At 55.9% G+C, this 57,671-nt stretch carries 42 protein-coding genes (2 of these 42 cut by a window edge); 29 read left to right on the plus strand and 13 right to left on the minus strand.

Translation table 11 applies throughout. The features are described from left to right. On the minus strand, positions 1-203 hold the 5' portion of the coding sequence (locus tag ABVT35_RS02100; protein ID WP_368464617.1) for a site-2 protease family protein. Its footprint begins 1,117 nt before the window's first position; the window shows 203 of its 1,320 coding nt (coding positions 1-203); it begins with the start codon at positions 201-203; its stop codon lies beyond the left edge, outside the window. A 169-nt stretch (positions 204-372) separates the two neighbouring features. On the opposite strand from ABVT35_RS02100, the gene ABVT35_RS02105 reads away from it, so the two are divergent. The 5 genes from ABVT35_RS02105 (at position 373) to ABVT35_RS02125 (ending at position 14,442) form a co-directional block, all read left to right on the plus strand. After that, on the plus strand, positions 373-1,203 hold the full coding sequence (locus ABVT35_RS02105) for a universal stress protein (protein ID WP_368464619.1): 831 nt from the start codon (positions 373-375) through the stop codon (positions 1,201-1,203). A 192-nt stretch (positions 1,204-1,395) separates the two neighbouring features. Further along, on the plus strand, positions 1,396-3,783 hold the full coding sequence (gene ppsA / locus ABVT35_RS02110) for a phosphoenolpyruvate synthase (RefSeq protein WP_368464620.1): 2,388 nt from the start codon (positions 1,396-1,398) through the stop codon (positions 3,781-3,783). Between the two features lie 71 nt (positions 3,784-3,854). Beyond that, complete coding sequence (locus tag ABVT35_RS02115) at positions 3,855-4,772, plus strand: 1-phosphofructokinase family hexose kinase (protein WP_368464621.1); 918 nt, start codon at positions 3,855-3,857, stop codon at positions 4,770-4,772. A gap of 218 nt (positions 4,773-4,990) precedes the next feature. Then, complete coding sequence (locus ABVT35_RS02120; RefSeq protein WP_368464622.1) at positions 4,991-6,019, plus strand: universal stress protein; 1,029 nt, start codon at positions 4,991-4,993, stop codon at positions 6,017-6,019. A 389-nt stretch (positions 6,020-6,408) separates the two neighbouring features. Continuing rightward, positions 6,409-14,442, plus strand: coding sequence for a glucoamylase family protein (locus tag ABVT35_RS02125; protein ID WP_368464623.1), 8,034 nt, complete (start codon positions 6,409-6,411; stop codon positions 14,440-14,442). Between the two features lie 136 nt (positions 14,443-14,578). Here ABVT35_RS02125 and ABVT35_RS02130 read toward each other — a convergent pair whose 3' ends face one another. After that, positions 14,579-15,397: a class II glutamine amidotransferase gene (locus ABVT35_RS02130; protein ID WP_368464624.1), complete on the minus strand. Its 819-nt coding sequence runs from the start codon at positions 15,395-15,397 to the stop codon at positions 14,579-14,581. Between the two features lie 233 nt (positions 15,398-15,630). Between ABVT35_RS02130 and ABVT35_RS02135 the strand changes: the two genes are divergently transcribed. Next, entirely contained in the window at positions 15,631-17,067 is a 1,437-nt protein-coding gene (locus ABVT35_RS02135) for a hypothetical protein (RefSeq protein ID WP_368464625.1), read from the plus strand. Positions 17,068-17,091: 24 nt separating this feature from the next. Here ABVT35_RS02135 and ftsH read toward each other — a convergent pair whose 3' ends face one another. Beyond that, entirely contained in the window at positions 17,092-18,930 is a 1,839-nt protein-coding gene (gene ftsH, locus ABVT35_RS02140) for an ATP-dependent zinc metalloprotease FtsH (protein ID WP_368464626.1), read from the minus strand. A 441-nt stretch (positions 18,931-19,371) separates the two neighbouring features. Here ftsH and ABVT35_RS02145 point away from each other — a divergent pair, with 441 nt between their 5' ends. The 6 genes from ABVT35_RS02145 to ABVT35_RS02170 all read left to right on the plus strand — a co-directional run bounded on the left by ABVT35_RS02145 (position 19,372) and on the right by ABVT35_RS02170 (position 27,351). Continuing rightward, positions 19,372-21,798 carry a Lon protease family protein gene (locus ABVT35_RS02145; protein WP_368464627.1) on the plus strand — a complete coding sequence of 809 codons (2,427 nt, stop codon included), beginning with the start codon at positions 19,372-19,374 and terminating at the stop codon, positions 21,796-21,798. After that, on the plus strand, positions 21,791-22,654 hold the full coding sequence (locus ABVT35_RS02150) for a hypothetical protein (RefSeq protein WP_368464628.1): 864 nt from the start codon (positions 21,791-21,793) through the stop codon (positions 22,652-22,654). The genes ABVT35_RS02145 and ABVT35_RS02150 overlap by 8 nt, the downstream gene beginning before the upstream one ends. Positions 22,655-22,810: 156 nt before the next feature. Next, positions 22,811-24,535 carry an AMP-binding protein gene (locus ABVT35_RS02155; protein WP_368466254.1) on the plus strand — a complete coding sequence of 575 codons (1,725 nt, stop codon included), beginning with the start codon at positions 22,811-22,813 and terminating at the stop codon, positions 24,533-24,535. 34 nt (positions 24,536-24,569) lie between these two features. Beyond that, positions 24,570-25,679, plus strand: a complete 1,110-nt coding sequence (locus ABVT35_RS02160) for a Glu/Leu/Phe/Val dehydrogenase (RefSeq protein ID WP_368464629.1) — start codon at positions 24,570-24,572, stop codon at positions 25,677-25,679. A 121-nt stretch (positions 25,680-25,800) separates the two neighbouring features. Beyond that, positions 25,801-26,451 carry a BON domain-containing protein gene (locus ABVT35_RS02165; RefSeq protein ID WP_368464630.1) on the plus strand — a complete coding sequence of 217 codons (651 nt, stop codon included), beginning with the start codon at positions 25,801-25,803 and terminating at the stop codon, positions 26,449-26,451. Positions 26,452-26,520: 69 nt separating this feature from the next. Continuing rightward, positions 26,521-27,351: a universal stress protein gene (locus ABVT35_RS02170; RefSeq protein ID WP_368464631.1), complete on the plus strand. Its 831-nt coding sequence runs from the start codon at positions 26,521-26,523 to the stop codon at positions 27,349-27,351. Positions 27,352-27,443: 92 nt separating this feature from the next. Here ABVT35_RS02170 and groL read toward each other — a convergent pair whose 3' ends face one another. Beyond that, positions 27,444-29,075: a chaperonin GroEL gene (gene groL, locus ABVT35_RS02175; protein WP_368464632.1), complete on the minus strand. Its 1,632-nt coding sequence runs from the start codon at positions 29,073-29,075 to the stop codon at positions 27,444-27,446. Positions 29,076-29,244: 169 nt separating this feature from the next. Between groL and ABVT35_RS02180 the strand changes: the two genes are divergently transcribed. Continuing rightward, positions 29,245-29,745, plus strand: coding sequence for a flavodoxin family protein (locus tag ABVT35_RS02180; protein WP_368464633.1), 501 nt, complete (start codon positions 29,245-29,247; stop codon positions 29,743-29,745). Between the two features lie 16 nt (positions 29,746-29,761). Here ABVT35_RS02180 and ABVT35_RS02185 read toward each other — a convergent pair whose 3' ends face one another. Further along, positions 29,762-30,292 (minus strand): hydrolase, encoded by a 531-nt coding sequence (locus tag ABVT35_RS02185; protein ID WP_368464634.1) that lies wholly within the window; start codon positions 30,290-30,292, stop codon positions 29,762-29,764. A gap of 256 nt (positions 30,293-30,548) precedes the next feature. Then, positions 30,549-30,968, minus strand: a complete 420-nt coding sequence (locus ABVT35_RS02190; RefSeq protein WP_368464635.1) for a CBS domain-containing protein — start codon at positions 30,966-30,968, stop codon at positions 30,549-30,551. Positions 30,969-31,628: 660 nt separating this feature from the next. On the opposite strand from ABVT35_RS02190, the gene ABVT35_RS02195 reads away from it, so the two are divergent. The 10 genes from ABVT35_RS02195 to ABVT35_RS02240 all read left to right on the plus strand — a co-directional run bounded on the left by ABVT35_RS02195 (position 31,629) and on the right by ABVT35_RS02240 (position 42,063). Then, positions 31,629-34,004: a heavy metal translocating P-type ATPase gene (locus ABVT35_RS02195; RefSeq protein ID WP_368464636.1), complete on the plus strand. Its 2,376-nt coding sequence runs from the start codon at positions 31,629-31,631 to the stop codon at positions 34,002-34,004. Between the two features lie 174 nt (positions 34,005-34,178). Beyond that, complete coding sequence (gene cueR / locus ABVT35_RS02200; protein ID WP_368464637.1) at positions 34,179-34,574, plus strand: Cu(I)-responsive transcriptional regulator; 396 nt, start codon at positions 34,179-34,181, stop codon at positions 34,572-34,574. A gap of 90 nt (positions 34,575-34,664) precedes the next feature. After that, positions 34,665-35,213 (plus strand): ubiquinol-cytochrome c reductase iron-sulfur subunit, encoded by a 549-nt coding sequence (gene petA / locus ABVT35_RS02205; RefSeq protein WP_368464638.1) that lies wholly within the window; start codon positions 34,665-34,667, stop codon positions 35,211-35,213. Positions 35,214-35,267: 54 nt separating this feature from the next. Then, positions 35,268-35,729: a hypothetical protein gene (locus ABVT35_RS02210; protein ID WP_368464639.1), complete on the plus strand. Its 462-nt coding sequence runs from the start codon at positions 35,268-35,270 to the stop codon at positions 35,727-35,729. Between the two features lie 63 nt (positions 35,730-35,792). Then, a complete protein-coding gene (locus ABVT35_RS02215; RefSeq protein WP_368464640.1) occupies positions 35,793-36,434 on the plus strand; it encodes a cytochrome c in 642 nt (213 codons plus the stop codon). A 3-nt stretch (positions 36,435-36,437) separates the two neighbouring features. After that, a complete protein-coding gene (locus tag ABVT35_RS02220; protein WP_368464641.1) occupies positions 36,438-37,334 on the plus strand; it encodes a cytochrome c in 897 nt (298 codons plus the stop codon). Then, positions 37,331-38,731, plus strand: a complete 1,401-nt coding sequence (locus ABVT35_RS02225) for a multicopper oxidase family protein (RefSeq protein ID WP_368464642.1) — start codon at positions 37,331-37,333, stop codon at positions 38,729-38,731. The genes ABVT35_RS02220 and ABVT35_RS02225 overlap by 4 nt, the downstream gene beginning before the upstream one ends. A 55-nt stretch (positions 38,732-38,786) precedes the next feature. After that, a complete protein-coding gene (locus ABVT35_RS02230) occupies positions 38,787-39,257 on the plus strand; it encodes a c-type cytochrome (RefSeq protein WP_368464643.1) in 471 nt (156 codons plus the stop codon). A 189-nt stretch (positions 39,258-39,446) separates the two neighbouring features. After that, positions 39,447-40,139 carry an adenylate/guanylate cyclase domain-containing protein gene (locus ABVT35_RS02235; protein WP_368466256.1) on the plus strand — a complete coding sequence of 231 codons (693 nt, stop codon included), beginning with the start codon at positions 39,447-39,449 and terminating at the stop codon, positions 40,137-40,139. Between the two features lie 208 nt (positions 40,140-40,347). Further along, positions 40,348-42,063: a hypothetical protein gene (locus ABVT35_RS02240; protein WP_368464644.1), complete on the plus strand. Its 1,716-nt coding sequence runs from the start codon at positions 40,348-40,350 to the stop codon at positions 42,061-42,063. A 150-nt stretch (positions 42,064-42,213) separates the two neighbouring features. Here ABVT35_RS02240 and ABVT35_RS02245 read toward each other — a convergent pair whose 3' ends face one another. Next, positions 42,214-43,158, minus strand: coding sequence for a cupin domain-containing protein (locus ABVT35_RS02245; protein WP_368464645.1), 945 nt, complete (start codon positions 43,156-43,158; stop codon positions 42,214-42,216). Between the two features lie 183 nt (positions 43,159-43,341). Here ABVT35_RS02245 and ABVT35_RS02250 point away from each other — a divergent pair, with 183 nt between their 5' ends. Then, the gene (locus ABVT35_RS02250) at positions 43,342-43,872 is read left to right on the plus strand and encodes a DUF4142 domain-containing protein (RefSeq protein ID WP_368464646.1); all 531 of its coding nucleotides are present in this window, start codon (positions 43,342-43,344) and stop codon (positions 43,870-43,872) included. Then, the gene (locus ABVT35_RS02255) at positions 43,873-44,241 is read left to right on the plus strand and encodes a plastocyanin/azurin family copper-binding protein (RefSeq protein WP_368464647.1); all 369 of its coding nucleotides are present in this window, start codon (positions 43,873-43,875) and stop codon (positions 44,239-44,241) included. It begins immediately after the preceding gene. A gap of 15 nt (positions 44,242-44,256) precedes the next feature. Here the strand turns inward: ABVT35_RS02255 and ABVT35_RS02260 are convergent, their stop codons facing one another. The 3 genes from ABVT35_RS02260 to ABVT35_RS02270 all read right to left on the minus strand — a co-directional run bounded on the left by ABVT35_RS02260 (position 44,257) and on the right by ABVT35_RS02270 (position 47,624). Continuing rightward, positions 44,257-44,670, minus strand: coding sequence for a ParB N-terminal domain-containing protein (locus ABVT35_RS02260; protein WP_368464648.1), 414 nt, complete (start codon positions 44,668-44,670; stop codon positions 44,257-44,259). 324 nt (positions 44,671-44,994) lie between these two features. Then, a complete protein-coding gene (locus ABVT35_RS02265; RefSeq protein WP_368464649.1) occupies positions 44,995-47,082 on the minus strand; it encodes a von Willebrand factor type A domain-containing protein in 2,088 nt (695 codons plus the stop codon). After that, positions 47,079-47,624 (minus strand): RNA polymerase sigma factor, encoded by a 546-nt coding sequence (locus tag ABVT35_RS02270; RefSeq protein ID WP_368464650.1) that lies wholly within the window; start codon positions 47,622-47,624, stop codon positions 47,079-47,081. Before ABVT35_RS02270 ends, ABVT35_RS02265 begins: the two co-directional genes overlap by 4 nt. 254 nt (positions 47,625-47,878) lie before the next feature. Here ABVT35_RS02270 and ABVT35_RS02275 point away from each other — a divergent pair, with 254 nt between their 5' ends. Further along, positions 47,879-48,610, plus strand: coding sequence for an HAD family hydrolase (locus tag ABVT35_RS02275; RefSeq protein WP_368464651.1), 732 nt, complete (start codon positions 47,879-47,881; stop codon positions 48,608-48,610). 15 nt (positions 48,611-48,625) lie between these two features. Here the strand turns inward: ABVT35_RS02275 and ABVT35_RS02280 are convergent, their stop codons facing one another. Together ABVT35_RS02280 and ABVT35_RS02285 are read right to left on the minus strand one after the other, a co-directional pair. Then, positions 48,626-49,513, minus strand: coding sequence for an AEC family transporter (locus ABVT35_RS02280; protein ID WP_368464652.1), 888 nt, complete (start codon positions 49,511-49,513; stop codon positions 48,626-48,628). A 153-nt stretch (positions 49,514-49,666) separates the two neighbouring features. Next, positions 49,667-51,466 (minus strand): hypothetical protein, encoded by a 1,800-nt coding sequence (locus ABVT35_RS02285; RefSeq protein WP_368464653.1) that lies wholly within the window; start codon positions 51,464-51,466, stop codon positions 49,667-49,669. A gap of 325 nt (positions 51,467-51,791) precedes the next feature. Here ABVT35_RS02285 and ABVT35_RS02290 point away from each other — a divergent pair, with 325 nt between their 5' ends. Then, the gene (locus tag ABVT35_RS02290; protein WP_368464654.1) at positions 51,792-54,290 is read left to right on the plus strand and encodes a hypothetical protein; all 2,499 of its coding nucleotides are present in this window, start codon (positions 51,792-51,794) and stop codon (positions 54,288-54,290) included. Between the two features lie 352 nt (positions 54,291-54,642). Further along, on the plus strand, positions 54,643-55,263 hold the full coding sequence (locus tag ABVT35_RS02295; protein WP_368464655.1) for a DUF805 domain-containing protein: 621 nt from the start codon (positions 54,643-54,645) through the stop codon (positions 55,261-55,263). A gap of 40 nt (positions 55,264-55,303) precedes the next feature. Here the strand turns inward: ABVT35_RS02295 and pap are convergent, their stop codons facing one another. Next, positions 55,304-56,833, minus strand: coding sequence for a polyphosphate:AMP phosphotransferase (gene pap, locus ABVT35_RS02300; RefSeq protein WP_368464656.1), 1,530 nt, complete (start codon positions 56,831-56,833; stop codon positions 55,304-55,306). A gap of 193 nt (positions 56,834-57,026) precedes the next feature. On the opposite strand from pap, the gene ABVT35_RS02305 reads away from it, so the two are divergent. Next, a protein-coding gene (locus tag ABVT35_RS02305) for a universal stress protein (RefSeq protein ID WP_368464657.1) crosses the window boundary here: on the plus strand, positions 57,027-57,671 show its 5' portion. It continues 186 nt past the right edge of the window; 645 of the gene's 831 nt are visible here — the first part of the coding sequence; it begins with the start codon at positions 57,027-57,029; the stop codon falls past the right edge of the window.

Here is a 57,671-nt window from a genome sequence, read left to right on the forward strand (position 1 = left end):
CAGCTCGGATCAATACGGATCTTGAAGCCCGATATTTCGAACAGCGTCACTGCATTTTTAAACATTGTCCGTACACCAAATTCACCGGATCTATGGCTGATGGTGCGACGGTGACCGATTTCCCCGAATTGTTTTTGACTTCTATCAAGTTTTTGCTGTTTCCAAGGAAATTCATTGGCTGATCGTTGAAACGCCTGTTTCAAGCGGTGCCGGATGCAATCGTATCTCCATCACTTTCACCTTCAGTGAACGCGGTATCCGATTGCAATATGCGTTGCTTGTTCAGCCGGCAATTGATCTGGCGCAATCTGCCTGACGTGGTTGCTGTCAATCTGGTCGAAACGGTCTTTGAACCAGATTGAGGAGAATACGATGGCCATCACCACGCTGCTTGCTGTTCATTCCGCTGACGAGACGATCGGATCCGTGAAGCCGATACTGTCGCTTGCCGGGAAAATGGGTGCGCATCTGAACCTGGTTGTATTTGGCGCCCTCAAAACCGTACCGGCAACCAGTTATCCCGGATTGCCGGACGATTATTTTGCCGAAGAACATGAGCGGACTGTCAAGCAAACGCATGCGCGTGCAGAAAGCGTCAAGGCCTTGATTCAGGAAGAGTATGTATCGGCCTCGATACTGGTTGAATGTATTGATCGGGGCATGATCGGCCGCACCATGTCCCGGCACGCACTTTATGCGGATATCACCATTTTTCCGAACCAAAGCGTCCCGGAAAACGAGCTTATGACCGATGCGTTCAACGGAATCCTGTTTGATTCCGGGATGCCGGTGCTGACCCTTGGCGCCGAAGATGCTCCTCTGCCGGAACCGAAACGCATTCTGATGGCTTGGAATGGCGAACCTGAAGCTGCCAAGGCCTTCCACCATAGCCTTCCCCTACTCGATGCTGCGGAGGACATCCACGTTGTGATCGTGGACCCCACGGGTTATGCACCGCGCGCAAATCCCGGTGACGACATGGCTGCTTTCATTACGCGTCACGGCAGGAAGGTAACCGTTGATACACTTGCCAGCGCCGGCAGGGAGGTGGCGGATGTGCTGCTTCAACACGCCCTTGATAAGGATGCCGACCTGATCGTTATGGGGGCTTACGGTCACACCCGTCTCAGGGAATGGTTGCTCGGCGGAACGACACGGGAAATGCTGTCCAAATCGCGTCTGCCGGTGTTGATGGCGCACTGACGGCATCGTCCGGTTCCGCGTTGCGCGCGGTTGGTGCCGGTTTCAAGGATAAGGATAGGGAGTGGGCTTCGCCTCAAACAATTGACAAACGTCAAATCCGTGAAACCGATCCGGCTTATCCTGATCGATGTTGAAGTGTGATGACGCTTGATCATGGTGGTGACCAAGCGGCACCGCACAGATGGAGTGGTAATGACAGACGAAAATCTGGTGATCTGGTTTGCGGATTGCGGACGCGACGATGTTGGGCTTGTAGGCGGAAAGAATGCCTCTCTGGGCGAGATGGTCAACGTCTTGAGCGCAAGCCAAATTCGCGTGCCAAATGGGTTCGCCACCACCTCGCGTGCCTATTACCTGTTTTTGGAGGAGAATGATCTTCAGCCGCAGATAGCCAAAGCGCTGGCGGATTTCGGAAACGGACTTGCATCGCTTCACGAAACGGGAAGTTTTATACGCAAGGCGATCCTTCATGGCCGGTGGCCAACCGATCTGGCCAGTTCTATCTCAAGCGCATACGCAAAACTGTCCGAGCAGCTTGGAAGGTCAAACGCGGACGTCGCGGTGCGGTCCAGCGCCACAGCGGAGGATTTGCCTGACGCAAGTTTTGCCGGGCAGCAAGAGAGTTTCCTGAACATTCAGGGTGAAGAAGCGCTGCTTTCGGCCTGTAAGCAGTGTTTTGCCTCGTTGTTTACCGACCGGGCGATCAGCTACCGGGTTGCAAAGGGCTTTGATCATATGAAGGTGGCTCTTTCCATCGGAGTGCAGACGATGGTGCGGTCTGACAAGGGTGCGTCTGGCGTGATGTTTACCATCGATACCGAAACCGGCTTTGACAAGGTGAATGTCATCAATGCGGCCTGGGGTCTTGGCGAAAGTGTTGTCCAGGGGACGGTTGATCCGGACGAATTCGTCTCCTTCAAGCCTTTCCTCAAGGATCCGGCTTTAAATCCGATCATCGAAAAGCGGCTTGGCCACAAAGAACGCAAGATGGTGTATGGCACCGGCGCGCAGTCGACCGAATATGTGCCGACATCGAAGGCGGAGCGGGTTTCCTTCGTCCTGTCGGACGTTGAAATTCTGACGCTGTCGCGTTGGGCCTGCGCGATTGAGGACCACTATGGATGTCCGATGGATATCGAGTGGGCAAAGGATGGCATAAGCGGTGAGCTTTTCGTCGTACAGGCACGTCCTGAAACAGTCCAATCGCGTCGGGACATGTCGATACTTGTGACCCATGAGATTACGTCGAAGGGCAAACAGCTTGTAAGCGGTCTGAGCATTGGAAGTTCGGTCGTCTCCGGTCGAGTCTGCCTCCTGGAAAATCCGGGGGATATTGCGGACTTCGTGGACGGCAGCATCCTTGTTGCCGGCAACACCGACCCGGACTGGGTGCCGCTGATGAAGCGGGCGACCGGGATAATCACAGATCATGGCGGGCGGACATCGCATGCTGCCATTGTCAGCCGCGAACTCGGTTTACCTGCCATTGTCGGCACCGGTAATGCCACGCAACTGTTGCACTCCGGACAACAAGTCACAGTGTCCTGCGCAGAGGGCGATCAAGGGTTTGTTTATGAAGGAACGGCCGATGTCAGCTCGAATACGATCGCGCCGGAAGATATTCCGGAAACGAAAACCGACGTGATGCTGAACCTTGCCAACCCGGCCGCCGCTTTCCGCTGGTGGCAGATGCCGGCTGACGGCGTCGGATTGGCCCGCATGGAGTTTGTGATCGGTAACCACATCAAAATCCATCCGATGGCGCTCGCCCGCTATGACGACCTGACCAACGCGGCTGCAAAAGAAGAAATCGCGCAACTAACCGCAGGATATGAAAACAAGACTGATTTTTTCGTCGAAAGGCTCGCTCTCGGCCTGGCGCGCATAGCCGCCACATTTTATCCAAAGCCTGTTATTGTGCGGATGAGCGATTTCAAGACGAATGAATATGCCAATCTGATCGGCGGTGGTGAATTCGAACCCGAAGAACAAAACCCGATGATCGGCTTTCGAGGTGCATCGCGCTACTATTCAGAGCAGTACCGGGAAGGTTTTGCACTCGAATGTCGGGCAATTCGCATGTTGAGAAATGAACTCGGTTTTTCCAATGTCGTCGTCATGATTCCGTTTTGCAGGTCGCCGGAGGAGGCGGACCGGGTCCTCGAAGTCATGGCTGAAAACGGTCTTGAAAGAGGCAAGAAAGGTCTGGAAGTTTATGTCATGTGCGAGATACCATCGAACGTCATCCTGGCGGAGGACTTTGCAGGACGCTTCGACGGTTTTTCCATCGGGTCAAACGACCTTACCCAGTTGACGCTCGGGATAGACAGGGACAGTGAAATGCTGTCGGGTCTTTTTGACGAACAAAGCAAGGCGGTGGAATGGATGATCGCCAAGGTGATCGGCGATACGCGAAAACTTGGTGTGAAAGTCGGTTTGTGCGGGCAGGCTCCCAGCGATCATCCAGAATTCGCCGGCTTTCTCGTTGACTGCGGCATCGATTCGGTTTCGGTAACGCCGGATAGTTTCATCCATGTCAAAAACCAGGTCGCAATGGCCGAAGCAAAGAAACGGTCATAAGACATGGATGTGTCGCCCTCTGCGTTCAGTGGTCGAGATGACGATATTTGTAATTCGCCCGGGATTGAGCAATGCCGGAAATTCTCGCAATAGCGCTTAATCCAACTGTCGACGTCTCATGCGAGACTGAAACTGTTCGTCCGACTCTGAAAACCCGTACTCGAAACCAGCGGCATGACCCTGGCGGCGGCGGAATCAACGTCGCACGCGTTATCGAGGAATTGGGAGGGGCAGTTGACGTCGTTTATCTGTCGGGCGGCGCGACCGGAGCTCTGCTGGACGATTGCATGGAGAGGACTTCGGTTCGGGCACACAAGGTGCCGATCGGGCAACCAACGCGCGTTGCCTACATGGTGCACGAAAATCACACCGGTTTCGAGTACCGGTTCATTCCGGAAGGGCCGCAGGTCGATCCCGCAGAGTTGAAAAATGTTCTTACACATGTCGAGCGATTTGAAGGAGACTACGTCGTAGCCAGCGGCAGTTTGCCAAGAGGCGTGTCTCACGACTGTTACGCAAGAATGGCTGAAATCACCGGTCGGAAAAACAAACGTTTCATTTTGGATTCTTCAGGGCGCGCGCTAGAGGAGGCGCTTTCCACAAAATCGGTGTTTCTCGTAAAGCCCAGCATTGGGGAACTGCAGAGTCTTGTGGGCGAAAAGCTTGATGAAGCGGGCGCGCAGAACGCAGCGCTCGATATCGTCAAGACCGGTCGTGCGCGTTACGTCGCCGTTTCCATGGGCATGGAGGGAGCATTCCTGGCAAGTGAAAAAGGCATACTCCGGCTGCCGGCAAAACACGTCAGGATTCGCTCGGCGGTTGGCGCCGGCGACAGTTTTGTCGGTGGCATGGTGTTTTCACTGGCGCGCGGAAATGAAGTTGAACATGCATTTCGTCTTGGTATGGCGGCAGGAACCGCAGCCGTCATGACCAGCGGCACGCAACTGTGCCGTCGCAAGGACGTTGAGGCGCTGTTTACCCCCGGCTGACCAATGTGCCCGGACGGGATTGGTCCCAATTGTGGTTTCCGTATCGGCTGCAAATTGATCGCTGTCAATTCAAATGGAAATTGCTGGTCAATAATCGCCCGATCGCGCCGCCCCCACATCGTTTTGTTGATGTCATTCGAATTGACAAGCGCAGTTTCGTCCAATTCTGGCGCTACAATCAAACGCCCGCGACCTGTTCAGGGAAGGGAGACAAGGTTATGCCAGACCATTCAGCAATCAAGCAGGATTTTGACGAAGGACCGCAGGTTTCCGACAATGGCGTGAACGGTGATGCGCCGCAAGTAGTCGCATGCATCGATGGATCGCCCGCCTCAACAAAAGTGATACCCCATGCAAATGCGATAGCCAACGCGCTTGGTGGAGAGCTGTCGTTGGTTCATGTTGTAGAATCCGACAACGCGCAAGCCCCATATGATCCGGTAGAATGGGACATTCGCAAGCGGCAGGCGGATCTATACATGACCCGGATTGCCAGCCGGTTTGACACCGGACCGAACCCGATTTCCTTCAAGATACTGGAGGGCCGTTCTGCCGAACAGATTGGTGAATGCACCGCCGGAAACGCCGGAGACATAACAGCATTTTGCCGCGGCAGTGACAGTGCTCATCATCGCCTCGGCGAGACTGCACGTCGCATACTGGAAAGCACACCCGGCTCCCTTCTGCTTGTTCCGGCCACCGTACCGGAAGCTGATGTGGTCAATTATTCGCGGATACTGGTTCCGCTTGACGGATCATCAAGGGCCGAGAGCGCAATTCCCTTTGCGGTGCGGATTGCACAACAGCAAAATGCCGAAATCATACTTGTGCACGCCACGCCCAAGCTCGATTTCCTGGGTGCTGCTCCGCAGCATGTTCAGGACATGGAGCTGCAGGAGCAACTGTCCAGAAGAAGTGCACGTCTGGCCGCTGAATACATGAAGCGCACGCAGACAATGCTCGCTGATTGCGACGTCACCATACATTGCGTGCTTCTTAAGAGCGGCGATGTGCGCCGGCTCCTTGAAGACGCCATTGCCTCGCAATCGGCTGATCTGCTTGTGATGTCCTCGCATGGTCAAAGCGGATATTCCGATGTGCCTGCTGGCGATGTTTCGAGTTTCATACTGTGCCGTGCGTCCACTCCGGTTCTGCTGGTGCGTCGCCCGCAAACGACCGAGGCCGGCCATGTTTATGCAAATGTCGAGTCAAAAGGTGTTCGAAGGCCCTATGGAACTTCGGGATGATGATGGATGCAGTTTCGGGATCCGGGAGTGAATTAGAAACATCAGCCCGCCAGTTGGCACAATCGCTGACAGTACTGCCTGACAACAAGCCAAGCTCGGATATATACCGACATCTGGATTCGCTGCCCGCTTGGCTGGACAAGATTCGCAAGTACAGCCTCGATCCGGCCCCGTCGCATACGAGAGCTACCGACTGGTTGCTTGACAACGACTATCAGGTCCTGCGGGCCATCCGGCAGGTCAAAAACGGACTTCCAGAAAGTTTTTTCCGCCGCCTGACCGTCGTGGAAACACCCTTGGAACGGACTGTTCCAAGGATATTTGCAATTGCATGTGAAATATCATCAACGGACGGATTTCAGCTTTCCTTGCAAAATCTCGTGCAATATATGCGCGCATTTCAGGAAGTCGGTGCATTGTCCATAGCCGAGCTTTGGGCCTTTCCGTCAGCCTTGCGACTGGCGAACATTGAAAACCTTGCTGTGGCATTTCAACGTATGAGCGATGGTCTGGCGCCACCATTCGTACCGGATCTTTTCGATGACACCAGCGACCCGCCAGATATTGTCGCCCGGGCGATCATCAATCTAAGCGCCATTCACGCCATTACATGGCAGGACTTTTTTGATCAGACCAGCCTGGTTGAAACGGTTCTCAAGGGCGATCCGGCTGATGTTTATTCCCGAATGGATTTTGATACACGCGATGCCTATCGAAAGGTTGTTGAGGAGGTTGCCGCATCCTCAACTTTGACGGAGCCTGAAGTGGCAAAGCAGGCCGTTGAATTGTCGCGGGCCCATGAGGGCGAGAAACAAAGAAGCCACGTAGGTTTCTGGCTCATCGGACAGGGGCGCCCCGAGCTGGAAGTGCAGACCGCTTCCCGGATTTACCTTGGTGAGCGCATTTATCGGGCAATTCAGTCCCGGCGCCAGATATTCTACGCTTCCTCACTGCTGATCATGATCGTGCTTGCCATTTGCGTACCGGTCTTTCATCTGTTTTATGTCGATGCACCCGCCTGGGCCTGGGGTGTCGGAGTATTGTTATCGCTCCTGCCGGCGTCGGTCCTGAGCGTCTCGGTCGTGCATTGGGCGATAACCAGGCTGATAAGACCCAGGTTGTTGCCGGCATTCGACTTCAGCAAGCAGATACCCAATGAGTTCATGACTGCAGTCGCGGTTCCGGTCATTGTCTCCGGCGACACCGAGATACAGCAAATTGTTGAATCTCTTGAAACACGCCGCCTGGCCAATCCCGACCGAAATCTTCGATATGTTCTGCTGACGGATCTTCCTGATGCGGCCGAGGAACGTGTGGCAACTGATCAGGAAATCGAGCGGAAACTGGCAATTGCGGTTCGCGGTTTGAATCGTCGCTACGGCGACGAACGCGGCGGACCGTTCTACCTGTTGCACCGCCCCAGGAAATTCAACGCAAATGAAGGTGTTTGGATGGGGTGGGAGCGTAAACGCGGCAAACTTGAGCAGTTCAACAGTTTTGTTTTAGGCGCGGAGGCGGACGACTTTTCCATTTGCGAAGGTGCGGTCGATGACCTCCGGAACATACGGTTTGTCATTACGCTGGATGCCGATACCATGCTTCCACCGGGCACTGCCGCACGATTGATCGGAACCATGGCGCATCCGCTCAACCAGGCTGTGTTTGACAAGGAAAGCGGTCATATCGTTTCCGGATATTCCATTTTACAGCCACGGATAGAAATCCTCCCATCCGTGAGTTCGGAAACACCGTTTTCACATCTTTATTCCGGCGATACGGCGATTGATATCTACACCCATGCCGTCTCCGACGTCTATCAGGACCTTTTCGGCACCGGCATCTTTGTCGGTAAGGGTATCTATGACATAGCGGCATTACAGCGTTGCCTTGAAAACCGGGTGCCCGACAACGCCATACTGAGTCATGATCTTTTCGAGGGGCTTTTGGGGCGTACTGCCCTTGTCACAAACATTGTGCTCTATGAAAGTTTCCCCTCCACCTATGCGGAGTATGCGCTTCGCCTGCACAGATGGGTGAGGGGAGACTGGCAACTGCTGCCGTGGCTGGCGAGGAGTGTGCGTTCAGCCGACGGGAGTCGAATACCCAACCCATTCTCGATCCTCGATCGGTGGAAAATAATTGACAATCTGCGGCGAAGTCTCATCCCGCCGGCATTGCTGCTCTTTTTTATCGGCGGGTGGATGATCTTGCCTGGAAGTGCCGTGGTCTGGACGATTTTGGCGGTCGCCGCACCGGGAATATATCTCATCGGCGAGGTGTTTTCCGAACTTGCGCGGGTCTTGAAGCGCGGGGTCTTCGGGGACATCGTCCATCGCGTGAGAGAGAATGGAGGCCGCTGGTTCCTGGCGATAACTTTTCTCGTCAATGACACGCTCATTGCACTTGATGCAGTCTCTCGAACCCTGTGGCGGCTCTTTTTCAGCCAGCGCCATTTGCTGGAATGGCGCGCTGCTGCACACACGGCGGCGTGGGTTTCAAATCACAATCGCCGAGCCGCCGCGTGGCGATTCATGTGGCCATCCTCAGTGATCTCGCTGGTGATTGCCGTCGATCTCAGTCTTTTTAACAGCGATGCGCTTGCTGCTGCGGCACCGCTTCTGATTTTGTGGTTTGTTGCTCCTGAAATCGCTGCGTGGACAGGCAAGACCCGGCAGATAAGGCGTGAGCGGTTGGACGAAAGTCAGTCACGCTTTCTGATGCAGGTCGCAAGGCGCACATGGCACTATTTCGAGGTTTTTGCGGGCCCGCAGGACAACTGGCTTCCGCCGGACAATTTTCAGGAGGCCGCCAGGATCGAGACCGCTCATCGGACATCGCCAACCAACATAGGCCTCTACCTGGTTTCGGCCCTTTCCGCACGGGATTTCGGTTTCATCGGCACGGAGGATTTTGCTTCGCGCTGCCGCCATGTTCTTGAAACGCTTGGCCGAATGGACACTTATCGTGGGCATCTCCTGAACTGGTATGACACGCGTAATCTGCAACCGCTCGAGCCGCGTTATGTATCTACCGTGGACAGCGGCAATCTGGCGGTATGTCTTTTGGCGCTCAAGCAAAGCTGCATCGAGATAGTCCAGGAACCGGTCATTGACAGACGATCATGGGATGGTCTCGAATGCGATTTCAGCCTTCTTCATGAGGCGGTTCAGCAGCTTTCAAGCTGGAATGCCGCCAATTCGGAGAAATTCGCGGAGGCAATCCGGGAACATATACATATGGCCCGCCAATCGCCTGAGGCCTGGTTTCCGGCGCTCGACGACCTCGACCGGTTCTGGCCGCAATTCGAACAAGTGGTGGGTGACGCGATCAAAACGGCGGCCGCGCCAACGCCGGAACTGCTGGATGACATCCATACCTGGCTTGAGCGTTTCGACCATCACTTGCGTACCCTGCGTCGAAATCTTGATGCGTATCTGCCCTGGCTCGAAAAGTTACGGGAACCGCCAACCGCATATGCCGAACTTGCAGGGAAACTGGGCGCGGGACTGGGTATGTCTATGCCGCTGACCGAGGCTGGCGCCAGGCGGACGCATTGTCTCGAGATGATTGACGAGGCAGCGGGCAAGGTTCAGCCGGACAATGCCGCGGCTGACTGGTTGCGGGAACTCAGGCACTCGGTGGAGCAGGGGCTGCAACGTCAGGACCTGCTACAGTCCAGTTTAGACGAGATAGCAAAAACTGCTGACGAAATAGCTTTCGGAATGAATTTTTCCTTCCTCTACAACAGCGAGGTCAGGCTGTTTCGAATTGGCTACAATCTCAGCAGCGGGCAAATGGATCCAAGCCATTATGACCTCCTCGCCACCGAGGCGAGGCTGGCGAGCTTCTTTGCCATTGCCAAACATGATGCACCGATCGAGCATTGGTTTTTCCTCGGAAGGCCCATTACCCGGCTTCGCGGAAAACCGTCGATCCTTTCCTGGAACGGATCGATGTTCGAATATCTCATGCCGCCGCTTTTCCTGCCGGGAAAGCGCGATACGCTGCTTGGCGAAAGCGAATCCACGGCCGTTGAATATCAGCGAAATTATGCAAAGGAACGCGGCGTTCCATGGGGCATTTCGGAGTCGGCATTCGGCGTCACCGACGCGGATGGAAATTACCAGTATCGTGCCTTTGGAGCACCCGGGCTTGGCATACGCCGCGGGCTGACCGAGGATCTGGTTGTTTCTCCCTATGCAAGTGCGCTTGCATTGTGCGTGTGGCCAAATGCTGCTGTGCAGAATCTACAGCATCTCAGGCAACTTGGTGCCCTGGGTGCCTACGGATTTTTCGATGCGCTGGACTATTCACCGGATCGGGCACCGGAGAAAAAAGGGTTTGTTCCTGTCAGAACCTACATGGCCCATCATCAGGGCATGACCATTGCGGCAATTGCAAATGTGCTCAATGCCGACATTCTGATCGAACGCGTTCTCCGGGAAAAGCAGCTGCGGGCCATAGAACATCTTTTGCAGGAAAAGATTCCCTGGAACCTTTCCATCGAACAGGGGCGTATTGATGAAGAGTGGAACCCCGACGAGCAAATCAAACAGCTGAGTGGTCCGGTATCGTGGATACCGAGCTCTTCTGCGACCATTCCTCAGATGCATCATATCGGCAATGGCCGAATGTCGATGAAAATTTCTGAGGCCGGTGGCGGAGGGCTGAACTGGAACGGCATGGCTCTGACCCGCTGGTTGCCAGACCCGACCAGGGACCGGTACGGCTATTGGATCTACATGCGGGATGTCGAACGTGACCTTTATTGGTCCATTGGGCGCCGACCGGCGGGAGATGAAGGCAGCGAGGAAAGGGTTATCTTTCATCAGCACATGGTCGAAATGCTGCGGCGGGCATTTGGCGTCACTGTGCGCATGGAAATCACCGTGGCGCCATCCGATGACGTCGAGATCCGGCACATGACGGTTACCAATGAGGAATCCGTTGAACGTGTCATAGAATTCACGAGTTATGCGGAGGTCGTGCTGTCCTCACCTCAGGAAGACGAAAGGCATCCGGCCTTCAGCAAATTGTTTGTTGGAAGCACATTCCTGGCCGAACGCAGCGGTCTTCTGTTTGAACGCAGGCCCAGGCGGCCGGAATCCGATTATCCCGTTCTGTTGCATGCCCTGGTATCGGATGGTGCCGGAATTGAGGTTGTTTCCTACGAATCTGATCGAGAACAGTTTGTCGGACGCAATACGTCAATGCGCCGTCCCCACGGTCTCGTCAACGGCCTTTCCCGCTCAACCGGCTGGACGCTCGACCCCGTGATGTCACTGCAGGTTCGCCTTCGCTTGAAACCGCTGGAAACAAGGACATTCTCCTTCGTAACCATTGCGGGAAAAACGCGCGAGGCCGTTCTGGAGATAGCCAACAGGTATCACACGCACGATTTTACGTGGGTTTTTGAGGATGCGTCACGTGAATATTCGCGGGAGATCGGGCGGCTTGAAATCGCTCCGCAGAAACTGCCGGAGTTGCAGGCATTGTCGTCCCTGCTGGTTCAGGCCTGTTCAGCGCTCAGAAACGTCCCGCAAACGATTTCCGCCAATTGCCAAGGGCAGCCGGATCTGTGGCGTTTCGGCATATCCGGTGATTTACCCATACTGCTTGTCCGGATTGGCGAAGAGGAAGATGCCTCGCTTCTTGATGAACTTGTGCGCGCGCAGCAGCTTTGGCGGCGCGGCGGACTAAAAGTGGATATTGTTGTCTTGAGAACGGGCGATGCCGGTTACGAGGAACCGGTGCGCGAACGTATTGTTTCCATATTGCGCGATGCGCATGCATACGGCTTTCTCGGACGGACCGGGGGAATTCATATTCTGTCGGCAAGTCATATGGAACAGCAGAGCCGGAACGCAATTGAGGCGGCTGCATACGTGGTCGTTGATCAGGAAAAACAAGCACTTGAACGGGCACTGGATTCGGTCCTGGAGCAGCGCGCGCCACCGCCTCTGTTTGACCCACCAGTTCCGGTTACCTACAAGAATATTGCTCAAATCACCCGGCCCGGCAATCTGTATTTTGACAATGACTACGGCGGATTTGATCCTTCAAGCGGTGACTATGTCGTGTTTTTGAATCCGGGTGAAGACACACCTGCACCGTGGTGCAATGTCCTGGCAAATGACCAGTTCGGCAGCATCGTCAGTGAATCCGGACTTGGTTTCACTTGGGCCGTCAACAGCGGAGAAAACCGTCTGACACCCTGGTCTAACGATCCGGTGGCCGACACGCCCGGTGAAATTGTGTATCTGCGGGACGAGGCAACTGCCGACTATTGGACAGTCACTCCAAGGCCGCTGGGGCATGACAATGCATGTGAAGTGCGTCACGGTGTTGGCTACACAAGCTGGATGCAGCACAGCCATGCCTTGGAGCAGGAAATGCTGGCTTTCGTGCCGGCAGGCGACCCTGTAAAAATCATACGCCTGCGCTTGCGAAATCGCGCGGAAAGCCCCCGTAGAGTAACAGCCACTTACTTTGCCGAATGGTTGCTTGGCTCGCTTGGAAGCATCGCCAAACCTCACGTGACGAGTGAATATGACGCCGCCGGGCATGCCATCTTCGCTAACAATGCATGGAGCCCCGAATTCGCTTCCAGGGTGGCCTTCCTTACGGCGTCCGTTCCTCCGCACTCGGTTACGGGCGACCGATATGATTTTCTGGGCCATGAAGGTGAACCGTCAAGCCCGGCCGCCATGCGTCACCTGGACCTCGGAGGCAGGTTCACACCCGGTGGAGACACTTGCGCGGCCTATCAGGTTCATCTGGATATAGGCGCTGGAGAAATGGCGGAGGTGTACTTCATCCTTGGTCAGGGCGAAGATCTTGAGGAGTCCAGGAAGCTGATCGCGCGTTGGCAGGACCGGGATTTCGTAGAAAAGGCATTGGAGGATTTGAAGCAGTCATGGGCGACAAGGCTTGGCTCTGTCCAGGTTGAAACTCCCGACAAGGCATTCAATTTGATGATCAACCGGTGGCTGCCCTATCAGGCCCTTGCGTCACGGTATTTTGCTCGCGCCGGCTTTTATCAGGCCGGCGGTGCATTCGGCTTTCGGGATCAGTTGCAGGATGTGCTGGCTTTTCTTCACGGTGAGCCAAACCGTGTGCGCCAACATATTCTCGATGCTGCGCGTCATCAGTTCGAGGAAGGTGATGCCCTGCACTGGTGGCACCCGCCCTCGGGGCGTGGCGTTCGAACCCGCTGCTCCGATGACTATCTGTGGTTGCCCTATGTTACGGCACGGTACGTTGAGGCAACCGGTGACAAATCTGTGCTTGACGAGAATGTGCCGTTTCTCACCGGCCCGGAATTACGCCCCGATCAGGATGACCACTACGCCCATTTCGACACGGGCGAATCCGACAGCTTGTACGAGCACTGCATCCGTGCGCTTGAACGCATGATGGCGACGGGCGAACACGGCCTGCCCCTGATCGGAGCAGGTGACTGGAACGACGGAATGGACCGTGTCGGCTCTGAGGGCAGGGGCGAGAGTATCTGGCTGGCATGGTTCCAGATTGCGATCATCGATAAATTTGCCCCCCTGATCACAAGTTACGGAGACCCGGACAGGGCAAAAAGGCTGCGCGGCCATGCACGTAGCCTGAAAACCGCGATCCAAAACAACGCCTGGGACGGCGCGTGGTATATTCGCGCATTTGATGATGCGGGTGAGCCTTGGGGCTCGGACAATATCGACGAATGCCAGATCGACTCCATCGCGCAATCCTGGAGCGTGCTTTCGGGTTCGGCTGCGGACGAGCGGAGCGTAACAGCGCTGAAATCCGCATTGGGACGATTGATCGATACGAAATACCGTCTGGCCAAACTTCTGGATCCGCCCTTTCACAACACGAGCCGCGACCCTGGTTACATCAAGGCGTATCCGCCGGGAGTTAGAGAAAACGGTGGTCAATACACACACGCCGCGGCTTGGCTTGGGTTTGCCTTCGCAAAGCTGGGCGACGGGGATGAAGCCTGGCGCATCTTTGACATCATCAATCCCGTCAGGCGGGCAGACACTAAATCCGGAGCTGACCGATACCGCAGAGAACCTTATGTTCTGCCGGGTGACGTGAGCGCAATGGCTTCGAATGAAGGTCTCGGCGGCTGGTCGTGGTATACGGGCGCCGCCAGCTGGGCCTGGCAATTGGGCGTTGAGGGAATACTCGGCGTGCAGTTGTCAAACGGGGCGCTGAAGATCGATCCGAGCCTGCCTGGAAACTGGAAAGGCGCCCGGGTGACACTGAAAGGGTCAAGGGGCAAGATTGTTTTGACGATTGAGGATCCGGACCAGACCGGTCATGGTGTCAAGCAGATCAAGGTTGACGAAAAGATTGTTCGTGGAAAGACCGTACGCTTCCCCGGAAAGGGCCGGACACGCAAGGTGGATGTGCGTTTGGGCCGGTAAACAAGCATTCGTGAATGCGGGTTCGGATCAGTTCTCAATGACACGGCGTCGTTCTTCAAATTCGTCCGTGTGCAATTCACTGCACGCTCTACGTGCTTCTTTGGTTTGCGCCGATGCGGTTCGAAATGAATTCTGACTACTCAACATCCATGCTTCGGCTAAGCAGATAGAAGTCTTCATCAACTTCATAGACGGTACCGTCAGGCAGCTCATGCCAGTTTTCCGAGGTAATCGGTTCCGAGGCTATCTCGACGCCACGATAGATCTTGTCCGTTTCGTGGTGGACGTGCGGTTTGCCGCAAATGTCGCAGTCAAAGACCTGCTCGCGCTCGAGATGCCACAGCGTTCTTCCGAATCTGGAACCGACAAGCCTCCGACCATCCGTCAAAACAATATTGAGGCCGATCGGTGCGGCCCGGTCGATTTCTTTGCTCCACCTGATAATCTGTGAAAGACCGCGGGAGACAAGATCAAGGATCGGCTCATCAGGGCGATGCCGCCACAACGACAGCAGATACAAAAAAATATGTTCGCTGTCGGTCGTCCCGCGGATCTCGTTGCGGTAAAAGGGATCAATTGCGGGCAGCATCAGTTCGCGAACTTCGGAGAAATTTGGAATTGTGCCGTTATGCGCAAAAATCCATGAGCCGTTGTGGAACGGGTGGGTGTTTTCAATTGCCGGTTCTCCGACCGTTGCACGGCGGACATGCGCAATGACGGTCCCGGCATAAATCCGCGCCGCTTTCTTCTTGAAATGCTCCCCGTGGTAGGCTGCCCAGGTCTGTTTTTCCACAATGGGCGTCCCGTCAGGATAATCGGCAACGCCCCAGCCATGTCCGTGGACCAGACCTTCCCCGTCGCCACGACTCTGCTCCATCAGCGCGTTCTGGGCGTGAACCAGGCTGCATTCCACCCGTGTCGGCTCGTTGGCCCTGAAAGCGTACAGGCGACACATCCGCGATCTCCCTTCTGCCGGCAAAATAGACGGAGTTGGCAGTAGGGGAACTGACCAAGATCAAAACGGCAAATTCCGGCCGGGATAAATTTCCTCACATACGTGGCTGTTGGCAGCAATGCCGGGGAGGCCTCGCAATCTAGGTTCGGATTTTGAGCAAATCAAAAAACAGCATTCAAGTTGAGACGAGCCGGGGGAGCAATGGAATCCCTTTTGTATCGCGGCGCAACCCTTTGCTGCCGCAGGCAGCAAGACAGCGCGTTGAAAAAATTGCCGGACAGGTTCTGCGCCGTGAACCGGGATTATCAAGAGCCGATTATTTCGGCCCGAATGTCCGCGTTGGAATGGGTGCTGCGCCCCACATCCTCATTGGTGACAAAAGTGAAATCAGGCTGCTAGCGCCGGCGGGACAGGACCCGCTTGAATATCGCATTGCTCTTCTTGCCCGGGACGGCGACCTTGTCGTTCTGGCTGCGGAACGTAATCGTGCCTACGAAGGCTATCTTCGAGACCTCCTGGAACTGAATGATTTGAATGTCTTGAGGATTCCTCCACCGGAATCGGGATTGCCGAGGCCTTCGGCTTACCGTTGCCTTGAAGACAATGCCATATTCAATCGTCTGCTTGATATCGTCCGGCAGGATGACTGCGTTACGCTGCTTTCCTTTATATCGACAGGGTTGGTCTGGAAGCTTGCAAAGCGATTGAGCGACAGATCGGGCAGGACTGTCCTTGTTGCCGGTCCGCCCCCCAATCTGACGCAGCGCGTGAACGACAAGCTTTGGTTTGCGGAAATCGTCAAGACCGTACTCGGTGCCAGCGCGACGCCCCCGGTCTATTCCGCGTTCGGTCCTGCCGCGCTTGTCGGGCGCGTACGAAAGCTCGCAAAAAAATGGGAGAAGCTGGTCATCAAGGTGCCGGACAGCGCCGGATCGGCAGGGAATTTCCCCTTGTATACAGACACGATAAAGGATTTGAGTGCCAAAGACCTCTATCGCTATCTTTTTGATACTGTTTCCGAAATTCATCAGCAAGATGCCTATCCGCTGATGGTCGAAGTCTGGGACTGCAATGTTCTCGCCAGTCCCTCAGTGCAGCTCTGGATTCCCGATAAAGAGGACGGAGATCCCGTAATTGAAGGCATATACGATCAAACCACAGCGGGCCCCGGGGGCAAATTCGTTGGAGCAACATCGGCGCGCCTCGATCCGGAGCATGACAAGCAAGTGTGCGCGGAGGCTTTGACACTGGGTCTCCTGTTTCAGAATCTCGGCTATTTCGGCAGATGCAGCTTCGATGCCGTGCTTGCCGGGGTCGACAGGGAATCAGCGCAACTGCATTGGATCGAATGCAATGGGCGCTGGGGCGGCGTTTCTCTGCCCATGACGTTCTTGAACCGCATCTTCTCGGTGGAAACGATGCCGGATTATGTGATCTGGCAGCATTCCGATCTCGATTTTCCGGCCATGCCCTTCACCGAAGCTCTCACCCGGCTTGACAGCGGGCTCTACAAGGCGGGAAGCGATCCCGAAGGAATAATATTCACGTCGCCAACAGGTATCGAAACAGGAACCGGACTGCAGATGATTGCACTTGGCTGGAATGAAAAGGAAGCCATGAATTTGGCGAACAGGGCATATCGTTGCCTAACCGACTCCTCTGAAAGATAATCACCGAAAGTGGGCGAGACGACCTCAGGAAGAAACCGGTTGTTCGGCATGTCCCGTTTGATCCGCACCCAAGAGCGCCGGAAACTCGTCCGGTGTGATCGTCTCTCTTTCAAGCAGCATTTTAGCCCCGCTTTCCAGGTCTTGCCGCCGATCTTCGAGGATTTTGGTGGCTTTTTTGTAGGCCGCAGCGATGAGTTCGCGTACGGCAAGATCGACCTCGCGGGCTGTGGCCTCTGAATAGTCCTTCGGGCGCACATCAAGCAGGTTCTCACCGAGAAACCGGGACTGCTGCTGCTCGAGAACGGCCTGGCCGAGACTTTCAGACATGCCAAATCGGGTTACGATCTGACGCGCAACATCTGTGACCTTCGCGAGATCGTCGGCGGCGCCGGTTGAAATTTCGCCGAAAACGAGTGCCTCTGCCGCCCGGCCCGCCAGCAGGACGGTCATGCGGTTCATCAGTTCGTCCGTGGTTATCAGGAAACGATCCTCGGTCGGTCTTTGCATTGTATAACCAAGTGCACCAATCGAACGGGGAATGATCGACACCTTGTGTACCGGGTCGCTGCCCGGCAATGACGCTGCCGCAAGTGCATGGCCCATCTCATGATAGGCCACGCGGCGGCGTTCGTCCGGATTGAGCAGGCGTGTGCGCTGCTCTGAGCCTGCAAGGATGCGCTCCACCGCACTGGTGAAATCTTCCAGTCTGACGTAATCGCCGCTTCGTCTCGTTGCATGGATGGCTGCTTCGTTGACGAGGTTGGCGAGGTCGGCCCCCGTGAATCCCGGCGTTAAACCGGCGATTTTGTCGATTTCCAGGTCTTTTGCCGCTTTGACCTTTTTGAGGTGTACCCTGAGAATGGCTTCACGGCCGATCCGGTCCGGCCTGTCGACCACGACCTGCCTGTCGAAACGTCCTGCGCGAAGCAGTGCCGGGTCGAGGATCTCGGGACGGTTGGTGGCCGCCAGAAGAACGATGCCGGAGCGGGGATCGAAACCATCAAGCTCAGCCAGAAGCTGATTGAGTGTCTGCTCCTTTTCGTCACCGCCGCCGCCAATATTTCCCAATGGCGAACGTGCCCGCCCGAGCGCATCCAGTTCGTCGATAAAAATGATGCATGGGGCCGCCTTGCGTGCCTGGTCGAAAAGGTCGCGCACACGCGCAGCGCCAACGCCGACAAACATTTCAACAAATTCGGATCCCGATATCGAGAAAAAGACAACGCCGGCCTCACCGGCCACCGCGCGCGCCAGTAGTGTCTTACCGGTGCCGGGTGGACCGACCAGCAACACGCCCTTGGGCACGCGGGCGCCCAGCCGCTCATATTTGTCCCGATCCTTGAGGAATGAAACGATTTCCTGCAGTTCCATTTTTGCCTGATCCACACCGGCAACATCATCGAAATTCACGCCGGTTTCGGTTTCGACATACACTTTTGCTTTCGACTGGCCGATGTTCATAAGGCCGCCCATCCCCTGCCGTTCCGCGATGCGGCGGAACAGAAAGAACCACAGGCCAAGGAAAAACAGCATCGGCAGGACCCATGACAGAAGGTTACTCAACCAGGTTTCGTCCGACGCGCCGGAATATTTCACGCCGGCTTGCTCGAGAACCTCACCAATGTCGCTGCCGACGCGGTTGGTAATGAAGAACCGCTTCCCGTCGCGCGGGATTTTAAACTCTCCCTTAATTTGTGACTCGGAGACGACGACATTTGTTATTTGCTCCTGGGTCAGCAAGTCGCGGAATTCACTGTAGGGTATGCGCGTGGTCTCTTGTGCGCCGATCCAAAGCTGGAACAACATGACAGCGGCGAGCGCAACAAGGATGTAGCCGAGATTCAATTGACGTTGTTTGTTCATCGCGTGCATGCCTCCAGTATCCGTCGGGTGCGGTCGATCTGCATATGCTTGCATCGACCGGGCGAGACTTTATTGACCCGGATCAAGATATTCGATGCCTCAGGCGCCCTATTACGTTGTGAAATTTGAGTTTTCTCATACGTTCACTATATGTTCAGTATGGTCATACTGAAGAAAAAGGATGCCGAAGACACAATTATCCATGACAATGCTGAGCGAAAGCCTCGCCGTTGTCTATTGTGCGGGCGCAAGTTTGACAGCTTCGGGCCGGGCAATCGCGTTTGCAAGAAATGTAAATCGACGACCGCGTGGCGCAGCGGCTAGGAACGTCCGCGTTCTGAAACGCCTTGGTCATTTCATGCTGCCGCGATTGATATGGCTCAATTCCGGGGGCCTGTGAACCTGCGATGGTTGCTCATCGTTCATGAGATGGTGGTACAGGTGACAGAAATTCAGCCTTTAAGTGCGGATGTCCTGCGGCAACGATGCGACCCACAGCGATTGGATTTCGAGACGACAGCCGATATCCCCTCGACCGACCGGCTTATGGGGCAGGGGCGGGCGGCGGATGCGATGCGGTTTGCCCTCGCTATGCGGCGGTCCGGATACAATCTCTTTGTCATCGGCGAACGCGGATTTGGTCACCAAACGTCGGTCAAACAGTTTCTTGAATACCAGGCGGCAGACAGTGAAGCACCCGATGAGTGGGTTTATGTGAACAATTTCGATGTCAGCCGGACCCCGAAGGTATTGCGGCTTCCGCCCGGAAATGCCGTGCGCTTTCGCGAGGCGATGGAAGAGTTAATTGACGATCTGAAGGTCGCCTTGCCAAGTCTGTTTGAAACCGACGATTACAGAAATCGCCTGCGCGCTATAAACGACGAGGCGAAGGAGCAGCAGGATCAGGCATTTGAAACGCTTCGGACAAAAGCGGCAGCGGAAGAAATTGCAATCTTGCGGACGCCGATGGGTTTTGCGTTTGCCCCTACAAAGGACGACAAAGTCGTTGAACCTGAAATATTCAACGCACTTGATAAGACGGAGAGGGAGCGTGTTGAGGGGGTTATCGAGGGGCTCCAACATGAGCTCGAATCGGTGCTGCGGAACATGCCCGTCATTGAAAAGAAGCGCCGCGACAGCATTCGTAGTCTCAATGCCGAACTTGCATCTTCAACGGTGAGCGCATCCGTCGCGTCTACCGCTGAGCAGTTCAGGGATATTCCTCCGGTCCTCGATTATCTGAAATCAGCGGAGGCCGATCTTGTTCGCAATGCCGGGCTATTCCTTCAGGATGGCGGCGAGGACGAGACCGCCAAGCTGCTCAGCAGGGAGGCTCCTGAAGCCCGTGATCCGAGATTTCGGCGTTACGGGGTCAATGTTGTTGTTGCCAATGGCGACGCAAATGGCGCTGCAGTCATCCTGGAAGATCATCCAACACTCGGAAATCTGCTGGGACGTATCGAGCATCTGTCTCAAATGGGAACACTCGTCACCGATTTCATGCTCATAAAGCCCGGCTCGCTGCACAAGGCTAATGGGGGTTTTATTGTCATCGAAGCGCGAAAGATCCTGACTGAACCCTTTGCCTGGGAGGCGCTCAAGCGAACGCTCCGCGGCAATGCAATTCGCATTGAATCCGCCGCAGAGCAAATCGGCTTTGCAACGACCGTGACACTTGATCCCGAACCGATCCCACTTGACGTCAAGGTCATCCTTATCGGCGAACGCCGACTGTATGATCTTCTCGTTCACCTTGATCCGGAATTCAGCGCCCTGTTCAAAGTTGAGGCCGATTTCGAGGACAGATGGGCGCGAACATCGGAGAACGAGGAAAAGTCCGTACAATTGTTTTCCTCCATCATAGATGATGAAGACTTGCGGCCGCTCGACGCCACAGGTGCAGCTCTTCTGATAGAGGAGGTCTCGCGGTTCGCTGGTGATGCTGAACGTCTCTCGCTTCACATCGGATATGTAACGGATCTGCTGCGGGAAGCCGATTTTTGGGCAGGTGACGACAAAAAGCAGACAATAGGTTCCGCCGATGTTGAGCGGGCGATTGCGGGCCGCATCAAAAGGAAGGACCGTGTCCGTGAACGCGTGTATGAGGCGATCGACCGCGAAACTCTGCTGATTGATACTGCTGGAACAGCGATTGGACAGGTCAATGGGCTTGCGGTGACCGGTATTGGTGATTTCGTGTTCGGTAAACCTTCCCGCATCACGGCCCGGGTCCGCATGGGAACCGGAAAGCTGGTCGATATCGAGCGTGAGGTGGAACTCGGCGGGCCGTTGCATTCAAAGGGCGTGCTGATATTGACCAGCTTCCTGAATGCCAATTTTGCTCTCGATCGACCGCTTTCCCTTTGGGCAAGCCTGGTCTTTGAGCAGTCCTATGGCGGTATTGACGGCGATAGCGCTTCATCGGCCGAACTTTACGCCTTGTTGTCTGCCCTCGCTGAGGTGCCGATCCGGCAGGACCTGGCGGTGACCGGTTCGGTAAACCAGCTCGGCCAGGTCCAGGCGATTGGTGGAGTTAACGAAAAAATCGAGGGATTCTTCGATATCTGCAACAGGCGTGGTCTGACAGGCGATCAGGGTGTCCTGATTCCAAAATCCAACACCAAACACCTGATGCTGCGGCAGGACGTTGTGGATGCGGTAAAAGCTGGAAAGTTCGCCGTTTACCCGATTCATTCCATCGACGAAGGCATTGAAATCCTTACCGGATTACCGGCAGGTGTGCGAGACACATCCGGCAAATATCCGGCAAAATCCATTTATGGTCTCGTCGATGACAGGTTGCGCGAATTTGCTGAAGCCAGACGAGCGTTTGCCGAGCGTGAGAACGGTGGAAAAGACAATGGGTGAGGTTCGTGAGAATTCCACGTCCGAAGAAAAGGCAGCGCCGCGATACAGGGTGCTCGCTGGATTCGGTTCCATCGCTGATGAACTGCCGACGATTGACACGGCAATGGCTCTTGCACGTGCTCTGGAGGCTGATATCGCAGGGTGTTTTGTCAAAGACGTGGATCTGTTGAATTTGGCCGGATTGCCATTTGCAAAAGCCATGCGGCCTGCAGACAGGACAGTTCTTAAGCTAGAACGCGAGCACATGGAACGACAGATTTCCCGCGCGGCCGCTAACTGGGAGCGCATGCTCCATGCCAAGGCCAGCCGGTCCAGCGTGCGGTGCTCTTACAAAATCACAAAGGGTGCATATTCCGCTGAAATTGCGAGGGAGACTGAGGCAACGGATATTGTCGTCGTAAATCCGCTCAACCTGCCCCACAAGCCACGTGACGCCGTTTCATTATTGTTGCGGGAGGTCAATGAGGCCATGGGAGCCGTGATCATGCCGGAGCGTTGCGAATGGCGCGCCGGCGGGCCCATAGTCCTGTTGATGCACGATACTGAAGCTGATCAGCTGGTTATGGGGCTTGCTCGGCGCATAGCGCGGGCCGTTGGCAATGAAGTCGTTATCCTGATGGTCGACGTTGATGAAGAAAACCACCGCGAAAGCCGCGATGCTGTTGCCGGTATCTTCGGGCCCGACGCTGACGTTAGGTATGTTCGTGAAACTCGCTTTGGTTCCGTGGCCGCCGAGCTCGCCGAACTTCAGCCGTCTCTTGTGATTGTGCAACCCTCAGCGTCTTCTCCCACGGATGCAGCGATCGAATTGCTGCTGAAATCCGGCCGGGCTCCGCTGATGCTTGTGCTGCGCTGAGCATAAGGGCCGCGTCGACTTCCCCCTGTGCGCGCATCAAAAATGTTGGAAGAAGCAGGCATTGCCTCGTCGCGGCCGGCCGACAACGCCCGGTTGACGCAAATCAAATGGGAGCTGCAGGCTGCCCCTATGCTTCGGGTGAAAGGTTACTCGAAGATGCCGGATATCATCAGATCCAGTTATGTACACGGCGTGAGCGAAATTCCGTTGCGCGGACAGACGATTGGAGCCTGTTTCGACGAAACCGCAGCCAGGCATGGCAAAAATGATGCCTTGATTGTTGCACATCAAAACGTCGCCTGGAGTTATTCCGAGCTGAAGAACAAGGTCGATGCATGGGCGGCCGGTTTTGTTGCCCTGGGGCTAAAGCCGGGAGATCGCATAGGAATATGGGCGCCCAATTGCTGGGAATGGGTCGTAACGCAGTTCGCCAGTGCAAAGGCGGGTCTCATCCTTGTCAACATCAACCCCGCCTATCGGCTTGCGGAGCTGCAATATGCCCTAGAAAAGGTTAAATGCACCGCATTGATTACCGCCGTGTCCCTGAAGTCATCCAACTACGTGGAAATGCTCCGCGAACTTCTGCCCGGTTTGGCAGCTTCGGAGCCGGGAATGCTGCGCGATGAGAAGCTGCCCGACCTGAAGTGGCTGATCAATCTTGGGGATGAAACCACATCCGGTTTTCTCAGATTCGAATCTCTTACCGATCACGCAAATCCGAAACATCATGTGCAGCTTGCCGAGTTGCAATCTCTGCTACAGTTTGACGATCCAATCAATATCCAGTTCACAAGCGGTACGACCGGCTCCCCTAAAGCGACGACGCTTACCCACCACAACATCGTCAACAATGCCTATTTCTCCGGTCTGCAAATGGAGCTCGGCCCGGATGACCGCATGTGCATTCCGGTGCCGATGTATCACTGTTTCGGCATGGTGCTTGGTACATTGTGCTGCGTTGCTCATGGCTCCACAATGGTCTTTTCCTCGGCGGGTTTCGATCCACACGCGGTACTGGAAACGTGCGCCCGTGAAAAATGCACGGCTTTGCATGGCGTTCCAACGATGTTCATTGCCGAGCTGGACGATCCGGATTTTGGGGCGTTTGACCTTTCTGCACTCCGCACCGGCATCATGGCCGGAGCGCCGTGCCCGGTTGAACTGATGAAGCGGGTCATGCATGAAATGAACTTAAGTGAGATCACAATTGCATACGGCATGACGGAAACAGGCCCGGTCAGTTTCCAGACCTCCGTCAACGACCCAATGGAGCGCAGGGTCACCACCGTTGGCCGGGTTTTGCCACACACTGAAATCAAGATCATCGATGACAACAAGCGTGTTGTCGGCATCAACTCGCCGGGCGAGTTGCTCACGCGCGGATACTGCGTAATGCCCGGTTACTGGGGTGATCCCGAGCGCACCGCAAAGGCGATCGATTCTGCCGGTTGGATTGCCAGCGGCGATATCGCAACGCTTGACGGGGAAGGTTATTGCCAAATCGTCGGCCGTACGAAGGACATGCTCATTCGCGGCGGAGAAAATATCTTTCCACGCGAAATAGAGGAGTATCTGTACACGCACCCGAAAATCGAACAGGTGGAGGTGATAGGCGTTCCGGACGAAAAATATGGAGAGGAGATTTGCGCCTGGATCAAGTTGCGGGAAGGGGAGGTCATCTCCGCAGACGACGTCCGCCAGTTCTGCAAAGGCAAGATCGCCCATTTCAAGATCCCCCGCTACATCCGCTTTGTCGATTCCTACCCGATGACCGTGACCGGCAAGGTTCAGAAATACATCATGCGGGAACGCATGGGCGATGAACTGAGCGCATCGGCAGAAAGGGTGGAAGGTGAGACCGTGGTGCAGGATGGTGAGTGATAATCTGCTGACAGCCGGCGATTTGGAGGCTTAGATGATCGAGGATGTTTTTCGGTTGTGCGATGATATCGGACCAGAAAAAGTCGTTCACATTTTCAATCCGGCCATCGGCCTGAAAGGCATTGTCGTCATCGATAACATTGCGACCGGACCTGCAATCGGCGGTACGCGCATGGAACCAGACGTTACATTGGAAGAATGCGCCCGGCTGGCGCGTGCAATGACCATGAAAAATGCCGCGGCGAGATTACCGCACGGCGGAGCCAAATCTGTCATTTTCGCCGACCCGGCAATGCCAATCGAAGAAAAGGAACAACTCATTCGCGCCTTTGCCCGAGCCATAAGAAATGTCGTGAACTACATTCCCGGGCCGGACATGGGAACCGATGAGCATGCCATGGCCTGGATCCATGATGAAACCGGCAGATCGGTTGGTCTGCCGCGCGAGATCGGCGGTATTCCGCTGGATGAAATTGGAGCGACCGGATACGGGCTTGCGGTGGCCGCCGAGGTTGCACAGGACTACTGCGACCTGAAACTCAAGGGCGCGCGGGTCGTTGTGCAGGGATTTGGCTCAGTGGGGATGCATGTGGCGCGCTTTCTGGCAGAACGTGGTGCTATTCTGGTAGCCGCAGCGGATTCCCGGTCAGCCATTGTCAATCCGGATGGGATCGATGTTGCCGCGCTCATCGAGCACAAATGCCGGGGAAGGCCTGTCGGCGAGTTTACCAACGGCCATGCCGCGGCTGACAATGATGTCGTCGGTGTTCCGTGTGACATCTGGATTCCGGCAGCCAGACCCGACATTATCAACGAGAGCAATGTCGACCAGCTCGACTGCAAGCTCTTATTACAGGGTGCGAATATTCCCGCCACGCCTGGGGCTGAAGAAATACTTCATCAAAGGGGCGTCCTGATAGTGCCGGACTTTATCGCCAATTCCGGCGGTGTGATCTGCGGTTCCGTAGAATATCACGGCGGAACCCAATCAGCTGCCCTCATCGCAATCGAGGAAAAAGTGCGCGCCAATACACACTGGGTATTGAGATCCGCGGTTGAAAAGGGAATTGATCCGCGCGCAGCAGCTCTTGAAATGGCGGAAATAAACCTGCGCAAGGCGATAAGCTGGCAACGCTGGCACTAGTTGTTCAGCACCGCATAAACCAGAAACGCTCTAGCCGGCCGTCAATTGATTCACGTCAATCGGGCGTCCCATTCTTGGTGCATTCTCAAGGCACCCACATCATTGTGAAATGGAGGACGGCATGATTCCCGATTCCACACTCAAGCAGCGTGTATTGGACGAATTGCGCTGGGACACGAAGGTTGATGAAGCCCATATCGGCGTAACGGCATCCGACGGCTCGATCACGCTCAGCGGTCACGTCGAGAGCTTTCCTGAAAAATATTCGGCCGCGGAGGCGGCAAAAAGAGTGCGCGGTGTCAAGGCAATCGCAGATGAAATCGATGTTCACCTGCCAACGGAATACCGCTGGGACGACAGCGATATTGCGGAACGCATTGCTCATGTTCTTGAATGGAACGTTTCCATTCCCGACAGCAACGTGCAGGCAAAAGTCAGGGGTGGATTTGTCACGCTGACCGGCGAGGTCGAATGGCAGCATCAGCGTTCGCACATTCTCCAGCAGGTGCAGCATGTTGGAGGCATCAAGGGATTGGCAAACCACATCACGCTCAAGGAGCGGCCGACACCGGCCAATGTCAAGAAAGAGATTGAAGCCGCCCTGTACAGAAACTCTGAAAAGGAAGCGCAGCAGATCAATGTGACGGTTTCGGGAAACACAGTCACGCTCAATGGGGAAGTGAGGGATTTCTACGAACGCGACATGATCGAGGACGCGGCCTGGTCTGCTCCGGGTGTCAGATATGTGGTGGACAATATCCGCATTGCATAACGCTTACGGATCCATTGACCGGTGAGTTTGGTCGGCGGTTTTCCTCGCAATCAGATACGGGAGTACACCATGGCTATTACGACGCTTCTCACGGTCCACTTGGCAGATGAGCCGATTGAATCCGTCAAACCGGTTATGGCATTTGCGGGAGAAATAGGCGCCCATCTCAATATTGTTGTCATTGGCATTATGAAAACAATGCCATCATCATTTTACGGTGGTGTGCCCGAATTTTACCTGACCGACGAGCACGACATGACGATTCGTGAAGCACAAGAGCGGGCCAAGGACGTGAGAGCGATGGTCGGTGAGGCGGATCTCTCCGCTACCGTACTGATCGAATACATCGAGAGAGGCCTGGTCGCGCAGCGCATGTCAACACATGCTCTTTATTCTGATATTGCTGTCTTCCCCCACAGGAGTTTGCCGAATGATAACGCCACGGCGGATGCGTTCAATGGCGTCTTGTTCAAATCGGGAGTCCCGGTGCTGGTATTGGGCGAACCGGAGCATCAGCATTATCCGTTTAAGTGTGCAGTTCTGGGCTGGGATTTTGAACCACAGGCCGCAAGGGCCATACACCGGAGCTTGCCACTCATCGCAGACACGCGGGACGTCCACGTCTTGCTGGTCGATCCAGACCGCAACCCTTTGGGCTCCAATCCAGGCGATGACATTGCCACGTTCCTGGTGCGCCATGGTTTGCCTGTCACAGTGGACCTGGTCCCCAGTGCCGGTAGGGATGTTGCCGATGTACTGCTTCGGCATGCTGTCGACAAGGATGCTGACCTCCTCGTCACCGGAGCCTATGGGCATTCACGCTTTCAGGAGTGGCTGCTGGGCGGAACCACCAGAGACCTGCTTTCCAATACCAAATTGCCGGTACTGATGGCGCACTGATGCAGCTGGCTGTGCTTCCGTCCACTGACGGGCGCCTTACCAGCCAAACAGCCTCATTGTCCGGCGCGAAGTGTATTGCCGCCCGATCCCCGCTAACGGACAAAAGCTTCGTTCATCTGGTTGCCAACAGTACTTGCCTCATCGTCCGGCAGCTCCGTCATCGTTGCCTCCGTCAACAGCAAAACGCCGGCTACGGATATTGCGTTTTCAAGCGCTACCCTGACGACCTTTGTTGGATCGATTATGCCTTCCTCTATCAGGTCGACATAAATTTTGCGGCTGGCGTCAAATCCGCGATTTCCCTTTTCCGTCAGCATACGCGCAACCACGACGCCCCCGTCCGCTTCCGAATTTTCCGCAATCTGACGGGCTGGGATTTCAAGAGCACGTTTCAGTATTTGCACGCCGGTGCGCTCATCGCCATCGCAGTTTTGTTCTTCGTTTTCGACCGCGGAGATACATTTGAGGAGCGCTAGTCCTCCTCCCGGCACAATGCCTTCTTCAACTGCTGCCTTGGTGGCGTGGATGGCATCGTCGAGGGCTTCTTTCTTCGATTTCATTTCGGCCTCGGTGGGCGCTCCTACCCGTATTACAGCAACCCCTCCCGATATCCGGGCCAAGCGTTCCTGAAGCTTCTCCAGATCGTAATCACTGGAGGTGTTTTCCATTTCCTGCCGGATCATGGCAATGCGGGCATCGATTGACGCCCTTTCTCCCTTGCCGCCAACAATCGTTGTCCTGTCTTTGTCGACGACGACACGGCTTGCACCGCCCAACTGGTCCAAAGTGGTGTTTTCCAGTTTGAATCCGAGTTCACTGGAAATGACCTGAGCACCGGTTAGCACGGCGATGTCCTCAAGCATTGCCCGGCGGCGATCGCCAAATCCCGGTGCCTTCACTGCGCAGTTTTTCAGAATGCCCCTGAGAGTGTTGACAATGAGCGTGGCGAGGGCGTCGCCTTCGACATCCTCTGCGATAATGAGCAATGATGCTCCTGATTTGGAGATGGTCTCAAGGAGCGGCAGCAGATCATTCAACACATTGATTTTCCTGTCGACCACAAGGATGAGGCAGTCCGTCAGCACCGCCTCCATTTTTTCCGGATCGGTGACAAAATAGGGCGACAGGATGCCGCGATCGAACTGCAATCCCTCAACCACATCGAGGCTTGTTTCCGTGGTTTTGGCTTCTTCCACGGTTATGACGCCTTCTGCACCGACTTTTTCCATGGCAGAGCCGACCAGCTCGCCGATTTTTTTGTCATTGTGAGCCGAAATGGTTGCGACCTGCTCCTTCTCACGGGATGTCGCGACAGGTTTGGAGAGTTTCTCGAGCGCCTCGTTAGCGGCAACAACTGCGCGATCCAGTCCGCGCTTGATATCGACCGCGCTCGCGCCCGCGACGATGTTGCGGACGCCGTCAGCGATCAGGGCATGGGCGATAACAGTGGATGTGCTCGTTCCGTCTCCAACGATTTCGCCCGTCTTTTCCGCTGCAAGGCGCAGCATCTGAACACCGAGGTTTTCCTCGGGGTTTTTGAGGTCAAAAGCCTTGGCGATTGTGACGCCGTCGTTGCAGACAATCGGCGGACCATAACTGTTTTGCATGAGAACCGATTTGGATCGTGGCCCCAGAGTCACCCGGACAGCATCCGCCAGTTTGGCCGTGCCGCGAACGATTTTTTCCCGTGCCTCGGAACGATAAAGAACCTGTTTGTGTGCCATCGTGCCGTACCTGTATGAATGTCCTCACTTTTCTACCGCAACGGGGAGGCCGCCGGTTGACGCGTGTCAATTGCCGGCTCTGCGGTTCCGTTTGCGCGAGCAGAGCTGCCCAAGTGTTGGATTGACGCAGATCAAAAAACGCTGCGCATGTTGTGATGTGATGATTATTATGGACAAGATTCTCGTATCTCACTTTTCGCTCTCCGGTAACACGCAAAAAGTGGCAGAAGCCGTTGCTGCAAAATGCGATGCCGATATTGAAGCCATCCACGACCAGAAACGCCGCGCCGGCATCTGGGGCTACTGTCGTTCCGCGATCGAGGCAATTCGCGAACGCACGGTCGCGATTGCGCCAACGAAGTACGACCCCCAAGCCTATGATCTGGTCATTTTGGGAACACCCGTATGGGCGGGGAAAATATCCTCGCCGATGCGAAGCTACATCGATGAGCATCGCGGTCGCTTCAACCAGGTTGCATTTTTTTGCTGCCAGGGTGGAAACGGCGCTGATAAAGTGCTGCTGCAGATGGCCGATCTGTGCGGACTGAACCCGGTCAAGACGATGATAGTGTCCGATAGCGAAATCAAGTCGGGCGCATATCATCCAATGGTGGATGAGTTCGCCGGTGCACTTAATCTTGCAGCCCAAGAAACCAAGCCGGCCGCGTAGTCATATCCAGAAGATATCAGTTGTTTCGCGCCGGACTGCCGTCAAGCTCTGCTACGGCCACAACGTAGTTTTTGCCGTAGGTTTGCGCGCACTTCGGGCAGGTCGTGTAGAAATAGTAGATATTTCCGGCTTTATGATGCCGTGCCTCAATCGCGTTGAGAGTTTGCGATTCCCACCGGTGTGCATCTTCGAATGGTCCTTCAAACACCTTCGTCAGATAGTTTCCGCTCCAGTGAACGGTTTCCTGTCCCGGTACGGGTTTGGAGACGGCAAAAAAGTGTTCGGCCTTGGAGGGTGAAATGTCTCGGCTAAGCACGATGAAATCATTCTCGTCATAGGCACCGGCCGCCTGGATCGCCGCAAACGTCTTCTCGAAAACCGGTCCCATATCAATCGGCACGTGGTTCTCGCTCCGGGTTGTCGCTTTGACGAAAAGCTTGTTCTTGAAATGCAGATTGCAATCATCCCACCCCAATGGATTGAAACGCGGGCAGCATCCGGTTGGATTGTCGCTGGCGTCGTATTCAGGCAGACGGTTGGTTTGCATGCCGGATCTCCTATAATGTCCATCAGCACTGCAACGGCGGCGGGCATATTGCGGACCCGCCGCCCATGTTGCGGGAACTTCCCTGCTCCCAGGCTAGTGTCCTGAATCTGAAGTTCGTCACATCAAGCAGCACACTCTGAACGAACTTCAGATTCAATCAGGACACTAGCAACATCATGATTCTAGTGTGGTTTGCGGATTTGAAGTTCCTCCAGGCGCTAGCTGCGATAATGATAGGAACTTCAAATCCACCACACTAGGCGTGATGCTCAGCAACGGCGCGCATCACTTCGCCAGTCAGATCCTGCGGCAGACTGCTGGCGATATCGCCCAGACTCAGCATGCCGACCATTCGTTTTTCATCGTTTATGACGGGCAACCGGCGGATTTTCCTCTTTTCCATGATCCGGAGCGCATCCTCTATTTCTTCATCGTCCTTGCACCAGGTAATGCCCTCTGACATCACGTCGCGCGCGGTCAATGTTTCCGAAGCCTTTCCATTTGCCAGACCTCTGCACGCGATGTCGCGGTCCGTGACCATGCCTATGAGCCGGTCGCTTTCGCCAATAGGCACTGCTCCTATATCTTCCGTCTGCATGATTTGTGCGACAGCGCTCAGCTTGGTATCTGGTTCGACCCATGACACGCCGCTGTGCATGACATCTTTCACCTTCATAACAATTCTCCTTTGAACGACAGGGCAACTGCCAAGATGTTTTGTCTATTTGGCCACGTCGCGCTGCGGGATTTTTGATCTGCGTCAATCCGGCGGTCTGATCGAATGCAAATGTCCTCATCAATGGGTTTTGTGATGAGAGTTTTTGCAAATTTGCGAATGTTCAGCCGGCAATGGTCCAGCAGTTGCTCCCCGCCAAGGACACTGTTCCGTGCCCCAACACTGGGCCGATCGCCCTTTATAGCTGCATTTTCGACTATTCACCGTCGCCACCCGTTTTTGCCATCTGCAGATGATGGGCCTGGTGGTGCGCGCCGGTCGCCATAACGCCGAAACAACCGAGTGCGCGGATTAGCAGCAGCGTGCTGGTGTCAGGCGAAGACAGGCATGTCGAAGGCGATTGGAGTTGCTGGCGATCAAGTGCGCTGAGGGCAGTGTGTTTGCAGCATTGGCGGATGGTCTGATTGAAAGTGATATCATGACATTCACATCCGAGATCGGCCTGACGCGCGAAGTCACGTATCGTGCGCTCCGGCGGCTGTCAAAGACGGGCCGCATTCTCAAAACCGGTCGCGGAAAATATTGTGTGAAGCGCTCTTGACCTTCCAGTTACTGGAATCCCTATAACCGTGTCAGCTTATAAATCTGACAGGTATCTTTATGGAACAACAAGAGTTAGTTCATTCGAGCGAAGAAGGTCATTCGGGCTGCGGTCACCAGCACGGTGCAGATGATAATACGACCGGGTTCCTTGATCCTGTCTGCGGCATGACCGTGAAGCCGGACGCCGGCAAGCCGACGCTGACCTACAAGGGGCAGGACTATCATTTCTGCAATCCGAAATGCCACGACAAGTTCGAGGCAGATCCCTATTTCTATGTTTCGGGCAACAAGGCAAAAAAGAAAATCACCGCACCGGCCGATACCAGATACACATGTCCGATGGATCCGGAAATCATTCAGGACGGTCCCGGCACATGCCCCATCTGCGGCATGGCGCTGGAGCCGATGGGTGGTGTTTCCGATGAGCCCAATCATGAGCTGATCGATTTCACAAAGCGTCTTTGGGTAAGCGTCATCGCCGCTGTGCCATTGCTGATTCTAACGATGGCCCCGATGCTCGGGCTACAGGTGCGTGAATGGATCGGTGAGCGGGTTTCGTTATGGCTTGAATTTGCGTTGGCGACACCCGTCATACTCTGGGCCGCCGGCCCCTTCTTCCATCGCGGCTGGAACTCGCTGAAGACCTGGAACCTCAACATGTGGACGCTGATCATGATCGGTGTTGGCGCCGCCTACGCCTATAGCGTGATAGCGACTTTCGTTCCGGGCATATTTCCCGCCGATATCCGTTTGGATGGTGGGCATGTCCCCGTCTATTACGAGGCTGCTGTGGTGATCGTGGCACTGGTGTTCGTTGGCCAGGTGCTTGAGTTGCGGGCGCGCGAGCGCACCGGCGATGCCATCAGAGCCCTGCTTGATCTTGCCCCGAAAACAGCGCGGCGGATAACGCCCGACGGCGACGAATACGACGCGCCGCTCGAAAACATCATCGAGGGCGACCGCATGCGTGTGCGTCCCGGTGAAGCCGTTCCGGTTGATGCGGTGGTTCTGGAAGGCCGCAGCGCTGTCGATGAAAGCATGCTCACCGGTGAGCCCGTCCCTGTTGAAAAGTCTGAAGGTGACACCGTCACCGGCGGCACGCTCAACAAGAACGGCTCGCTGATCATCGAGGCGAGCAGGGTTGGAGACGAAACAATGTTGTCGCGGATTGTGGCCATGGTCTCATCGGCCCAGCGTTCCCGGGCACCGATTCAAGGACTTGCCGACAAGGTAGCGTCCTATTTTGTGCCTACGGTCGTCGCAGTCGCCGTTGTTGCGTTTTTCGTCTGGCTTTTTTTCGGACCCAGTCCGGCCTTCGCTTTTGCCATTGTTTCGGCGGTGTCCGTGCTGATCATTGCGTGTCCCTGCGCACTGGGATTGGCAACGCCGATGTCGATCATGACTGCGACAGGCCGCGGCGCTCAGGCGGGTGTTCTAATCAAGGATGCCGAGGCGCTGGAGCGCATGGCAAAGGTTGATGTCCTGGTCGTCGACAAAACAGGCACGCTGACGGAAGGGAAACCTGTATTGACCGATGTCGCGGCCGCCGCTGATTTCGAAGAGAGACAGGTGCTTGCCATGGCAGCAGCTTTGGAAAAGGGTTCTGAACATCCGTTGGCCGAAGCGATTGTTGATGGTGCGGAAGAGCGCGGTCTGGAATTGCAAAATACGTCCGGGTTCGAAGCCGTGACCGGCAAGGGAGTCAGGGGTTTGGTTGACGGCAAATCCGTTGCGCTGGGCAACAGCGCAATGATGGCCGCCGAGGGCGTGGATACCGGGCCCCTGCAGGAAAGAGCCGATGCACTAAGCGCGGCAGGCAAGACCGCCATGTTTGTCGCCGTTGACGGCGGACTTTCCGGCTTGGTCGCCGTCTCTGATCCGATCAAGGAGACGACAGCAACCGCGATTGACGAACTGCACAAGGCGGGCCTGACCATCATCATGGCGACGGGCGACAATGAGCGCACGGCAAATGCCGTAGCCGCCAGCCTTGGTATCGACGAAGTGCGGGCCGGCGTCCTGCCTGAGGACAAGAAGAAGCTTGTTGATGAGCTTCACGCCAAGGGCCACAAGGTCGCGATGGCAGGTGACGGTGTCAACGATGCGCCCGCCCTTGCCGCCGCCGAAGTCGGCATTGCGATGGGCACCGGAGCCGATGTCGCCGTGGAAAGCGCCGGTATAACGCTGCTGAAGGGCGATCTGACCGGCATTGTCCGGGCAAGGAAGCTTGCATTGGCAACCTTGCGGAACATCAAACAGAACCTGTTTTTTGCCTTTGTCTATAATTCAGCCGGTGTGCCGATCGCGGCGGGAATTCTCTATCCGCTTACCGGTATGCTTTTGTCGCCCATGATCGCGGCGGCGGCGATGAGTCTGTCATCGGTATCGGTAATCGGCAATGCGTTGCGGCTGCGGGGTGTGAGGCTCGGGTAACGAGCGCGGTTGACCTTCCCCCTGCTGCAAGCGCTGGTTTTAAACTTCGCGCGGTGGTCGGTGGGAAGGGAACGATAAATGGCGTACGGGTCTTGAACAGCCCGCAAACAAGGATACCTGTCAAAGTGTTGGCGCGTCATGCGCGGCAGGTGAAGACATTGTGGGAAATTGGTCATGAATATCGGTCAAGCAGCAGAACATTCAAAACTGCCGGCAAAAACCATCCGGTATTACGAAGACATCCAACTGGTGACTCCCGGTCGCAGTCCGAACGGCTACCGCAAATATTCCGACAAGGATATCCATCGCCTGCGGTTTGTGCAGCGGGCGCGCAGCCTCGGATTCACAATTGAAGAGTGCAGGCTCTTGCTGTCCCTTTATCAGGACAAGGACCGTGCCAGTTCAGATGTCAAGGCAATGGCGCTGGACAAGATCGGCGAGATCGACCGAAAGATAACGGAGCTGCAATCGCTGCGGCAAATGCTATCCTCCTTGGCGGAAAAATGTCACGGCGACGACAAGCCCGACTGTCCCATTATCGATGATCTTGCGGGACTTAACGACCAGTAAGGAGCGGAAGCTGAAGTCTATTGTGCAAGCTTGGGGGCTTCAAGACATCGGAAATGTGCCTTGCTGCCCGCAATTGGAAAGGAGATGAGGATGTCCGAATCGGAAGTTTCCGACGCTCCAGAAGCAGATCCCGACAGAAGGGATTTTCTTTACCTCACGACCGGAGCAATGGCCGTATTCGGAACAGCAGCGGCGCTCTGGCCGTTTATCGATCAGATGAATCCGTCTGCCGATGTTTTAAGCCGCGGAACAACTGAAGTCGATCTGTCGTCCATGGAACCCGGTCAAAGGATAACGGTCAAATGGCGCGGGCAGCCAGTGTTCGTCGATCGCAGGACCGCGAAGACTGTGGAACTCGTTCGCACCGAACCGCTGACCGATTTCAAGGATCCCGAACTCGATGCCGATAGAGTGCTTCGGGATGAGTGGCTGGTTGTTGTTGGTGTCTGCACGCATCTCGGCTGCATACCGCTTGGGCAGGCGGCCGGTTCCGAACGGGGAGGTTGGGGAGGCTGGTTCTGTCCCTGCCACGGGTCGCATTACGACCAGTCGGGCAGGATCAGGAAAGGCCCCGCACCAAAAAACCTGGCGGTGCCTCAATATGAATTCATTTCCGATACAAAAATACGCATTGGATGAATTTGCGCTTGAGCTTCCACTTGGTGGAAGCTTTATTGTGGCGACGAATGCAGCTTGAAAAGCATGGTGGCCGGCCGGTTCCGGGCCGGGTACACATCATCGGGGACAACCTTCAGCGCACGGCAACAGGTCATCATGATTTCACTGTCCAGTTTGAGAAAATCCCGGTTGGCTGTTCCTTGCTTCTGCCTTCAACTGTTGGCCGCGGCTGGATTGTTTCTTGCCGGTGGAGTGCTGTCGCATGCCGATGAAGCCGGCGCGCTTCATGTGCATGCCACGGTAGAATCCTCGGGAAGCAAAACGGCGGACACGCATTCTCATTTGGAGGGCGGAGATATTATGCCGGACGTATTTGCTGGTTCCGTCATCCACTGCGGTGCTGAAATACTGGCGCTCTCCGGCTCAAGCATGTTTCCGCCGTTCAACTTGCCCGCTGATCGTCAATTTGAAAATGAAAACGACCTGTTTCCGATAGACACGGGATATGATCCGCCACCGCCGCGGGTGGCCTCTTGAAAACGAAAGAACGCAATTGCGGCAAACGCAGTTGATCGCACTGATTTCAAGAGGAATAGACAAATGAAGAGACATATTTTCCTTGTTACCGCGGCTGCTATAACGGCTATTTCTGCAGCGGCGCTCGCTCACACCGGGGCGACCGGCATCGTCAAGGAACGCATGGACGCGATGAGCGTCATGAGCAAGGCGGTCAAATCCATCTCCCAGATGATGATGGGCGAAAAGACGTATGACGCGACCGAAGTTAAACAGGGTGCGGCTTTGATCAAGTCCCATTCCGGCGAAGCTATGACGAAACTGTTTCCGGAAGGAAGCATGCAGAAAGCATCCGTCGCCAAACTGGAAATCTGGGCGGATTGGGACGAATTCAAGGCCCTTGCCGATCAACTCTCGGTGCTTGCCGATGGGCTTGAGGCCGCGGCCGACAATGGACCCATGATGACCTCTGGAGGAATGTCCGCCGGCAGCATGATGGGAACTGAGGGCGCAAACATGATGGGCGGCAACATGATGGGATCCGGTGGCGCGAACATGATGGGTGGCGGATCTTCCGGCATGATGGGCGGTGGCATGATGGGTGCCGGTGCGAAAATGATGCTCGAGCCCGATATGCTCGCACAGATGCCTGCCGATGGTGTGTTCAACATGCTCACCCAAACATGCTCGTCCTGTCACACGAAATTCCGCCTCGAGAAAAAATAGGCCATGAGGAGACTTACGGTATTGCTTATCCTGGCCCTGGCGTTTGCAGGGGCGGGGATGGCAGCGCTGACAGCGTGGCCGGTCGGCCCCGCGGAGCGCGGCGTATTTCCTGAAGGCGACGTTGCGCGGGGCGCCTATCTTGCGCGCATGTCCGGTTGCATCGCCTGCCATACGGCCACGGAGCAGGGTGGCAAACCACTCGCCGGCGGCCTGGCCCTGAGAACGGATTTCGGCACGTTTTACTCGCCTAACCTGACGACCGACAAGGAAACGGGAATCGGTAGCTGGACAGTGGAGGAATTTGCGACTGCAGTGAGGAAAGGGATTAGTCCATCCGGCGATTCCTATTACCCGGCATTCCCATATCCATTCTATTCCAAGCTCTCGGACCGGGACATCGCCGATCTGTGGGCCGCGTTCAAGACGGTTCCTCCGGTCAGCCAGCCCTCGAAACCGCAGGAAATGACGTTCCCCTACAATATCCGCGCCGGTCTCAAATTGTGGCGGGCGGCCTTTCTGGACACAAGCCCGTTTTCTCCCGATGACGAAAAAGGCCGTGCGTGGAACCGGGGAAAATTCATTGTCGAGGGGCCGGCCCATTGCGGAGCCTGCCATACGCCGAGAAACTTTGCCGGTGCCCGGCAGGCCGAACTTGAACTCCATGGTGCCGATGGCCTGCCCGACGGCGGCAAGGCACCGCCGATAACCAGCGTCGAACTCGCGGAGAAGGGCTGGACGATCAACAATCTTAAATATGCGCTGAGAACCGGCGTACTGCCGGATGGCGATGCCTTCGGTGGCGCCATGGGCGAAGTCGTAAGGGACGGTACGTCTTTTCTTAGCGACGACGACCTGACCGCTATTGCAACATATCTGCTCGATCGGGACCAATCGCGATGAAATTGACACGACGCATATTCCTGAGTTCGTCAATGGCAACGGCTGCTCTTGCGGCCGTTCCTATTGCACCGGATGTATCCCATGCGCAGGGTATGATTAACATAACGGCACGGCCGTCCAGGAAGCGTCTTTACCGGTTCGATTCCCCGCCTTCTGATCTTTGGACCTACAACGGAAGCGCGCCGGGCCCTGAAATCAGGGTGAAGCAGGGGGAGCGCGTCACAGTGCGTTTCGCAAACGAACTCGAGGAGCCGACGTCCATACATTGGCACGGCATCCGCATTGAGAATGCCATGGACGGCGTTGCCGGCCTTACGCAGGATGCGGTGAAACCTGGCGGGACTTTCGAGTATGACTTCGTTGCGCCGGATGCCGGGACCTATTGGTATCACGCTCACAACAAAAGCTGGAACCAGGTAGCCAGGGGGCTCTATGGAGCACTCATTGTGCTTGAAAATGATCCGGCGTTTGACGATGAGCACGACCTGACCCTCGTCATTGACGACTGGCGGCTGGACCGGTCCGGAAAACTGGATGTTGCAAGCCTTGGATCACTGATGGATTGGAGCCATGGCGGCCGACTGGGAAACTGGCTGACGGTCAACGGACTTAATCGGCCGTCTTTCGCGCTGAAGACGGGGGAGACTTATCGCCTGCGTTTGATCAACGCTTCGAATGCGCGAATTCTGGAAGTGGATCCGAACCGGTTTGGTGCAAAGGTGATTGCCTATGACGGGCAGCCGCTGCAGCGCCCTGAGATTCTGAATTATTCTCCGTTGCTTATCGGTCCGGCCCAACGGGTCGATTTACAGGTGACGCCCTCCGGCGAGGGAGTTGTCCCGTTGGAGGAGATTTCTGGAGACAGACCATTTCCGCTTGCCAATCTGCAGATTGTCGCAGGGAGCGGAAAGAAAGCCGAGCCGAGGATACTCAGGTCCAACGACATTCCGGACCCGGATTTGACTTCGGCCATGCGTGTCCGGCTGGACATGACCGGCGGTGCGATGGGTACGATGGGCGAAATCGTTTATCAGGGAAAGAAGCTCGAAAGATCGGATTACAGCAAAACCGGCCAGGTCTGGGCCTTCAACGGCATAGCCAACCTTGCCGCCGAACCGTTCTTTCGCTGTGCGCAAGGTGAAACCGTAATTGTCGAGACGGTGAACCGGACTGCGTTTGTTCACGCCATGCATGTTCACGGTCATCATTTCAGGATCATTGAACGCAGCGGAAGTTCCGTGAAAGAAGACGGTCCATGGCGCGACACCTTCCTGGTTGGTCCCGATCAAACGACGACGATCGCATTTGTCGCCGATAATCCGGGAAAATGGCTGCTTCACTGCCACATGCTTGAACATGCGGCTGCCGGCATGAATACGTGGTTTGATGTCGTTTGAAGGCGTACAGGACCGCATGAAAAAGGTGGCCAAACGCCGCCGCTCTGGACGGAAGATGAGAAAGCATATTCTTTTAACAGTGACTGGAATTGCCGTTATCGCTTTTGGTTTCGCGGTGTCGGCCCTGCTAGCCGACCGGGAAACCAGTTTTATGCTCAAGCCGGACGAAGCCGGGATCGTCGCCCAGGGACGGCTGATTTACACCCAAAACTGCGCCACATGTCATGGCGAAAACCTCGAGGGTCAGCCGAACTGGAAGTCTCCCGGCCCGAACGGCCGTCTGCCCGCACCTCCGCATGACGAGACCGGCCACACCTGGCATCACACGGACGAGATTCTCTTTGGACTGACAAAATACGGCGCCGCCAAATTTGCAGGAATCGAAAACTACGAAACCGACATGCCGGTATACGAGAACGTTCTTTCCGATCAGGAGATCGTTGCCGTTTTATCCTACATCAAGGCACAATGGCCGAAGGAAATACGCAAGCGCCACGATCGCATGAACAGTCAGGCCGCCAACTAGCGCATCCACGCGATTCTCTGAATAAAGCGCTATGTTCGCAGGGAGCAGGTCCGATCAAGTGAAAGCGAGGTTTGAATGTAATTTGCGCAATTGCTGAACCTTCCGACAGAGGAAGGAATGACACAGCGGTAAATACCGTGCATTCCATACTATACTGCACAGATACATTACCAGGAGGGTAGGTTGGAGATGGATCATTGCGGCAGCGAACATCACTCGTCGCCTATGTCCCACAGCACGATCGCTTTTGTAGATCTGGCCGGCTTCAGCGCGATAGCCGATGTTTTTGGTGATGCCCTGGCGATTGATATTCTGGATCGGTTCGAGGAATTGGTCAGGGCGTCGCTGGGAGAGGAAGGCAATCTGGTCAAATGGATCGGTGATGAGGTGTTGCTTGAATTTCCTGGGCCCGACGCCGCCTTGCGGGTTTTGGGACGGCTGTTGCCTGCTTGCCGATCGGAAAAGAGAATCCCTTTGACCAGATCGGGGATCAACCACGGCCCTGTAATTCGACGCACAAATGATGTTTTTGGATCGACGGTCAATATCGCCTCAAGGATCACGTCTCTTGCGGCGCCTGGTCAGCTCCTGGCGACACAATCCGTGGCAGACCCAGCTGCTGCGCGGGGGATTGCACTTGAGGCGCTTGGCCCCCATTCGCTGCGTTCGGTTGCTGACAAGGTGCAACTCTTCGAGATAAAACTGACGCCGTCCGTGGACCCTGCCTGGATTGATCCGGTCTGCAAAATGTATGCGCCCCAATCAGTCGACCGCAAAGAAAGCTTGAAAGAACACTGGTTTTGCTCCTCCGGTTGCAAGAAGGCTTTCCGGAAATCGCCGGAGACCTATCCGATCAGGGTTAAACAACAAAAATCCCTGTAAGTCACAGCCCTTCAAAGCTGTTCTCAGCATTCTCCGAAGGCAGAAGTCTCTATCGTTCCTGTGCCGGTACAGCAATTTCCGGGCTGCTTGAGAGGCAATATAAAATACCAGCCCTGATTGGTGTTGCGGATCTATTATCTTGTAATGGTGGTATTGACCAGCGCGGAATTTACCGGAATTCTTGCGGAATAACTCCGGAGAGCCGGCCATGGATGACAAGCAGGTTTCAGTCGCGCGCGAATTTACCACTGACGCTCCGTTGAAATCGGAGGACCTGATCAACGCGCTGCAGTTGGTCGCACAAAAGGCCGGCCGGGCGGAAAACGGTCTGTTTGAGCTTAGAAAGGTAGGGAGCAGTCGGGAGCGGGAAACGCTTCGCAGTGTGGACGACGCCACACGACGTGCGCAGGAAATAGGTGACTCCCTTGAAGGAATCTGGGCTTCGGCCGGACCGTATTCGTTGACGGTACGCGACAAGGGCAAGGAGCTTTCACTCACCGTAACGGAGACTGACAGTCAAACCGCGCAATCCTTGATCAAGACCATGGAGTCCCAGCTTCAGGAAGCGTTGCCCCATGCCGAGTTGAAGGAGGCGGACGAACCCGGCGCCTATGTGGAGCTGGCAGCCCACGCCCACATGCGCCACATATATGCGGCGCTCTATCGTCCGGTCCTTGAAGCCGCAATCGACGCCCTGGCGACATTCGATCCGCAGTCGCGTTCAAACTTCTGGATAAGACGCCGGGGTGCGACCAGTGAAGACCCGGCGCCTTTGACCCTGGAACAGCTTGGAGCCGTACTGCAGGATGAATGGCAGGCCGTTGACCGGGTCAAATGTGACATCGTTGGCCAGCAATTGCATATCATTGCCTATTTTCACGTTCCGCGGGCGTGGCTCGATCTGGTCGTTTACGCACCGGTTGAAAGCGGATCGGATCTTGAAATCCTGACACGCCTTGGTTCCGTACTGGACCTGAAGAAAATACCGTTTGGCGTGCATCAGCGCAGCGGTACGGCAACGTTCAAGATCAAAGACCTGAACGCCAGGAAACTTGCGTCGGGCCTTAGGCTGACCGAGGTCCTGTTGCGTCAGCCCATCGACAACAGGGACACGCCGGGCACACCGGATCCGAATCCGCCCGGACCGGACGATCTTCCGGCCGCCATATTGCAGGACGGGAACATAACGCGGGATCTTTATGACCACGAGGCGCCGAAAGGGCCTATGGAAGTGCTGGAGGATTTCCCGACTCTGGCGGATTTGTATGCCCGGTTGGAGGAAGAACCCCGCGGTCTGCGCACAATCGATTTTTCAATCGTTGGCGCGCAGGAGCGGAGTTTCAATCTGCGTGTGAATGTCGTGGAAGGGTTGATGTCGGCTTGGAGCAACACATCGCTCACCGAACTTTCGTCCCTGTTGGCGCCGGTTCTCGACCGGGTTGACGCAACGCTGATCGACGGCCGCCCGGGCACGTCAAAGTCGGAAGAGACCCCATTTGCCGCTCAGGCGCTGAAGGCAGCGAACTCGGTTGTTGCCTTCCTGCCGGCTTTGTCGGCTGGCGTTGTCGCTATCGGTGCTGTTGCGACAGTGCTCTTTGCCAGCGCCCGTGTGGAAGTCACACATCCCACCAATGACGGCTCGGTATTCGAAATCCCCGCATCCGGGCCGGTTGAAGTACGATGGAATTATATTCCGGCCTGGTGGCACCTTTGGGCGGAAACGGAAAATGTGCCGGCAACGATCCGGGTATACCGCCACGGTGCTCCGGTCGGCGATCCGCAGCACAATGTCAGCCCCGGTTGGATATTTCAGAACGGCCCCGGCCATTACCGGGTCGATATCGACATTGAAGACGCCGATCCCGGCATTGCAATGATCCTTGTCCAGGACCCTGAAAACCCGAAAACAGCCGAAAAAGAATAAATGCAACCACGAGAGCAAGGGAGTGCCCGGGCACAGAACCGGAAACTGCCTGTGCGGCAAAGTGCGTTTTTCCGTGGAGCCGATACCGACCATGCAGGCCTGCCATTATGACCGGCAGATGAGAATGCCAGGCCGGCAGTGCGCAAAGCCCTACGCCAACTCGCGGATCTGCCGTCGATAGGTCGCCGGCGCGCTCGAATGGTGTTTTTTGAACACCCGGCTGAAAGCCGCTTCCGAGTGGTAGCCGACCATTTCGGCAATCTCGATAATCGGTTCGCTCGTTGAAGCCAGTTGCTGCCGGGCGATCTGCATGCGCCAGTGGGTGATATAGGAGAGCGGGGTCATCGTCATGCATTGGGAAAAGCGGGTCACGAACGCCGTGCGCGACATGCCGGCAATCTGCGCCAGCCTCTCCAGCGTCCAGGGATAGGCCGGTTCTTCGTGGATGGCGGTCAGGACACGGGCGATGTTGGCATCGGCAAATCCGGCCAGCACCGGGAGCCCGGCGCCTTCGCTTTCCAGATAGGTGCGCAGCGCCTGAGCGAAAATGATCTCCGACATTTTCAAGGCGATGAGATCGCTGCCCATCTGATCACGCCCCGCCTCGTTTCCGATGACCTTCAGCGTGTTGTCCATCCAGGCGCCGGCAGCCTCACCATAGTTCCGGATATGAATATGTGAGGGAAGCGCGTCGATAAGAAGGTGCTGCGCGTTGTCGCCGAAGGCGAAATGGCCGCAGACAAGTTGCGTCTCGTAATTGGTGCCGGTTTCCCCGTAGACCAGCGCTCCCTTGCCGGTGAAGCCGGATTTTTCGACGACCTGATCGAGCAGAACGGCCTGGTTCTCCGTCGTCGGATCGCAATAAAGCGTGTGCGACGCACCGCGCATGATGATGACGAGATCGCCCTGTTCCAGGGGCACAGGCGGCTCGTTTGGATTGATACGGACAAAACACCGCCCTTTGTGGGCGAAATGGAAGCGGGCGACATTTTCGAATGACGGCACACGAATGCTCCACGGCGACGTGAAGGACGTGCGGAAATAAAGTGTCCCCGACAATTGCATGCGGGATAAAATGTCGCTCAACAGGTCCATATCGGCCTCATTTTTCAAATGCCTGAGTTGCAGGATAGCATGATTGGTTGCGCTGTTCTGTACGATTGATCAAGAAATTTGAATTTCCTGTCATTCATGAAACAAACCATGTGCGGTTCAATGAATGCTGTCAGCAGGTTCGTTCCGCTGATGCCGTCAAGAACTGTCACAAAGGACAAAATCATGAAAATCAAAGCTGCACTGTTGGCGGCCGGTCTTTCGGTCGCATTTTTTCATGGGCCCGCCAGTGCGCAATCTCCTGCAGACCTTAACGATCTGGAGATCGCCCATGTCGCCTATACCGCGGACAATATCGATATCCGCTATGCGCATCTGGCGCTGGCCATATCGCAAAATCCGGAAATCCGTGAGTTCGCGCAGACGATGATCCGCGACCATACGGCCGTCAACGAACAGGCACTGGCCCTGCTTGCCGAACTGAATGCTGACCCGCAGGACAATTTCCTCAGCCAGACGCTGATGGAAAACGCCGACAAGCTGATCGATGAAATGAGCCAGCTCCGTGGGGCCGCGTTCGACAAGCGCTATGCGGAAAACGAGCTCGCCTATCACAAGGCTGTCAATGATTTGGTTGAAAACACCTTCATCCCGAACATCGACAACGAGCAGGTGAGGGCGCTTTTCGAGGCTGGTCTGCAGATCTTCAAGGCGCATGAAGGCCACGCCACGATGATGGTCGCAAAGGTCAAATAGATGACCGTTTTGAACAGACGGCAGATCCTGTCGAAAACCGCGGCGGCATTTGCTGCCGCGGTTGCCGGCTGGTCTTCCCGAGCCCAAGCCAATTCCGATGACCCCGAGACCAGAAAACACGTCGTCGAAATACGGGCATTCAAATTTGTGCCGGATACGATTTCTGTTGCTCCGGGAGACAGAATTACCTGGATCAACAGCGATATTGTGCCGCACACGGCAACCGCGTCCGACAAGAGTTGGGATACCGGTACTATCCCGAAGGGCGGTTCGAAGACTGTCACGGCCACGCACGGCATGTCTGCCGGTTACTTTTGCCGCTTTCATCCGATGATGAAGGCCGCTCTTGATATTGCAGGAAATTCTTGAGCTTCGTTGCTTGTATCAGTGCCGGCGGGCCCGCACGATCATGCCCTCGACTGTCTCTTCGCCGAGGGCCTTGCAGGCTTCCAGCCGGTGCAGTCCCTCGACCAGCACGTAGCGGTCGCCGTCGGGCCGCACCAGGATAGGCGTGAGTTGGCCTTCTTCCAGCATACTCTCGGCGATCTCGTCAACAATGGCTTTATCTAGCGTTTTCATGCGCTTGACCGGCACGTAGATGGTCTCGATCTTGAACGTGGCCTTTTCCATAACCATGTGAGAATAGACCATTATCACCCGGGCCGGAACAGCAAATGCCGGATCGACAAGGATAGCGATGGACAAGGACGCGGCACGCATATTGAACCGCATGCTTTGGTGGCAACGTCTTCGCACGACGGCACGGGCTTCGTCCATCTTGCTGGCTGTTGGGGGCATATTGGTGTTTGCGATTTACCATTTTTTGCCTGAATCCACCGAACCCACCAGGGGGGTAGTCCATTCCTGGACCCTCGCACAAAGCGGGGACGGCGCCGCTCCCATGATAGTCTGGGTGAAACTGCCCGATCAGAGTGTTGTGCAATTGAGCACGGATCGACAACGTTTACCACCGGTGGTGGGAGAGACCATTGAACTGGACAAGGTAACCTCCAAGACCGGAAGTATATACTACCGCTGGCGACGGGATCTTGGGCTTGAAGGAAGCTCCGGCGACAACAACAGCGCCACCCGGTAGGGTCGGGCGGCGCTGCAGGTCCGCCGCTATTTCTTCAACGGTTCCAGTGCCTGGCCGGAATTTGCCAACTGCACGAGGGTGATGAATTCACCGCGATACCCATAGGGATCGTCACCCTTGCCGGACTGCGCCAGTGCAACGATATCGTCATAGGAGTAGGCGCCGGTGTAGCGGCCGCCGCGCAGGACCTGACCGAAGGCGGCGACGGATGCGGCGAACCGTGTGTCCTTCGAGGCCTGGCTGATTTCCGCCACCTCGGCGTCGGTGGTGATCGGCACCTCGATCAGCTCGCTTGTGTCGCTATCCGGCTGCTTGTAACGGATTTTCAGGAAACCATATTCGTTTCTCAGCTCCGCCGGTGCCGTATTTTCCGTCTTTTTGTAGCGCAGATCATCGACCAGACCGCCGCCGGAACCCGCAGGTGTCAATTCGTAAAGCGCAGTGACGCTGTGGCCAGCGCCGATATCGCCGGCATCGACCTTGTCGTTGTTGAAATCCTCACGGTTGAGCTGCCGCGTCTCATAGCCGATCAACCGGTATTCCTTGACGGTTTCAGGGTTGAACTCGAGCTGCAGCTTCACATCCTTGGCAATTGTGAAAAGCGTCGAGCCGGCCTCCGCGACCAGCGTCTTGCGGGCTTCGTTCAACGTATCGATATAGGCCGCATTGCCATTGCCGTTCTGGGCGAGCGTTTGCATCAGCTCGTCATTGTAATTGCCCTGACCGAAGCCGAGCACCGACAGGCTGATGCCAGTCTCGCGCTTGCGCTCGACGAAACTCTTGAGTTCCTCGGTATCGGTAATGCCGACATTGAAATCGCCGTCCGTCGCCAGGATCACGCGGTTGACGCCATCCTTGTCAAAGACGCTTTCGGCCAATTGATAGGCCTGGCGGATGCCTTCGGCGCCAGCGGTCGATCCGCCCGAACTCAACTGGTCGAGCGCGGCCAGGATTTTCGCCTTCTCCGATATTCTGGTCGGCTCCAGCACGGTTCCGGCGCTGCCTGCATAGGCGACGATCGCGACCGTATCATCCGGTTTCAAACCGGAAACGAGAAGTTTGAAGGCGTTGCGCAAGAGCGGCAGCTTGTCCGGCGCATTCATCGATCCTGACGTATCGATCAGGAACACCAGATTGGCGTTTGGAGCTTCCGCTTTCGGCAGGTCGTATCCCTTGATGCCGATGCGCAGCAATTTGGTCTCAGTGTTCCAGGGCGTCGGCATGATGGAAAGTTCTGCATTGAACGGTACCGCCCGGTCTGCGGGCACATCATAGGAGTAGTCGAAATAGTTGATCATCTCCTCGACCCGGACCGCGTCCTTTTGAGGAAGAACGCCGCGGTTCAGCTCGGAGCGGACAAATGCGTATGAGGCGGTGTCGACATCGACCGAGAAGGTGGAGACAGGCGCCTCGCTGACGAGTTTGACCGGGTTCGGCGTGATGTCCACAAATTTGTCCCGGCCCTGATCCTGGTAAATGTGCTGCGTTCTGTCATCGCCCGGTGCGACGCCGGCAAGACCATCGGATTCGCGTGCCCTGCCGGCAAGGACTCCCTGCGCGGGTGCAATACGGCTTTCGGCCTTGAATTTTGGTCGGGCGCCCACCGATTCCTGCAAGGTCAGTCGCGCCGGAGCCGATTGCAGAGCTTCGTTTTCCGCTGGTGCTGCTTCCGGCTGGACGAGTTTGGAAACTTCGGTGGCAATATCAGCCGATTGGCCGCTGACCGCATCGACCAGGGACGTGGCGGCATCATCCTTCGCGGGCTTGTTCGCGACAGGTGTGACCCCCGGATCCGAAAATCTGTAGGGGCCTTGAAGAATCCCGATGTTGAAAGCAACAAATGCAAGCGCGGCAAGGCTCACGCCGCCGGCCAGCATGTGAGAGCGTTTAGGCAGTGCAATATTCATGATGCGTCTCCTTTTGAACGCGGCAAGCACCGAGCCACCGCTTTCCATAAGACGTTCACGAACGCTGTTTCCTTGGGCAGCGCCCTTTTCTTCCTGCTCGAACCGCGTCATTGCGGCTGCAATGGCGGCGCGGCGTGCGTCGCCTTTTGGCCGGATCGGCTCCTGCGCCGCAAAGGCTCGTTTCGCCCTTTCCAGTTCCTCGGTCATGCCTGCGCCTCTTCTGTTGCAAAGGCTTTCAATTGGTTCTTCAACTCGTGCATCCGCCAGGAGATGGTCGATTCTTTCACATCGAGTATTTCTGCTGCCTGTTTGTGGTTCATGCCTTCGGCAAGCACCAAAATGGCGGTTTCCCGCAGGGATTCCGCCAGCCGGTCCAGCGACTGATAGAGCCAGGCGATGTCGCCCGCCGACTCCGTCGCCTCTTCACGCGCAAGGTCCGACAATTCCGCGTAGGCCTGGTGGAGTTTTCCTGAAGCGGCTTTCTTCCGGTGCAGATCGCGCGCCGCGTTGACCGTGATCCTGTAGAGCCAGGTCTTGAACTGCGACTGGCCCCTATAGGAATGCAGCTTGGTGACAAGCGACGTGCAGACCTCCTGGGCGATGTCTTCGGCATCCTCGCGCAGACCGCTATAGCGGAACGCAACGGCGTATATCGTGTCGTAATGACGCTCCAGCAGCGCCTGGAAGGAGGCCGCATCACCGCGCGCAGCGGATTTTGCCAGATCTTGATCGCCGGTGTTCATGTACATGTCAGTTTGTTTGACGCATGCCGGTGGCAATTCCTTGGAAAGAGATCGATTTTTTTTTCGCTAACGTTAATTCAGGCCGCTTCCGGGGCCGAATGCTGCTACCGGCGGATATTGATGCGGAAATGGGATTCCCGCCTGCTCTGGCCGGTCTTCCGGCGGAATTTTAGCCCTGCCGAAATGTGGAGCATTGACACTGCGTCGCACGGCAGCCATTTTCAGCCGCTCGGGCACGCCGGCGACCGAACGAGACAAATATGGAAATACGAAACGCAATGACGACGCAGAAGGCGGAACGAACCTACAAAGCCGTTCTGTTTGACAAGGACGGAACGCTTTTTGCCTTTACCGAGACGTGGGCGACCTTTTGCGACCGCATGTTCGATGCGCTGGTCGGCCCGGACGAACCCCGCAAGGATGCGCTTGCCGCCGCCTGTGGCTACGACCGCAAGGAGCGCCGCTTCATCACCGGTTCGCTGATCGTGAATGCAAGCGCTGAGGAGGTGAATGCCGCCTGGCTGGCGTTGCTTCCCGAAATCACGCTGTCCGAACTCGAGGCGGTCAATCGCGCAATATTGGCCGATCTTCCGCTCATGCCGACCTGTGACCTGCACCATGTAATGGGGACATTGCGGGCGCGCGGCTTCGTCCTCGGTGTTGCCACCAACGACTATGAAGCCGGCGCCTTAGGCCAGCTGAAACAAGCCGATGCTCTGACGCTGTTCGATTTCATTTGCGGATCCGACAGCGGCTATGGCAGCAAACCCGGCCCCGGTATGATCCATGGGTTCTGTGACGAAATGGATATTACGCCGGACGAGCTGGTCTTTGTCGGAGACAGCAAGCACGATATGGATTGCGGCGCCAATGCCGGTGTCGGCTGCCGTATCGGTGTGCTGACAGGACCGGCAAACGCCGAAGACTTGCAGCCGCACGCCCACATTGTCCTTTCTTCGATAGGGGATCTGCCTGCCTATCTGGCGGGCTGATGAAGGCGGCGTTATTTAGATCAGGAAGGTGAGGACCAGCGGCAGAAGGACAATCGTCAGCAGCGTCGACACCATCACCATACCGGCAACATCCGCCGCGTATTTCTCCTGATAGATCGAAATCCACAAATAGGTCGCTACCGACACCGGCGCGACGCATTGCAGAATGAAAACCCCGCGTTCTGTGCCGGTAAGGCCAAATACCTGAACGAGCACCATGGCGACGACAATCGCCATCGCCGCATGAAACAATGCCAGATACGTGCCGCGCAGGATCGAACCGACATTGAGTGTTGCGAGCGTATAGCCGAGCGTGATCAGCATCAGCGGTATGGCAAATCCGCCCAGCAGAGACATGGCCTCATTGACCATGCCCGGTAGTTTGGTGCCAGTCCCCATCAAATAAAGAGCGATAATGACCGCGTAGATAACCGGTTGGCTCACAAGGCTTTTGACACTCACTTCTCCGATCGGCAGCCACATCCCTATGGTGAAGATGCCGACCAGCACCACAACGACAAATCCGAGCGCATAGGAAAGCCCCTGGTCGCCAAACGCCAAAAGACAGACCGGCAATCCGATATTGCCGACATTGTTCATCATCATGGGTGATAGAAATGCCCGGTAGGGCAGGCGCACGATACGCAGGAATATGTAGCCGATGATGCCAAAAAGGGCGACAGCCACCGCCGCCGCGCCCATGAAATACATGAACGAGCCGAACGCTACGTGATGGCTGGAAAGATGCGAAATGATCAAGGTCGGATAGCCGACTTTCGAGACCAGCGACCCGATGACCTTGGTGTCGAAAGGTGCTTTGGTCATCGCCAGCGTATAGCCGACAAGCGCGCAAATCAGAACCGGCCCGACGACATTGATCACATGCGACAGCAGTTCTTCCATGCTTCCCTCCGATGCGTCCCCGGTAGACGTGCCCTGGACCCGGGCACGCGTTCAAGTTTTACATCGAAGCCGTGTGCTGTCACGTGGTTGTCGTGCCGGTGCGCGGCTTGCGCCGGCTTCATCAACAAAAAAGAGGTTTGCCCGCAAAACCCGCTATTCGGGAATGCCGTTTTCCCGCATCGCCGACGCAAACGTCTCCCAGTCCTCCTCGTATTGAAAGGGCTGTGCATTTTTTAACGTCTCGATTGAGATGTCGGGCCAAAGTCGAAGAACCTCATCGGCGGTGCTCTTTGCGTCAGGAGATTGGCCCGCTTGTACGTAGGCAAACAGGAGATTGACGAGCGCCCAGGCGCGCCGGCGATCATTCTCGGAATTTTCGGCCCCATCCTTCGCCCATTTGATCGCCTCCTCATACTGGCCATTGAATGTGTAGTTCCGGGACAGAAAATTGGCGTACCAGCTCGGATAGATCGGATTGTGCGCAATGGCACTTTTCAGCAGTTGGATCGACCGGTCGTAGCTGCGGTCAAATGAAGCCACCCATCCGGCCGTTGCCAGAATATTGGCATTGTTGGGGCTGGTTTCGGCGGCGGTGAACGCAAGAGAAAGTGCTGAATCAAAATCTCCAGCCATTTGTTCGATATAGGCTTGGGTTATCTGCACCTCGGCCTTGTCTGCCACGCTCATATCGCCGTCCAGCAGCGCCGCCTCTTGCAGGATTTCGGCGGCGGTCTGCAGTGACGCGTCCGCGTCGTCGCTATATCCCCACTGGGCATCGAACGTGTGGGTTCGCGCTTCAAGCAGCATCGCGTGATAGTATTCGGGATCGAGCTTTCGGACATTCTGCAGCATTCGTCTGGTCTCGATCATTGAGGCTTTTGTGTAATTGCGGAATTCTGTCTCGGCATTGAGAAGCCCAAGGTAAGCGTCAACGTTTTGGGTACCGTGGCCTCTGACTGCCGCCCTGTGCCCTTCCGTCAGGGCGACCTGGAGCGATACCAGGACGTTGAGCGTGATTTCATCCTGCACAGCGAAAACATCGTCCTGACTGCGATCGTAACGCTCCGTCCACACGGTTTCGCCGGTCTTTGTGTCGGACAGCTCGGCTATAACCCTGATATTGTCGTTGCTGATTTGCACCGATCCCACGAGAACGTAACGAACCCCGAATTCACGCCCGACTTCTCGTGTTCCTGCGAACTGTTGCGCAAATGAGAAAGCCGAGCTGCTTGATATGACAAAAAGCTGGGGAACCTGGGCCAGCGCCGAAATGATCGATGCGGTAATGCCATGGGCAAACATCGCGCCTTTGGTGTCCGTCGACAGGTTTTCAAAAGGCATTACAGCGATGGTCGGTTTTTGTGTCGCTGATGGTCCGATTGACTCGGATGGGCGCTGGCCGGTCTGAATGTAATAAAACGACGTAACTGCAGCCAATATCACCAGCGCCGATATAAGGGCGCCGATAACAGCCGAGCGGCGGCTTAGCTGGGTCGGTTTTGCGCTTGCCGCCACCGCGGCTCCCGCTTTTGCGTCAAGCTTGATCTCGTGTGGCGAGACAGAGTCCGGGACAATCATCAATGGCCGTAAGTCAATTGGCTCTGCGGTAAGGTCAAGCTCCGTGGAAATCAGGTCAAGTACGTGGCCGGAAATCGAGACCCGGCCGGGCTCAGTGAGTTCGGACAAGCCTGAAGCGATCGTTTCCGCCTCATCGGCATCCACGGTACCGCTCTTCGCCTGGACTGTCTCGATGCCGACCCGGTAGACAATCTGCCGGTCTGCCCGAATATCCTTGTTGTGGTCCCGCATGGAAAGTTGAACGGCAATCGCAAACAGCACGGCTTTTCTTGCATCGGGAAATTCCACCACGGTGCGTTCATCCGCAATGTCCAATATCCGGCCGCCGAACTCAGCGAGCTTTGGGCGGATCAGGTCTTTGTCCAAATCGTCCATCGCTGCCTTTGTTCGCGCCGGCTCGACACGAATCAAACGGGAGTATCCGACGACGATTGCGGATAATATGGTTCGGTTGCGACTCATACAGGACCGTGTGCGGTTGGGAACCTTTTGCTGTTACTGTTGTATTCGAAAAGCCTTTAGACACAAACAGGCAGAGCCCTCAAGGTCCTGCTGGTGCGAACAGGCCTTGCTTCTTGTTTAAGAACCGGTTCGCCCGTACCATTGCTCACCTTGGAGATATTGCAACTGGTGCCAAAACGGGCGCAATTGCAGTGTTGATAGGTCATTACAAATGTGAATGAGGGTTGGCGCAGCACACATGCAGTCGAACAACCAATCTGCTATTCCGTGGCCGGAAGATTACGCGGCACTTGAACAGACGCTGCTCAAGGAACTTGGCGGCGACAGCAGGATTTACATTCATCGCACGATCAGTGAGGGAAAATCGGGCGCCCGCGTGATGGTCGCAGACGTTACCAGCGACAGGTTTACCGGGCAGGCGATATTGAAACTGGACCGTGCTGTCGGCTCCAGGCGCGCCGAGGCGCTGGAGCACGAACGGCACAAACATGCAATTGAGATGGCGCCTGAATACGCCGAAGCTTATTTGCCGAAACTGGTTTGCGCGGTAAGGCACCAGGATGAAGTCGCCGCACTGACGACCATCGCGGCGCGCGGGTTGGAATACGCCGTGTCCTGGGCCGCATGTCCCTACGGTCCCCAGCTCGATACTGCTGTCCGCCTGTCTGACGATCTGCTCGAACGCTGGAACGCCAAATACAATCTGGATCCCGATATGCTTATGCCTCAGGATCTTCTCAACAGCTGGCTGGACTATCGCACTGATCCCGGGCGCGGGGGCCGCATTCACGATTTTATCAGCGCGAATTGCGCCATTCCGCCTGAAACGCCGGCTTTCACCTATGACGGCGAATGGTTTCCAAACCCACTGGCGTTTGCGCTGCGCCTGATTCAATTGCCTGAATCGGCCCGTTTGCGGGCCGTCAGGGGCAATCAGCATGGCGACCTGCACGGCAAGAATGTTCTGGTTACCAAACAATTCGAGGCTGACCCGCACTACTACCTCATTGACTTGGATTTCTACCGTGATGACGGTTTTCTTTTTTACGACCACGGAATTTTTGAACTCGACTATCTGCTGACCTCGCGCGAGAGAATCAGTCCACAGCACTGGAAGACGCTTCTCGGCAACCTTAAGCGCGTTGCGCCAAAGGAGCGCGATGCCGGGTTGCAGGGTGAAGACATAGGTATATTGCAACTGGTCCATCAGTTTCGGGACAGGCCCAGGCAGTGGGTTGACCGGCATGAACCGAACCGACTGTCATTTCTGGAAAGTCAGTATCTGCTGGCCCGCCTTACCGCCGGTCTGGCGATTTCCCATCAGCGCCGCGATAACCTGTCCCGCGCCATGGCTTTTCTCTATGCGGCTGACAATCTGAAAGACTATCTGGCGCTGCATGAGTTCGAATGGCCAAAGCACGGCCCTGAATTTGGACTGGACGCGCTTTACCGCACTGATGCTTCCGCATCCTCCGCTACTCATCAGCCGCAAGGCTCCACAAGTCAGACAATGCCTGATCAGCCGGATTTGGGGCGGCCGCCAAAGCGGGCAATCGCTGTCCTCCCATTCGTCGGTCTGCCTGACCAATCAGAGCGGGATCGCATAACAGACAGCTTGTCGGATGGAATCATCGCCGAGTTGTCGAGGATCGACTGGTTTACGACCATTGGACGTACGTCGACACAGGCATATCGCGATGCCGATCCGGATCCCGTGCGCGTCGGCAGGGAATTGAACGCCCAATATCTCGTCATGGGAACGGTGCGGGAAAAGGGCGATGAATTCCAGACCGCCGTGCGTCTGGTGGATACGAGTTCCGGGGAAGACGTCTGGTCTGACAGGTATCCCTTAAAACCGGATATCGAAGACATCTTCACGGCCGAAGACAAGATCGCCCACACGATTGCTTCCCAAATCGATATTGAACTGGCCCAGAACGAGTGGGCGCGTGCCTTGCGCAAACGGCCTGAGAACCTGGACAGCTGGGACATGTTCATGAGAGCCCGCTGGCATTTTTTCCAGTACACGCGCGAAGATGACGAGATCGCGCGGCAGATGTGCCTGGATGCAATGAAAGAGGCGCCGAATTATTCTGCACCCTATGCTCTTCTTGCCCAGCTCAAAAACCGGTCCGTCTTTTTCGGGTGGACCGAGGGGAGCCCCGAAGGATTTGCCGAAGCGCTCCAATATGGCCGGAAGGCGGTCAAGTTGGATCCTGGAAGCAGTTTTGCCCACGAGTCGCTGACACATGCCTACATGTTTTCGGGCAGAACCAACGTGGCCATCAGGGAGGCGGAGACGGCAATCTCTCTCAATCCGTGCTCAGGAGGTGCGCATCAGGCTCTCGCCGTCGCTCTGCTGTGGGCGGGCAAACCAGCAGAGGCGCTGCCGGTCATCGATATCTCGCTGCGTCTTAGTCCCTTTGGTCAGTCTCTGGTTTACAAGCTGGCCATCAAGTCGGCAGCACTTCTTCTCCTCGGACGATTGCAGAAATCTGAAGAACTTGCTCGTCAGGCAATGGATACCGGACATGGTCAGGTGATAGGACACGTGACACTGGCCTTGACCTTGAACAGGCAAGGCCGTTTGGAGGAGGCGCGCGAAGCCGTGAGGCAGGCCTCCCAAAAACGACCGGACATGAAAATAGGCATTATTCAAAAAATGGCGTCCGGAATGAACCCGGAACTCAAGGACGCGCTCGTCAAAAGGCTGACCATTCTGGGAATGCCCGAGTGATTGCGGAAGCCCGTTAACTCCCCGTTAAGGCCGTCCGGTAACTCAGCAACGGTCAACTACGCCCGGCATTGATGTTGCGGAGTACACTTGCCGCCTTGCGGCAACGACACGCAAATGCCTGCATAGTCGGCGGAATCCCTGAATTCGGCTCCTGATTTGAGGTCTCAGTCCACCGGTTCAACCGCCAAATGAACCGAAATTCTGATCCGCTCGCGCAATCTCGGGCGGCAATTAATTCCCCGTTAAGATTGTATAGTAACCTCGTAGCAACCGGTTGTCTTCGACAATGCGGACGCGGAACAGGCGCAATTGTTTGAAAGGCTACTTTTACAGGCATATCCGGTACGTTGAGATGTTGAATTTTTACTTCGGACTGAAGGGCCGTGTGCGGCGGACAACCGCATTTTTTGGGACGGTGGCGCTGCAATTGCTGAGTGTCCTGGCCCTTGGTTTATGGATGAACCACCTCGGTGTTCCGCTGTTCGAGGATCGCTACAACCGGATCATTACACAGGAATTGAGACCGGCAATAGCCGTTTATGTTGCGGTAACACTGTGGTCCAGCTTTGCTATCCTGTGGAAACGCGTCAACGATATCGACGAGGATATGCAGGGCAGAATCCTTTATATCAAGGGAATATACCCGGTCCTTGCAGCACTGTACGCCCCCGTGGTTCTGATCGGCGGAATTACAGTCGAGGAATTCAATGTGGATCTTTCGGGTTTCTTGCTGCTGGCCATGTGGCTATTCGTACTGCACCTTCCACCGGAGCCCGGATCCAACGAATTCGGACCGGATCCGCGTGCCTCTGAAGCCCTCAAATCAGATGCGGTCGTGTCCAAATCGCCATTGGAAATGCGCATGCAGAGGTTCCAGCCCGCCATGCAGACACCGGCGGCAAGTCCGCGAATGGCGGCACCGAAACCTCATGTCAGCCGCGTTGCGCACGGATTCGGAAAACGCACGCGATAGTCTCCTCGCAGCCCGGCGAGCCCGGTGTCGTTGTTGCGCATCAATCGAGCGGGTCGCCAAGCGCGGCAGATAATCGCTCGCAAAACGTCTGCACAACCTTCACACGGGCGTATCGCTTGTCATTACCCTCGACCAGTGTCCAGGGCGCTGTGGATGTGCTGGTATATTGCACCATGTCGTTGACGGCAGCCTCGTAATCGCTCCATTTGTCGCGGTTGCGCCAGTCCTCTTCGGTCAGCTTCCAGCGCTTGTAGGGCGTTTTTTCGCGGAGTTTGAAGCGTGCGAGCTGCTCGTCCTCCGTGATATGGATCCAGCATTTGACCAGCACCGTTCCGTGCTCGATCAGCTGTTCCTCGAAATCGTTGATTTCCGCATAGGACCTGCGCCAGTCATCCTCGCTGGCAAATCCCTCAATGCGTTCGACAAGAACGCGCCCGTACCAGGAACGGTCGAAAATGGCGATATGCCCGTCGCGCGGCAAACGCCGCCAAAAACGCCACAGATAGTGGCGCGCCAGTTCTTCCTCGGTTGGTGCGGCAATGCCGTGAACCTGGTAGTTGCGCGCATCAAGGCTCTCATTTATGCGCCGGATGGCGCCGCCCTTGCCGGCGGCGTCCGGACCTTCAAAGACCAGGACGCTCGATACGTTTTGAGCCTTGGCCAGAAGGTGCAGCCGGTGAAGCCGTGCCTGCAGTTCGACCAGCTGCTTCTTGTAGGGCGCTTTTTCGAGTTTCCTGGACATTTCCAGACCGCTCAATACGGTGATCGATTTTGCCACCGAATATCCGTCGGGTTTCGAATCCGGTGCGGATGGTGTTTCGGTCTGAGCGGAACCGTTTTTCCCGCCGTTCAATTCAGGTGTGTCGAGGCGCCGGGCAAGCGCGTCGCGCAAAAGGCTGGTGACGGTAATCGCCCGGCAATTCGGATCGCTTCCCTCAACGATGGTCCAGGGGGCAAGGCCCCGGTTTGTTCGCGAAACCAGCTGTTCAGCAGCGCCGATGAACTTGTCGTACATGCGCCAGTGTTCCCAGTCGCGCTCGCCCACCCTTGCATTTGTCAGCGGGTCGTTCTCGAGGTTGCGCAGGCGGTGTTCCTGGGCATCGCGGCTCAGATGCATCCAGAATTTCAGGATTAGTGCGCCGTCACGCGCCAGCGCCCGTTCAAAACCGACAATCCGTTCCAGCTGTTTCAAAAAGGTCGCTTCGTCCGACCGGCCATGCACACGGTCGAGAACGGGCCGCGAATACCAGGCGCTCAGGAACATGCCGATACGGCCCCGGGCCGGAAGGTCGCGCCAGTATTTCCAGAATTCCGGCCGCTCCCTTTCGTCATCGCCCGGTTCGTCATAGGCCCGTGTTATCAGCCACCGCGGATCCATCCAGGCATTAAGCAGGCTGACCGTTTCGCCTTTGCCGCCGCCATCGACGCCGCCAAAGACCACAATGACCGGAAAGCGTTTGTTCTTGTGGAGCGTGTCCTGCAGTTCAAGCAGCTCCTGACGCAGTGCCGGTGCGGTGCGTTTGAAGTCGGATTTTGTTATCGTGCGGCCCAGTTCGGCGGTCTCGAACATGTTGGTCCCTTGATGGTTCTGGCAACGCGGTCTTTAACAGCACACACCGAACAGGGTGAGTCCGTATCACGACAGTGAAACCCAGATCGGCCGCGAGTGGTTTGATCTAGCGCAATGGACCACTGCCGACTTCCGTTAGAATGAAAAAATGCAGGTTTTTGGCCTGTTTGTCGCATTGATTGAGGATTTTATCATGGCAATCACGACACTTCTCGCATTCCATTCGACCGATGAACCGCTGGACAATGTCAAGCCGGTCATTGCGCTTGCCGGCGAGATGGGCGCGCATCTCAACCTCGTGGTTTTCGGCGTTCTGGTTCCGATAGCCACCGCGACCTATCCGGGGATACCGGATTTCCTGACGGCCGACGAATTTAAAAACACCGCCGAAAAGGCCGAACAGCGCGCCAAAACGGTGGAAGCTCTGGTCCAGGAAGGTAATTTTTCGGCATCCATCATGGTCGAATGCGTCGACCGTGGAATGATCGGGAGGACAATGTCGCGTCACGCACTTTGCGCTGATGTCACGGTTTTTCCCCACGGTAGTGTTCCAAGCCACGATCTCGCAACGGAAGCATTCAACGGGGTGCTGTTCGATGCAGGACGGCCGGTGCTGGTTCTGGGCGCTGGCGACAGGCCTTTACCGAAGCTTGATCGCGCTCTTATAGCCTGGAACGGAGAGCCGGAGGCCGCGGCGGCCATCCATCACAGCCTGCTGCTCTTGGATGGCACACGGGACGTTCATATCGTGCAGGCACACCGTGATGATCACGCGTCCGATAAACACACGGTCGATGAAATGCAGCGATTTCTTGCGCGTCACGGAAAGAAAATTACC

Source organism: Hoeflea sp. TYP-13, from assembly GCF_040932035.1.
In the GTDB taxonomy this organism is placed as follows: domain Bacteria; phylum Pseudomonadota; class Alphaproteobacteria; order Rhizobiales; family Rhizobiaceae; genus Hoeflea_A.

What these genes read in the sequence shown, in the direction of transcription:
- ABVT35_RS02105 (WP_368464619.1), top strand. Translation starts at nt 373, where the DNA reads ATGGCCATCACCACGCTGCTTGCTGTTCATTCCGCTGACGAGACGATC.
- ppsA (WP_368464620.1), top strand. Translation starts at nt 1,396, where the DNA reads ATGACAGACGAAAATCTGGTGATCTGGTTTGCGGATTGCGGACGCGAC.
- ABVT35_RS02115 (WP_368464621.1), top strand. Translation starts at nt 3,855, where the DNA reads ATGCCGGAAATTCTCGCAATAGCGCTTAATCCAACTGTCGACGTCTCA.
- ABVT35_RS02120 (WP_368464622.1), top strand. Translation starts at nt 4,991, where the DNA reads ATGCCAGACCATTCAGCAATCAAGCAGGATTTTGACGAAGGACCGCAG.
- ABVT35_RS02125 (WP_368464623.1), top strand. Translation starts at nt 6,409, where the DNA reads ATGCGCGCATTTCAGGAAGTCGGTGCATTGTCCATAGCCGAGCTTTGG.
- ABVT35_RS02130 (WP_368464624.1), bottom strand. Translation starts at nt 15,397, where the DNA reads ATGTGTCGCCTGTACGCTTTCAGGGCCAACGAGCCGACACGGGTGGAA.
- ftsH (WP_368464626.1), bottom strand. Translation starts at nt 18,930, where the DNA reads ATGAACAAACAACGTCAATTGAATCTCGGCTACATCCTTGTTGCGCTC.
- ABVT35_RS02150 (WP_368464628.1), top strand. Translation starts at nt 21,791, where the DNA reads ATGGGTGAGGTTCGTGAGAATTCCACGTCCGAAGAAAAGGCAGCGCCG.
- ABVT35_RS02155 (WP_368466254.1), top strand. Translation starts at nt 22,811, where the DNA reads ATGCCGGATATCATCAGATCCAGTTATGTACACGGCGTGAGCGAAATT.
- ABVT35_RS02160 (WP_368464629.1), top strand. Translation starts at nt 24,570, where the DNA reads ATGATCGAGGATGTTTTTCGGTTGTGCGATGATATCGGACCAGAAAAA.
- ABVT35_RS02165 (WP_368464630.1), top strand. Translation starts at nt 25,801, where the DNA reads ATGATTCCCGATTCCACACTCAAGCAGCGTGTATTGGACGAATTGCGC.
- ABVT35_RS02170 (WP_368464631.1), top strand. Translation starts at nt 26,521, where the DNA reads ATGGCTATTACGACGCTTCTCACGGTCCACTTGGCAGATGAGCCGATT.
- groL (WP_368464632.1), bottom strand. Translation starts at nt 29,075, where the DNA reads ATGGCACACAAACAGGTTCTTTATCGTTCCGAGGCACGGGAAAAAATC.
- ABVT35_RS02180 (WP_368464633.1), top strand. Translation starts at nt 29,245, where the DNA reads ATGGACAAGATTCTCGTATCTCACTTTTCGCTCTCCGGTAACACGCAA.
- ABVT35_RS02185 (WP_368464634.1), bottom strand. Translation starts at nt 30,292, where the DNA reads ATGCAAACCAACCGTCTGCCTGAATACGACGCCAGCGACAATCCAACC.
- ABVT35_RS02190 (WP_368464635.1), bottom strand. Translation starts at nt 30,968, where the DNA reads ATGAAGGTGAAAGATGTCATGCACAGCGGCGTGTCATGGGTCGAACCA.
- ABVT35_RS02195 (WP_368464636.1), top strand. Translation starts at nt 31,629, where the DNA reads ATGGAACAACAAGAGTTAGTTCATTCGAGCGAAGAAGGTCATTCGGGC.
- cueR (WP_368464637.1), top strand. Translation starts at nt 34,179, where the DNA reads ATGAATATCGGTCAAGCAGCAGAACATTCAAAACTGCCGGCAAAAACC.
- petA (WP_368464638.1), top strand. Translation starts at nt 34,665, where the DNA reads ATGTCCGAATCGGAAGTTTCCGACGCTCCAGAAGCAGATCCCGACAGA.
- ABVT35_RS02215 (WP_368464640.1), top strand. Translation starts at nt 35,793, where the DNA reads ATGAAGAGACATATTTTCCTTGTTACCGCGGCTGCTATAACGGCTATT.
- ABVT35_RS02220 (WP_368464641.1), top strand. Translation starts at nt 36,438, where the DNA reads ATGAGGAGACTTACGGTATTGCTTATCCTGGCCCTGGCGTTTGCAGGG.
- ABVT35_RS02225 (WP_368464642.1), top strand. Translation starts at nt 37,331, where the DNA reads ATGAAATTGACACGACGCATATTCCTGAGTTCGTCAATGGCAACGGCT.
- ABVT35_RS02230 (WP_368464643.1), top strand. Translation starts at nt 38,787, where the DNA reads ATGAGAAAGCATATTCTTTTAACAGTGACTGGAATTGCCGTTATCGCT.
- ABVT35_RS02235 (WP_368466256.1), top strand. Translation starts at nt 39,447, where the DNA reads ATGGATCATTGCGGCAGCGAACATCACTCGTCGCCTATGTCCCACAGC.
- ABVT35_RS02240 (WP_368464644.1), top strand. Translation starts at nt 40,348, where the DNA reads ATGGATGACAAGCAGGTTTCAGTCGCGCGCGAATTTACCACTGACGCT.
- ABVT35_RS02245 (WP_368464645.1), bottom strand. Translation starts at nt 43,158, where the DNA reads ATGGACCTGTTGAGCGACATTTTATCCCGCATGCAATTGTCGGGGACA.
- ABVT35_RS02250 (WP_368464646.1), top strand. Translation starts at nt 43,342, where the DNA reads ATGAAAATCAAAGCTGCACTGTTGGCGGCCGGTCTTTCGGTCGCATTT.
- ABVT35_RS02255 (WP_368464647.1), top strand. Translation starts at nt 43,873, where the DNA reads ATGACCGTTTTGAACAGACGGCAGATCCTGTCGAAAACCGCGGCGGCA.
- ABVT35_RS02260 (WP_368464648.1), bottom strand. Translation starts at nt 44,670, where the DNA reads ATGCCCCCAACAGCCAGCAAGATGGACGAAGCCCGTGCCGTCGTGCGA.
- ABVT35_RS02265 (WP_368464649.1), bottom strand. Translation starts at nt 47,082, where the DNA reads ATGACCGAGGAACTGGAAAGGGCGAAACGAGCCTTTGCGGCGCAGGAG.
- ABVT35_RS02270 (WP_368464650.1), bottom strand. Translation starts at nt 47,624, where the DNA reads ATGTACATGAACACCGGCGATCAAGATCTGGCAAAATCCGCTGCGCGC.
- ABVT35_RS02275 (WP_368464651.1), top strand. Translation starts at nt 47,879, where the DNA reads ATGGAAATACGAAACGCAATGACGACGCAGAAGGCGGAACGAACCTAC.
- ABVT35_RS02280 (WP_368464652.1), bottom strand. Translation starts at nt 49,513, where the DNA reads ATGGAAGAACTGCTGTCGCATGTGATCAATGTCGTCGGGCCGGTTCTG.
- ABVT35_RS02285 (WP_368464653.1), bottom strand. Translation starts at nt 51,466, where the DNA reads ATGGACGATTTGGACAAAGACCTGATCCGCCCAAAGCTCGCTGAGTTC.
- ABVT35_RS02290 (WP_368464654.1), top strand. Translation starts at nt 51,792, where the DNA reads ATGCAGTCGAACAACCAATCTGCTATTCCGTGGCCGGAAGATTACGCG.
- ABVT35_RS02295 (WP_368464655.1), top strand. Translation starts at nt 54,643, where the DNA reads ATGTTGAATTTTTACTTCGGACTGAAGGGCCGTGTGCGGCGGACAACC.
- pap (WP_368464656.1), bottom strand. Translation starts at nt 56,833, where the DNA reads ATGTTCGAGACCGCCGAACTGGGCCGCACGATAACAAAATCCGACTTC.